This window comes from Corynebacterium sp. MSK297, assembly GCF_030232885.1.
Classification (GTDB): Bacteria; Actinomycetota; Actinomycetes; order Mycobacteriales; family Mycobacteriaceae; genus Corynebacterium.
This window is the reverse complement of the sequence record NZ_JASPGD010000007.1, coordinates 57,672-112,942: the sequence shown is the minus strand read 5'-3', so window position 1 is coordinate 112,942 and position 55,271 is coordinate 57,672. Positions and strand designations below refer to the sequence as shown.

The following is a 55,271-nucleotide window of genomic DNA, read 5'->3' as shown; positions in this document are numbered from 1 at the left end:
GTTGTGGGAACAAGATGGGTCCCGGGAAATAATGGAAAATAAGGTAAATGCCTAGGAACAAAACCCAGTACACTTCAGACGGTAGTTTTGATGTAGGGATGGGGGCACACTATGCGGTCAGTACTGACACGCTCCTGAATTCTATACGATGGATTGACGAACATGCTGCAGAAGTGGTTTCAGACGATTATTGATTCGGCATTATGTCCTACAGCCTGAATCCTTAGCCTATCGACGTGTTTTCTTCGTTGCTTCGAATGTGGGTAAGGATTCGGATTTGAAGCAGAGTTGGGTAAAAGTGTCCCAAAAGACCGACTACCAAAAGGATTGAAGCGCTCGCCCAAGCTTCAGCTACTCCAGCCCAAGTCGCAGTCGCGAAATGAAGTAGGAAACCCCAGAAGTGGCCAGCAGCTGCTGCCTTTATAGGTCGAAGAGGGTCCCTATCCACTCCGACTTTTTCTTGTTTTCGCATTGAAATAACTAGCCTATTCCATCCGATCGAAGTCAGAAACTCGTTAAAAAGTCTCAGTCCCAACTTACGGCTAGTGTCACGAGAGACAGAACAATACTTCCACTTAGAGTCTGGTATATGTCGTTCTATGGAATCACCTACGAAAGGGGCTAGTCCGAAGCCTATTAGGATTGTTTCGATGACAAAGCCAGCCGTATTAAGACCAGTCGCTCCTGAGACGATCAAGAGGCCGAGGACTGTGACGCTGGTCAAGATCAAGGCAACCATGCAAACATTCACTCTCGCGAGGGTTTAGATCCCTCAAGTACCATGCATTCGAAGGAATTCAATCGGGGCCTGACCCCCGGAAAGTGGACACGTCGGGGGCTAACTATGCGGCTTTAACCAGTGTAGCTGAAGTCTCAGCTTCAAAGACATCAGGAGCTACAAGATTGCACCAGGAGTGCCGCCTGCGGGTGTTGTAGCGCATGCACCACCGGAAGACTTCCTGACGGCAGGTGATCGGATCCTCAAAGACTTTCCTATCACGCAAAACTTCCCGCTTTAAGGTGGCGTTAAACGATTCTGCTAGGGCATTATCGGCACTAGTTCCTACCGCGCCCATAGACTGGCGCACACCAAGTTGGGTGCAGTGGTCCCTAAATGCCTGTGAGGTGTACACGCTGCCGTGATCGTCAGTGGAAAACAGCCCCATCAAGACTGCCACGCACACCGTGCGCATGGGCTAGAGCATCGATGACCAGTAAGACCCGCATGTGGTCTGTGAGTGCATAACCTGCAATTTTCCGGGAGTAAGTGTCAATGACTGTAGCCAAGTACATGTTTTTGCCCCCCCCTTACAGGGCAGGTAGGTAATATCGCCGACATAGACGCGGTTTGGCTCGTCAGCGGTGAATTTACGGCCTATTAGATCTGGCATGACGCGGTGGTCTGGCTTGCGCTTGGTGGTGGTGCATCGGCGGCGTTTGCTCAAGCCTTTTAGCCCCATGGTTTTCATGATTCGTGCGACTTTCTTGTGATTGACCGGGGTATACGCCGGGTCTTCCTTGAGGCTTGCGGCGATGCGTTGGAGCGGCGTAAAGACCATGCTCATCATCGAAGATGGTTGTAATTCTCGCACCAATAAGCTCGTCGGAATGCATCTTTAACCTGCGCTTTTCGCAGGTGCTGACCCATTTGTAGAACGAGGAACGATTCAGCTTTAACACGTGGCACATCCGTGTAAGCCGAATACTCGGTTCGGTGGTCATAGACACACTAGAAGTGGATCGCCAGTGAGTCTGCTTTAAGCAAAATATTTGGCAGCCTTGCGCAGAATATCGCGTTCTTCGCGCAGCTTAGAGACTTCCTTTGTCTCACTGCCGGATTCGCTCAGAATCATTCGCCGCTCGGGCTTTATCGTGCACGGCTTTGATGCGGGAACGCTTTCCGGTGCCGTACTTTTTGACCCATGAATGTAGCGAGACTCGGTTGATACTGAGCTGGACTGATGCTGTGCCCAGTGAGAGTTCCTCATTGTTTTCATACAGGGCCACGGCATCGCGTTTGAACTCTTCGGAATACCTGGACATGGTGGTAGATTACCTTTCTTTCCAGCCCGACTGGGTTGGGTATCAGGTGTCCACCAAACAGGGGTCAGGTCCCTTACCTGGTTGAACGTGCACTGCGCATGGCTTATACCCTGCGTGGTGACGTACCCGATGGGGTGGTATTACACGCAGATCGTGGCACTCAGTTCACGAGTGAACAATTGTGGAATGTCTGCCAGCAACTAGGTATTGCTCAATCGGTCGGCCGTACTGGAGTGTGCTTTGATAACGCGATGGCTGAGTCGTTCTGGTCGACATTGAAGACCGAATTCTATGACCGGAGGAAATGGCGAACCCGTGATGAGGCCGGGAAGGCGGTGGCTTGCTGGATTGAGATTGTCTACAACCGGTGCCGTCGCCACTCAGCTATCGGGATGATCAGTCCCGTCGATTTCGAAGCTCGGATTGCTGATCAAAAGGATAGGGAGAAAATCGCTGCTTAATCCCTAAGCGGCTTAACTACGTGTCCACGATTTGTGGGCAACCCCATGTGGCGGAGCTGGCACCTGGGAACTGTTAGTTGACTTTCCGGATGGCGGGCGCTTTCCCGGATCCGGGCGTTGCGCCTGCACCGATTTTAAGTAAGAATAGCCTTACTTTGTAATTTAAGTAAGAATAGGCTTACTATGAACGCAAGAAGTGCTGACCTTAATGACAATGAGTTGCAGCAAGACAACGTGAGCGTGGCGACGAACGGGCGGGTGCAGGAGGAGCATAGAACAGGGCCGATGGAAGACACGGCATCGGCGGGTGCGGTCAGCCTGCGGACTATCAAACCGGTCATGCCATGGATCGCGGTGGCGGTGGTGCTGCAGGTCCTCGGCTCGGTGCTGTCCGCGGTGCAGTTTCTCGCGCTGGCTGAGCTCGCGGTCCGGCTGGTGAGCGGTGGTGCGGACTGGGATGCTTCGAAGGGGCCGCTTTTTCTGTTCCTCATCGCGTTGGGGTCGTCGATCACGCTCGGCGCGGTGGCCCTGCTGATTTCCCACATCGCGGACGTCGACCTGCAGGCTCGTCTGCGCCTCGGGTTGGCGGCGAAGCTGGCGCGGCTGCCCCTCGGCTGGTTCGACGAGCGATCATCGGGCCGCGTCCGCCAGCTGATCCAAAATGACGTGGACTCGCTGCATCAGCTCGTCGCGCACACCATCGTCGAGCTCGTCGCGGGCGTGTGCACTCCCTTGGCGAGCCTGGTGGTGTGTTTCATCCTGGACTGGCGCCTGGGCCTGGTGGCGATGATTCCCGCGGTGCTGTACGCCGTCGTCTACACCGCACTGGCGCCCCGGTCGAACGCCCAGGTGATGGACAGGATCCATGAAGGGCTCGCTGGGGTGTCGGAGACAATCGTCGAATACGTCAACGGCATCGCCGTTTTGAAGATCTTCGGCAAGGCGGGCCAGGGGTCGCGCCGGTTCACCGAAAAATCCGAGAGGTTCCTCCGCGAGTTCGCCGACATGATCTGCCCGCAGATGCGCGCCCATTCGGTCGCGGTGGTCTTCTTGTCTGCGGCGACGGCCGGCGTCATCGAGATCGCTTTCGGCCTGTGGTTCGTCCATGCCGGGTGGAGTCGGCCGTCCGACCTGCTGGTCGTGACCATCATCGCGATGCTGTCGCCCGCGGCCATGCAGACAGTGGCGGTGAGCAACCGTGCGCTCGAGCAGGCGATAGACGCAGCCCGCCGCATCTGCGAGATACTCGACGCCGACGAGCTGCCGGTCGCCGACGTCCCCGCCCAGCCGGACGGCCATGCGGTGGAGTTTGCGGATGTCACGTTCGCCTACGATCCCGGCAACCCGGCCGTCGTCGGCGTCAGCGCCGCCATCCCCGCAGGCGGCGTCACCGCGCTGGTGGGCCCATCCGGTTCCGGCAAATCCACGGTGGCTGCGCTGGCTGCCCGTTTCCGTGACCCCGACTCCGGCACCGTGCGCATCGGCGGAGTGGACGTGCGCGACATTGATCCGGAAGTGATGCGCCGGACCGTGGGGACGGTGTTCCAGGATCCGCAGTTGCTGTCGATCAGCATCGCGGACAACATTCGCCTCGCGGTCCCTGACGCGACCGACGACCAGGTCCTCGATGCCGCCCGTGCCGCCAACATCCACGACCGCATCGAGGAGCTGCCGCGCGGCTACGACTCCGTGGTCGGACAGGACGCGCGTCTTTCCGGCGGCGAGGCGCAGCGTGTGGCGATCGCCCGCACCCTGCTCGCCGATACCCCGGTGCTGGTGCTCGACGAGGCGACGTCGGCGACCGACCCCGAATCGGAGGCCGCCGTGCAGGAGGGGCTGAACCGGCTCACCGCCGGGCGCGCCGTCCTGGTCATCGCCCATCGGCTGACGACCGTCAAGGATGCGCAGCGCATTCTGGTCATGGATGGCGGACGGCTGGTCGAGCAGGGCACCCACGATGAACTTCTCGCCGAAGACGGGCTCTACGCCCGCATGTGGAAGGACATGGAATGATACGCGCACTGCTTGCCCTGTCCGGGGGCGCGGACCGGACCCTCCTCATCCGTTCGGTGATCTTGGGGCTGCTGTCCGGCGTCGCCCAGGGCGTCACCGTCCTGTGCATCATCCCGGTGCTCACCGCGGTGTTCCGTGGCGACTGGTCGGGCGCCGTCCGGGCTTTGATCGTCCTCGCCGTCGTGTGGCTGATCCATGCCGTGCTCGTCGGAGTGTCTACCTGGTCCGGGGTCGCCGGATCCCTCGGGATCATCCGGTCGATGCACCGGGGCCTCGGCGGTCGTTTGGTGCACCTGCCGCTGAGCTGGTTCACGCCCGAGACGCAGGGACGCGTCTCGCACACCGCCGTGCGCGGAACCATATTCGTGGCGACGGCGGCGATGGACGTCCTGGCCCCGTTGGTCGGCTATATCGCCATGCCTGCGACCATTGCGATCCTCACCCTGTTCATCGACTGGCGGATCGGCCTCGCGATGATCGTCGCCGCCCCCGTTCTGTGGTTGACGTCGGGGTTGGCGTCGAAGTGGGAATCGGCCGGGGAAGAGCGCGTGCGCGGGGTGCGCACCGATACCGACCTGCGGCTGCTGGAGTTCGCGAGCCGGCAGCAGGTGTTGCGCGCCGCGGGCATCGCCGACGACTATCCGCCGCTGACGCGGGCCGTCGAAAAGCAGCGGGCCGCCGGCCGCAGCGCCCTGTGGCTGTCCCTGGGAGGAATGGTGCTTCAGGGGTTCGTCATCCAAACGGTGCTGGGCTGCGTCGCGGCGCTGGCGGTGTGGACCGTCGCGGGCGGTTCCGATCCCGTTCGCGCGGTGGTTCTCGTCGGCCTGGTCACCCTGGCGGCCGGTCCGTTGTGGATCGTGTCGTCGCTGCAGACCGCGCTGCACCAGTCCGAGGCCGAGATCGACGACGTACGCGAGCTGTTGGAGACCCCGACCATGCCGGAGCCGACTCAGCCGATCGCGTTCCCGCCGACCGCCGACATCGAGTTCGACGACGTCGCCTTCCGCTACGGGACCGGCGACGACGCCCCCCTCGTCCTTGATGGCGTCAGCGCCCGCATCGACGACCGCTCCTCCACGGCACTGGTGGGGGCATCGGGTTCGGGCAAGACGACGCTCATGCGCCTCATCGCGCGCCTGTGGGACATCGACGGGGGAGCGGTGCGCATCGGCGGGGTCGATGTGCGCGATATGGCGACCGAAGATCTTTACCAGCACGTTTCCATGATTTTCCAGGACGTGTACCTCTTCGACGACACCTTGTGGGCCAACATCGCGCTGGGGAGGGAAGACGCTTCCCGCGACGAGATCCTCGACGCCGCCCGCCGCGCGCACGTCACCGAGATCGCCGACCGGTTGCCCGATGGCTGGCGGACGCGCGTCGGGGAGGGCGGTCAGTTGCTCTCCGGCGGTGAGCGTCAGCGCGTGTCCATTGCCCGCGCGCTTCTGCGGCGGGCGCCGGTGGTGCTGTGTGACGAACCGAGCAGTGCCCTGGACCCCTCGACCCGCCGTGCCGTCACCGTTGCCCTGGACGATTTGTCCCGTGACGCGACCGTCCTGGTGATCGCCCACCAGCTGGAGACGATTCGCGGCGCCAACCGCATTCTTCTGCTTGACGACGGGCGCATCGCCGCGTCGGGCACCCACGATGAATTGGCGGCTTCGGACGAGCGCTACCGGCGGTTTTGGTCGCTGCGAGAGGATGCCGGTCACTGGAACATCGGTAAAGAAAGGTAAGGCTAGGAATAGTGGTGGTCAAGTAGTTAAGATTTCAAGGAACCACCTATGCGAAAAGAAGCAACGGACTCAAGGAGTGCAATGTCAACGAAGAAGGACGTCAATCGGGAATCGTCCAAGGGAGCGGTGAAGGGAGGGTCTACGGGCGGCGAACTCGTCGCCGTCGGCGTATTCACGGTGATCATCGCGGTCATCAATTTCCTGTGCAACATCATCGGCGTATTCGGGCCGCAGATCCAGCCGTTCGGCGCCGTGCTCGCCGTCATCATCATCGGCATCCCCTTCGCCCTGTTCATCCGGCGAATCAATCACTTCGGCCCGGTGACCGTCATGGCCACGCTGTTGGCGCTGATCTTCACCCTCTTCGGTCATCACCTTGTGTCGGTGCTGTTCGCGCTGGTCTTCGGTTTGATCGCCGATCTGATCATCCGCAGCGGCAATTACTCCGATCCGAAACGCACCATCCTGGGGTACGCGTTCTTTGGCATCTACCCGATGGGTAATGTCCTGCCGCTGCTGTTCATGCGCGACGATATCCTCGCCCGCTACACGCAGGGCGCGAACGCCGAGTGGGCGCGGGCCTTCGGCGAATTCCTGTCGACTCCGATGGTGCTCGCGCTGACGGCGATCTGCTTCGTGGCCGCCCTGTTCGGCGGATGGCTGGGGCAGTGGGCGCTGCGCTCCTATTTCTCTCGCGCGGGCCTGTGAGAGTCACGCCGATCGAGAAGCTCGATCCGAGGGTGGCCCTGATCGGCCTTGTCGTCGTCGACGCCGCCCTGCTGACCGTCGGAACCGAGCTGATGGAAATCACCGGTGCCGTGGTGGCGGTGATCTGCTTGGTTGCCGCCCTGCGGCCGGTCGCGGCCATCGTCATGGGCCTGGCCGAAATGCTGGTGCTGGCCCTCGGCCATGTGGTCCTGCCCGCCGCGGAGGGCACTACCGCGGAGGTCCTGACGGTGCTGCTGTTCGCCATGAGCTTCACGTACCGCTTCGCCGTCGTCAGTGTCATCGCCTGGGCGGTCATCGGCGGCATCACGACCGGTGCCCTGCAGGCGTTCCTGGGGTGGGCCCGAGTGCCGCGCATCCTCGCCGTGCCCTCGGCGGTGGCCGTCCGTTTCCTCCCCGTTGTCGTCGACGACGCGAGGACGATCCGCGACAATCTGGTGCTTCGGGGAGTCGTCTCTTCCGGGGCGTCGCTGCTGTTGCATCCCATCATCGCGGTGCGTCACGCGGTGGTGCCGCTGGTGGCCACGTCCCTGCGCACGGGTGACGAGCTTTCCGCCTCCGCCCTGCTGCGCGGCCTGGGGTCCCAGCGGAAGCCGACATCGGTGGTGGAGTTGCGCGTGGGGTTCCCCGACGTCGTGGCGATGGTGATCGTCGCGGTGGTCGTGGCGTTAGCGGTGAAGGAGAAAATCGGATGATCGAGGTCAAGAATCTCAGCATTGCCGTCGAAGCGCCGGGTGAGGCCGGTGGTGCGCAGGGTTCGACTGTCGGGCAAACCCCTGAAGCGGTCACCGCAACGTTGCTGGATTCGATCGACATCCGGGTGCGACCGGGTGAGATGGTGCTCGTCACCGGTGGTTCCGGCTCGGGCAAGTCGTCTCTGGTCAATGCGCTCAACGGTTTCATCCCGCACATTCGCCCCGCGCGCATCGGCGGCGACGTGAAGGTCGACGGACTGGAGCCGGCCGCGGTCGAATTGGCCGAAGCGGGACGGGTGACGGCCACGGTGTTCCAGAACCCCCGCACCCAGTTCTTCGCCACCGACGTCCTTTCGGAGATTGCCTTCGGCGCTTCCAACCAGGGTGTGCCGCGGGAGGAGATTCTGCGGCGCATCGACGCCGCAGTGGATCTTCTCGACCTCGCCCACCTGCTCGATCGGCGGATGGGGGAACTGTCCGGAGGGGAGCGCCAGCGGGTCGCTCTGGCGTCTGCCGTGGTTTCGCGCCCCAGCCTGTTCCTGCTTGACGAGCCGACCGCCAATCTCGATGACGCCTCCACCCAGGCGGTCGCCGAGGCCCTGGCCCGCCTGAAGGGTGCCGGTGCGACGATCCTCGTTGCCGAGCATCGTTTGCATTATCTTCGCGGCCTGGTCGATCGCGTGGTCCAGCTGCGCCGCGGGCGGGTGGTGGCCGACTGTCCCGCGGCCGAGTTCTGGGAAATAGGCGAAGGCGAGCGCCGTGACGCGGGGTTGCGCAGCCTTGTTGCCCCCGCTTCGGATCCGTTGCCAGCACCTCCTGCCCCGGCGGATGTGGGCGGCCTGGAGCTGCGTGGTTTGTCGGCGGTGCGCGATGGCCGTCGGTTGTGGACGATCGACGAGGCGACTGCACCACGCGGTGCGATCACCTGCGTCACCGGCCCGAATGGCGTGGGAAAGTCGACGCTCGTGCAAGTGCTGGTGGGATTGTGCCGCGCCGAGGGTTCCGTCGTCTTGGACGGGAAAGCACTGTCGCGCCGCGAACGACGTCGCCGCTGTTCAGCAGTGATGCAAGACGTCAACCGCCAGCTTTTCGGGGTTTCGGTCACCGAGGAGCTTTCCCTGGGTCGTGCGAAACCGTCTGCCGAGGAGTCCGAGGTGGTTCTCGCCGAACTCGGGCTCGGCGGCATGGGGGAACGGCACCCGTTGAGCCTTTCCGGCGGGCAGCGGCAGCGCCTCGCCGTGGCGACGGCCGTGCTCGGCGGGGAAGAAGGGCGCGGGGCCGATGTGATCATCTTCGATGAGCCGACCTCGGGCCTGGATTTGCGGGCGATGGAGAGCATGGCCGGCGTGATCCGGCGTTGCGCGGACCGCGGCGCGGTGGTCGTCCTGGTCACCCATGATCGGGAATTGGTGGACATGATCGGGGACTTCGAGTTCCCCCTCACCGCACCGGGCCCGTGCGTCCCAGCGCGCCGAACACCAGGCCCGCGGTGATGGGGCCGCCGAATCCGAGCGTCGTCGGCGACTACTCCCGGGTGGCGTACGCCGAAATCCACGACGATGAAAGGGCGGTGACGGTAAGTGGCGTACTGCGGCGGGCGGTGGCCTTGTTCGGTGGCCTTGTTCGGTGCACGTGGGATCACCGTCGACCGGGTCATTGTCAGACAGGGACGAAAACAAGCCATACCGAAACCAGCGACTAGTTTCACTGCCGCACGGCAGAAGGAACGCAAATAAACATAACCTGCCCCAGCATGGGGCTAGGAGTATGAGTCCTGTGTTCTCGCTAGCGGTTTAACGTCTGATATTTAACCTGCTTACTGCTTCACGAATAATTTCTGGTCGTTTACAAAAAGCGAAGCGCACCTTATTTTTCCAGGGCTCCGGGTTATCGGTGAATGCCGACAACGGGATAGCGGCAACACCTTTGTCGATAGGCAAATGCTTACAGAACTCTTCGCCGTTCATTCCAGAAGAAGCAACATCGGCGACCACGTAATACGTCCCTCGTGTGTCATGGACCGTAAACCCAGCAGTCTCTAATCCTCTTACAAGAATTTTTCGGCATTCATCGAGTTCATCGACCATGGCATCTAGCCAATCATCTTCGTGCAATAGCGCATGCGCCACGGCCGGCTGAAATGGAGTCGTCGAAACGAAGGTCGTAAACTGCTTCGCCTTAATTACTCCATCCAGTAAATGTGGTTGTGCGATTGCCCACCCCGTTTTCCAACCAGTGCAGTTATAAGACTTAGCCGCAGACGAGACGGTCACCGTGCGTTCAGCCATTCCGGGCAAGGATGCAATAGACACGTGCTCAGCATCGGTATAAACCAGATTTTCATAAACTTCATCAGCCAAAACCAGCAGATCGTTCTCCGTGCATAGTTCCGCGATTTCGGCTAGTGCTTCTTTGCTCAAGACAGCACCGGTCGGGTTGTGCGGAGTATTGAGCACAATCATCGCGGTCTTGTCAGTGATTGCTTCGGCCACCGCGTCGATATCAATATCCCATGTGTTTTCAGAGGCCTTGAGCGGGACCGCCACGCGGGTGGCGTCGGCAAGAGCAATTGCAGCAATATATGCGTCGTAATATGGCTCCAGGACAATGACTTCTTGCCCTGGTTCCACTAGCCCTAGGACGGTGGCGCTGATTGCCTCTGTCGCACCTGCTGTAATCACGACGTGGTCAGTAGGAACGTCATATTTTGTGGCGATGGCTTCGACAAGCACAGGTAGCCCACGCAGCGGTGCGTACTGATTATTGCCAGACGCGATATTGTGCTGGGCTATTTCTAGCATTCGCTCTGGTCCGTCGGAGTCAGGAAATCCCTGCCCAAGATTGATCGCATCGTAGTCATTCGCCAGCTGCGTCATGGTGGCAAAGATCGTCTCGCCGAATTGCTGGAGCCGTCGTACCGTCATCGTTTCCTCCAATGGGGCTGTGTGCTGGTGGCTGTGTGTTGGCGGCTGCGGGTTGCTTTGTCTTCTACTTTTTCATGGCTCTGTGTTTTATGCGCTAGTTTCTGGTCTTATAGTCGGCGAAACTGCAGCCGCTATCTGGTGCGTACACTCCGCGCTGTTGACGTTTCGCAGCAGCAACCGCTTCATCGATTTCGTGATAAAAGCGGTCATTTGGTTCGACCACGATGGACACGGCCAGGCCCGCTGCGGCGACCTCTTTATTGACAAACGTGTCGGCGACATAGACACCGGCTAATTCGCGGCCATAATGGTCGGTTGGTTCTTGGTCATACTCCAGCCGTACCCGCGTGCCCTCAGGGATGAGTTTTTCTACGAAGCGTTGTGCCTGTTGGGCATAGCACTCTTTTCCTATCTCCGGGGTATCGATATTCAAAAGGCGAACACGGGTGGTTTCTTGTTCGCCTGGTTTAGAAACCCGAATGGTATCGCCATCGATGACATCTGCAACGGTTGCCATGTGTGTACCACCGCTGGCCTGGGTTTCGTTCTGGGCGTCATGGTCCAACAGTTGGTAGCCGCCGTAAACGAGACCCGCCACAATAATGAGGCCGATGCTCGATGCAGATTTCCTGTGAGCCGATTTTCCGAGTGACACTATCTACTTTCTTGAGTTCGTTAATCTTGTGTTCGTTAATGCTGACGGTTCGCTGCCTTCGACTTACGTCGTCACAGCGTTATGCCAATGGTTTTTGCGCACGTTTCCCCCATGCGGGGTGATGAGACGCAGCGTGTGGGCTTGACCTAATCTTCCTGTTCTAGAGTATATGCAGTTATTCTCACGGGATTTCGTTCGCTAGACTGGAGTGAAACGGGCACAATTTTCGCACAGCGAAATGGCGTACAGAAGATAGCCGTACAGATGCCAGCGCAGAATATTCGGTGCGGTGACATGTTCGCAGAATTCACGCCGCAGGATTAGCGCAGGATAATTAGAAAGAGGATCGTGTATGAATCAACCCCCGCGCGGGCAACGGCGAACAGGCAACAAAGGCACAAAACGTACTCATAACCAGAACCGCGGCGACAAGAAATTTGGTTCTGAGCGTTCGTCGAAACCGAATAGGGGCCCGCACAAGCCCGGTTTTCGTGAAGACCGTCTGAATAAGCGCTCTGTCGATCCAGATTTGCCGGACGATATCGATCCAAACGACTTAGATCCAACCGTATTGCAGGACTTGAAAGTCTTGTCGAAAGACAACGCCGATGCCGTCGCCAAGCATATGATCATGTCAGCGACGTTGATGGAAGAAGATCCTCAGCTGGCGCTGCGACACGCGCGGGCGGCGAAAGATCGCGCAGGCCGGGTGTCTGTGGCGCGCGAGGTCAACGGTATCGCGGCCTATCATGCCGGCGAATGGAAAGAAGCTTTGTCTGAATTGCGTGCTTCTCGACGCATGCACGGAGGGCCTGGTCTATTAGCCGTGATGGCAGATTGCGAACGCGGTTTGGGGCGCCCAGAAAAAGCCATCGAACTGTCTCGCGCACCGGAAGCCCAGCAACTTCCCGCAGACGAAGCCATCGAGCTAGCTATCGTGGCGGCCGGTGCGCGTTTAGACCAAAACCAAGCGGACAGCGCCGTGATCACTCTGCAGCGTGCAAACCCGGACAAAGCAAGTCGCGGTATGGCAGCCGTGCGTTTCAGCTATGCCTACGCCAATGCGTTGCTGGAAGCAGGGCGTCGCGACGAAGCACTCGAATGGTTCCAGCACGCCGCTACCATTGACGAAGAAGAATGGACCGACGCGGAAATTCGCCTGGAGGAATTGCAGAAACACTCATGAGCTTGCTCGATAATCATGATGGCCTACTTGTGGACCTCGATGGCACGGTCTGGAACGGTGATACTGCTATTGAGGCCGCGATTTCGGTGCTCAACGACGTCGATGTGCCGGTGGCGTTTGTGACGAATAATGCCTCGAAACCGCACGCTGCAGTCGCTGAAAAACTGCATAAATTAGGCATCGCAGATGACAACCCCACGGTGTTGAACTCTGTGGATGCGGTGCTCGAGGTACTGGCTGAAGAAGCTAGTCCTGGATCAACCGTGCTGGTCGTGGGGGCAGAGTGGTTGCACGAAGCCGTGCGCACTGCAGGCTATGACGTCGTGACTTCAGCCGGGCAGGACCCATCTAATTCCGGTATCGCAGCTGTAGTACAAGGCCACAACCCAGACAACGGCTGGGCGCAACTTTCAGAGATCGCGCTTGCCGTCCGGGCCGGGGCACGCTACTTGGTTACGAATGCCGATACTTCTTTGCCGACAGAACGCGGTTTTTGCCTGGGTAATGGAGCGCTTGCTGCTGCGGTCACGGCATCGACGGATGTGTATCCGCGGGCAGCAGGAAAACCTGAACCAGAGTTGTTTAAGCTGGCCGCGCAGAAAATCGGTGCGAAAAACCCGCTGTGTATTGGCGATCGTCTGAACACTGATATTGCTGGTGCACATAGTGCTGGTTTCGACTCTTTGCACGTTTTGACCGGGGTCTCTGGCGCCATCGAACTGCTAGAAGCCCCGCCTGAACACCGCCCGACTTATGTCGGTGCTGATCTTTCCGACGTCTTGTCCCCGGCGCAACAGCTGCTTCCCGGGCCGCAAGGTGATTTTACTGCCCGCGGAGACGGCCATGATGTGTTGCTAGAGCGCGGACCCGAGCAGGTGGATACCACCGCGGCCGATACCAGCCAAGACAATACGGCTGCTGCGCGCTTGGCTGTATCTTTGGCTGCGTTGCGTACTGTGCTGGAAGTAGCGTGGGCTATGCCGAAGCCCCCACGTTATGTTCACCCGCGTTCAGTCGCTGCTGAACACGCAGTCGCAGACTGGAGATAGCCCGTGTCAGCCCCGAAACCGCGCGATCCTAACACACCGGCCATGACACCGGCAGAGCTTGCCGACGAGCTAGCCGAGGTTTTCGAACACCCTGCGACGGACCTCGAAGGCGAGGCTGAACAGTTGGAACGCGCGCACCAGGTGTTGCAGCGCGGACTGCAGGAACAATAGCGGGAGACTAACGCAGACTAACCCAGCCAGGTAACCGCCTGTAACCGTCTGTAACCGTTTGAGGAGAAACGAGTAACCATGCGGCATGTCCATCACCCACCCCGGAAGCGTCTGGACGCGTTTCTGGTAGGGAAAATGCTGGCACGGTCTCGGGAGCACGCGGTTACGCTGATTAAAGACGGTGTGGTTACCGTTGATGGCTCGGTCGCACGCAAGCCATCGTTGCCGGTCACCGACGACGCACGCGTGCTGGTGAATGCTGGCACTGAACCGCAATGGGCTTCGCGTGGCGCATATAAACTGCTCGGGGCGCTGGAACAATTCGAACCAGAAGGGATGAACCTTGCTGGAAAGAGGGTTCTAGACGCCGGAGCCTCCACCGGCGGTTTTACCGATGTGTGCCTGCACCGCGGTGCTAGCGAAGTCGTTGCTGCAGACGTCGGACGTGGGCAGTTGATTCCACGTCTGCGACACCACCCACGGGTGTTGGTGCGTGAACAGACCAATCTGCGCCATGTCACCACCGAGGACACCGATGGTTTGTGCACTGCGATGGTGGGCGATTTGTCGTTTATTTCGTGGCGGTTGGTTTTACCGGCTATCAACGGAGTGCTGGACGACGGCGCTGACCTGCTACCAATGGTCAAACCACAATTTGAGGTGGGGAAAGAACGCCTAGGCAACCGAGGGGTGGTGCGCAGTGCCGCGTTGCGGGAGGAAGTTACCCAGGCCGTCGCGGAGTTTGCTGGCGAATTGGGCTTGTCGACGCTCGGTGCGGGGGCCTCGCGCCTGCCTGGTCCCAGTGGAAACGTAGAATACTTTTTATGGCTGAAAAAAGACGGTGGCGCACGGATGCCGTCTTCCCACACGCTGCACGAGCTTATCCACCAGGCGGTTGAGGAAGGACCACAGTGACGAGGTTGAATACGGTTACTGGTAGCAACCAACGCGCCAGCGATGAACGCGTCATCTTGTTGGTTCCCCATACCGGTAGCATGGGCAATGTTGCTACCACCGAACGCGTCGTACGTTTACTGGCAGCAGCAGGAATTTCTGTGCGCATCGTGGTGGATGATCGCACCGATGGTATTACCGAGCACCAGTATCTTTCCCAATACCCTCTGGTCGAGGCCGAGCCAGAGGCCGCACGGGGCTGCGAGCTGGTACTCGTGCTGGGTGGGGATGGCACATTTTTGCGCGCTGCTGATCTCGCCCATGCAGTGGATGTCCCAGTACTCGGGGTCAACATGGGGCATGTTGGCTTTCTTGCCGAGTGGGAAGAGGAATCGCTGGAAACCGCGATCGAGCGCGTCGTCAAGCGCGATTACCGCATTGAAGACCGCATGACCATCGATACGGTCGTGGTAGACGCCACGGGGATGGAAGTAGGCCGCTCCTGGGCGCTGAATGAAGTCAGTATGCATAGCCAAAACCGGCGAGGTGTGCTTGATGCCATCCTGGAAGTTGATGGGCGCCCGGTGAGTTCTTTTGGTTGCGATGGGGTGTTGATTTCCACCCCGACTGGTTCGACCGCTTATTCATTTTCTGCTGGTGGTCCCGTGTTATGGCCGGAACTTGATGCAATTTTGGTAGTGCCGAATAACGCGCATGCCTTGTTTGCCAAACCGTTGGTGGTATCGCCCGCTTCGACGGTTGCAGTCGAATCAGCCTCGCAAACTGAGGAAGCGATCGTGATCATGGATGGCCACCGCCAGATCACTATGCCTCCGGGTTCGAGGGTAGAAGTTGTCCGCGGCACGCATCCGATTCGTTGGGTACGCTTGGATGATAAACCGTTTACTGATCGTCTGGTGAACAAGTTTTGGTTGCCGGTGGAAGGCTGGCGGGGCCCGCGCGGTTTGCGCCAGAGACACGGCGGGAACAGTGCCAGTAGTGGCAGCGACAGAGAACAAGCACGAGGGGGAGGCGAGTAGCCAAGGTTATGCTCGCGGATATCACCATCGAAGATTTGGGCGTGATTCATCATGCCTCTGCGGAATTATCGTCTGGGTTGACTGTGCTCACCGGTGAAACTGGTGCCGGTAAAACCATGGTGGTCACCGGTCTTCGCTTGCTCGCAGGTAGCCGTGCTGATGCTTCGCGCGTGCGTACAGGGGCGAAAAAGGCCGTCGTGGAAGGGAGTTTTCTTGCCGACGAACTGAGCACTGGTGCGCAAAACGCTGTGGCTGAAATCGTCGAAGCGGGCGGGGGATCCGCAGATGAAAACGGCGAATATATCGTCGCGCGCACCGTTAGCGCCCAGGGCCGGTCGAAGGCCCATTTGGGTGGGCGTTCCGTGCCCGCGGCGAAGCTTGCCGAATTTTCTTCCTATGTGTTAGCTATTCATGGTCAAAATGACCAGCTACGCCTGTTGGCTCCTGAAGAACAACGGGCGGCGCTGGACCGGTTTGCACCGGATAACGCTGCATTATTGCGCGATTATCAATTGCTTTATCGCGAATGGAAGAAACTGCAGCGTGATCTGAAAATCCGTACTGAATCGCGTCGTGAGTTGGCCCAAGAAGTAGACCGCCTGCAGTTCGCCATCGACGAGATTGATGAGGTATCTCCAGAAGCGGGTGAAGATGAAGAATTAATCACTCGTATTCGTCGGTTACAAGACGTGGATTCATTGCGTGAGCAAGCTATGGCCGCGCTTTCTGCCATTGATGGTCCGGAAGCAGCAGGCGGGGATGGCGGCTTTAGCGAAACTGATCCGGCCTCTACTTTGCTGGGACAGGCGGAAGCTGCCGTGCGCGGTTCTGATGACCCACAGCTGGCTGCTCTAGCAGATAAACTTGGTGATATCACCACCCAGCTTGGCGAAATTTCTGCAGAGCTTGGTGGGTTTTTGGGAGAGCTGCCTGCAGATCCCGATCAACTCGAAGCAGCGCTGCAGCGACAGCATGCATTGAAGTCTTTGACTCGCAAGTATGCTCCGACGATCAGTGAGGTTATCACTTGGCGAAATGAGGCGGAACAGCGGCTTGCGAGCATCGATACCTCCGCGCAAGCATTGGATGATCTGCAGAAAAAGGTCCGAGCTGCAGAAAAATCTATGCTCGCGGCAGCGAAGAAACTGTCCACGGCTAGGCGGAAAGCCGCTGCTGAACTGCAGGAAGCCGTGACTGCCGAAATCCGCGGCTTGGCGATGCCCAAAGCCCGTTTGGAGGTTGCAGTCCGAGACACCGCGCCTGGCGAATATGGCTCTGATGAAATTGAGCTGCTGCTTGCACCCAACGATGCGGCACAGGCACAACCGCTATCGACGGCTGCTTCTGGTGGTGAATTATCCCGCGTCATGCTGGCGCTGGAGGTCATCATTTCTGCAGAAACTACAGGTGCGACGATGGTCTTCGACGAGGTTGACGCCGGGGTTGGTGGCCGTGCGGCGGTAGAAATTGGCCGTCGTCTGGCCAGGCTTGCGGTGCATAACCAGGTCATCGTCGTTACGCACTTGCCGCAAGTGGCTGCTTATGCAGATACGCATTTGCACGTCGCGAAGGAAGTCACCGATGACAGTGTCACCTCCGGCGTGTTGACGCTCGACCACGAACAGCGGGTAGAAGAACTTGCGCGCATGCTCGCTGGGCTCGATGACACAGAAACCGGGCGCGCCCATGCAACAGAACTATTGGAAAAAGCGCGCACAGACAAAAGGAAGAAAGCCTGAGTGCTTTAAGGCGCGCCTTGGCCACTACCGGGCTGAACGCGTGTTAAATATCCAGGCATGGGGTTGTTTAACAAAAATGCCGATCTGCCTGGAATTCAGGCCACTGTGCGCGATTGCACTCCTGGCGGAAAGGGAATGCGTAAATTCCACCGTGGCGATATCGCGGTGATCAACGCTGCCGATATCACCCGGCGGGAGGCGCAAACACTCGTGGACGCTGGCCCGTCGGTCGTCATTAACGTCGCTCGGTTCACGGAAGGCGGCGTGCCGAATTACGGCCCACACATGTTGCTTGACGACGACGTCGTGCTGTTAGAAAACGCTGGGGAAGGCTTCGCTTCTGCGATGCGCGAAGGCAAGAAAGCGCGTGTGACCGAAGACGGCGAGGTTTACCTCGGCGAACGTTTCATCGGCAAAGGCGAGTTGGTTAATCGGGAGGCTGCAGAAAAATCTTTTGCGGAAGCCCAGCAGTCTCTGATTGATCACATGGAAGCCTATTTTGGCAACACCATTCAGTTCATTCACTCCGAAGGCCCGCTGTTGATTGACGGCTTGGGGATCCCGGATATTCCGGTGAGTCTGGCTGGCCGGAAGGTGCTCGTCGTTAGCCCCAGCGTGCAGCACCGTGCGCAGATCAAAAATCTGCGCAATTTCATTCGAGAATACCGTCCAGCAATCATCGGCGTGGAACAAGCCGCCGATACTTTGCTGGAGATGGGGTATACCCCGGAGATTATCGTTGGTAACCCGACCGCGGTGGACGCCGACACGCTGCGCTGTGGGGCACAGGTGGTTTTGCCTGCCGACCCGGACGGGCATGCTCCGGGTTTGGAGCGGATTCAGGACCTTGGCGTGGGGGCTATGACCTTTCCGGCAGCGATCGAGAATGCCACGGATTTGGCGCTCTTGTTGGCTGATTATCATGGTGCTAGTTCGATCGTGAACGCGGGCAGCACGCTGGATCTGCACGATATTTTCCAGCAGGAAGAACACGCCACCCCGGCGGCGTTGTTGACCCGCACCAAGGTCGGTTCCAAGTTGGTGGATGCCGAGACGGTCATTGGTCTGTACCAGACGAACCGGGGAGTTGCTGCTGGGTGGCTGTGGGCAGCACTGGGAATCCTGGTGGCGTTGGCGGCATTGGTAATGATCGTTGGTATCGCTGGGAACGGTAATTTTGCCGAAAACATCACTGAGACCTGGGATAATATATTCTCGACTGTACAAGGTTGGTTTAGCTAATGGCTGGTGCCTCACGAACAGGAGTTGGAATCGCGGGAGCCGGAATCGGTCTCGCTTTAGGCGCGGGCCTGGGAGTGTTCTTGTTGAGCCCGAATATTCCGGGCGCCACGAGTGCCGATACCTCCGGTGCTACCGAGGCTAGTTCTGAACACGAATCGTTGGAAGCCAAAGAACAACTAGCGCAGCGTAAGGCCGCAGCAGCCGATGAGGTGGTGGCAGCGAGCGGCCAAGACATCATCGACGGCGTGCTTGATGAACAACCGGTCCTCGTGCTCGCAACTGCCGACGCTGACGAGGACGACGTAGAAAAACTTCGCGCATCCTTGCAACGTGCCGGAGCGATCGATTCTGGTTTGATCAATTTGTCGGAGAAGTTTTTCTCCCAAGATGGTGCAGACGAGTTGAAGACTATCGTTGCAAATACCTTGCCAGCTGGCACAGAACTTTCGGCTGAGAATCGGGATCCGGGCACTCATGCCGGACAGGCCCTTGGCGCGGCCCTGACTTTTGCCGCTGGGACAGATACGCCGAATTCCACCACAGAGGATCGCGCCTTGTTGCTCGAGACTCTCGCGGACGCTAAGTACCTTGATTATGAATCCGGTACGATTTTGCCAGGTCAAGCCGTCGTGCTGGTGACCGGTGCTGGTGCTGCGGGAGGCGCTACTGGCGGTTCGGCTGAATTCGTCGCGAAAAGCCAGGTGGCCTTTGCCCGGGCCTTGGACGAGGCCGGCGGAGCTACCGTGGTTGCCGGCCGTGCGGGCGATACCGATGCCAGCAACGCGGTGGAGCAGTTGCGTGCCGATGATGCTGCCACGGCAGCTGTCAGCACTATTGATGCCGTCGATCAGACCTGGGGGCGTTTGGCGACGGTGTTGGCAGTTGCTGAACAACTCACCGGTGCCAGCGGCGCCTATGGTTTTAGCGACAGCGCCGATGCGGTCTTACCCGACCACGATGCTAAGTTTTCTGCTGCAACGGCCGAGGGCGGGTCCGGCAATAATGATGAGGGCACTGGTGGCGAGGGCACTGCCGAATCACACAATGCACACGGACATTCCGAGAATGAATAACCGGCAGGCACCAGAAAATCAACAGTCGCAACAGCGCGGCGAGCACGTTTTTTCCACGCTGAATTCGGAGCTGCTCGCGCAAGGGCCCATCGTTGGGCTGCGCCGGGATACTGTCTCGATGCCGGGCGGGGGCGAGGCCACACGGGAAATCCTGGAACACTTTGGTTCTGCGGCAATAGTGGCATTGGATGATGACAACCGTATCGCGCTGCTGTACCAGTATCGCCACGCTTTCGGCCAGCGACTGTGGGAGATTCCCGCTGGCTTGCTGGATCATGCAGGTGAAACGGCATTTGAATGCGCACAGCGTGAGTTGTTGGAAGAAACCGGGATGCAGGCAGCACAGTGGGCAGTTCTCAGCGATATTGCTCCTACCCCGGGTATATCTGATGAAACCACTCGGATTTTTCTCGCGCAAAACATCAGCACAGCAGACCAGGATCCGGCTGAGCAGAGTGCATCCAGTCTAGCGGCTCAGATCGGTGATTCTGGAGATGAGGAAGCCGATATGGAGTTGGCCTGGATAGCTCTTGCCGACGCCGTCGCCAAGGTTTGCGCTGGTGAAATCACTAACGCTTCGGCTGTGGCTGGCATCTTGTTGGCACAGCAACACGTGGTTGCCGGTACACAGCTGCGCAGTGTGGAATCGCCATTCGAACTGCGTCCGACCGCGCTGGCGCAGCGTCGGCAAGCCTCTGGAACGGTGCCACCAGGCGCGGCCTTGACCCAGATTCCTGAGACGGACCACTAGGAAAAATGGCTGCTACAGCGCGCGCGATTGCCGATACCTGGCTGGACCACCTAGCGGTGGAAAAGGGGCATTCCGAAAACACGTTGCAGAGCTACCGGCGCGATATTCGGCGCTACCTTACCTGGTTGGAGCAGCTGGGGTATACGCACTTAAGTCAGGTAACAGCAGCCGATCTGGAAGGTTATTTGCGGGATCTGCAGACCGGGTTTGCGAAATTCCAGCCGTTGGGGGTTGCTTCGACTAGCCGGGCATTTATCGTTGTGCGAGGTCTGCATAAATTTGCGTTGAGTGAAGGCGAATTGGCAGAAGATGTGGCTGCGGGAATTGCGCCACCGAATGCCGCGCAGAATTTACCGGATGCTCTTTCCATCGATGAGGTGCTGCGTTTATTGGAAGCGATCCCGACTGGGCAGGCAGCGACCCCGGTGAATATTCGGGACCGGGCTTTATTGGAATTGTTGTATTCCACGGGCACGCGTATTTCGGAGGCTTTGGATATTACGCTCGATAATTTTCGTCATGCTGCCGACGGCGAACGGATCCTTCGCGTGACCGGTAAAGGCACGAAACAACGCATCGTTCCCATGGGACAGGCTGCGATCGATGCGTGTAACGAGTACGTGGTGCGGGCCCGGCCCCTGCTGGCCAAGGGAACCAGCCATGCGCTGTTCCTGAACACGCGTGGGGCACAATTGAAACGGCAATCCGCGTGGAAAGTACTGCAAGAAGCTGCGCAGCGCGCGGGAATCAGTACCAAGATTTCCCCGCACACGCTGCGGCATTCATTCGCCACGCATTTGCTTTCCGGCGGAGCTGATGTGCGAACCGTACAGGAATTACTAGGTCATTCTTCAGTGACTACCACGCAAATTTATACCCACGTGAGTGCCGATGACATGCGGGAAGTCTGGGCGCAGTCGCACCCGCGGGCGTAGTTGCTGGGTGTGCACATAAAGGAGGGAGTAAAAGTTGTGCAAAAGCGAACAAAAGACTCGCCAAGATCTGATAATCTTACCGAATTCGCTTGCGGAGTTATCGATTAAATAGGTTAGCCTTAGGTATTGATTTTCTCGCCGATCTGTGTAAAGTTAACCTCATGCAATTTTTATCCCGGCGTGTTCAATCTGAAGCTTCGGATTATCGGCATACGATAAACCTGCGAGGAATTCTTATTTTTTCGGTTGCACTCTTTTCTGCTGTTGTTCTTGTAGCATGCAGTAATGAGAAACTTACCGATAATTCTTCTGTAGGTGGATCTTCTGCTGCTGAAACAGAAGATCCTCGCATTGTGGCGCTCGATTGGCGGTACGAAGAAATCCTTCATGCGCTTGATCTGGAGCCAGTCGGAATTGTGGAAATCGGACAATCAAGGGCACCAGCTACCCTGGAAGGTAAACTTGACGGCATTGAATCTGTTGGGCAAGCGAAACAACCAAACTTGGAAGTGATTCAATCGCTCGAACCAGACTTGATTCTGGCAAGCCCAACGCGTCATGCTGCGATAATGGATCAACTAGCTGAGATTGCACCTACAGAATCTTATTCAGACGATAGCTATGTCGATGTTTTGGATGCAATGGACGAAATCGCAGCTAAATACGATCGTCAAGATAAGTCGCAAGAAGTGCGTAATCGTATAGAAAGTAAAGTAGAAAAGGCTAGCGACGTAGTCCCGGACGGCACTCGTTCTGCACTGATTGGCTGGACGAAGGACACCTTGTATACCTGGGTGGATCCTTCATTCCCAGCTTCGTTATTAACTGCTGCAGGCTACCAATACGGCTACCAGGGAGAAAAGAGTGCGATCGAATCAAAGACAGACGTAGCTGAGCTCACCGGTGATAAGCTATCAACAATGGAGTTAGACACTCTGTTTCTTTATAACGATCAAGAAGCTTTTTATAACAGTCCATGGGCTGACGTTGTCGATGACGTGGTCGACGTCGAACAAGATACTTGGTCCCGATCACGCGGACCGATAGCCGCCGAGGTTATGCTCGATAAAATTATCGACCACGCGCTACAGAAGTGAACGTAGAAACGGAAACTAAGACTAGCACCAATGTCCGTGTTAGGGCGCGAACAAGACAAGTTCGCGCGCTCGTAACAGTGGTCGGAGCGCTTATTAGCATTACAGTGATAGTTTGCTGGCGTATGCTACAGGTTGAAGCTCCCCACAATGCTGAATGGTTGCTCGCTGAAGTTGTCGCGGTTAACCGCGATCGCCTTATCGTTGCAGTTGTTGTCGGGATGTGCCTTGGGGTAGCAGGCGTTCTTCTACGGACAGCTACAAAAAATCCGCTAGCAGATCCGGATATCGTAGGTGTTAATTCTGGCGCGGCATTCGGAGCGGTAGCAGCAAGTGCTTTTTCAGGCAATTCGGGTAGTTTAACTCTATTGCCTTGGGCATTACTCGGCGCGACGGTCGCGGGTGCGATTACGGTTTTTTTCGGGCTACGCGGTTCCGCTACCCAGTCACAGCAAATATCTGTGCAGCGCATGGTTTTGTTGGGAATTGCGGTGAGCGCATTATTTAGTGCTTTAACATCCGTTGCTCTGGTCCTTGATGAGGCACAGTTAGCCACTGTACTATCGTGGCTTTCCGGCAAACTTGCCGGCGTAAGGCTATCAGAAATCTGGACTGCACTAATTTGCCTGATTATCCTGTTGCCACTGATGGTCATGAGCGGTAAACAACTCGATACGTTGACTGCGGATGAGCAAATCGCTACTGCATTTGGTGCAAAACCCGCGTTATTGCGACTACTTGCGATCGTGGTTGCGATTATTCTTATAGCTCCCTGTGTTGCTGCGACTGGACCGATTGGATTTTTAGGTCTTATGGCTGCTACGGCTGCTCACCGGCTTTGTGGTGTTAACCACCGGTGGGCGTTACCCGTGGCAGGTTTACTTGGTGCATTCGTGCTGTTGCTCGCAGATATTGTCGGTCAAGCGGTATGGGCTCCGGCTGAGACTCCCGTAGGAATCGTTACCGCCATTGCTGGTGTTCCTGTACTGCTATGGGGAATAAACCACATGTCTAAAAAGTCTTAGGCCTACTGGTGGAGGATAAAATAATGGCCACCCAAACGACGACGCGGTTTATCGTTGCCTTTGCTATCGCGAATGCGGTTTTGCTCTTGATGATTGTGCTTGCCCTGGGAATTGGAGCTGTAGCTGTACCTCCTAGTGAAGTCGTACGACGCCTGATGGAGGCCGATAACCTTATCTGGAAATTCCGCGTGCCGCGAGCGCTCGTTGGGGTGTTTGCGGGTGCCGGGATGGCGATTTCTGGTTGCTTACTGCAGCTAGGGCTACGGAACCCACTTGCCGCCCCAGATACCGTAGGCATTACTGCAGGAGGAGGGCTTGCTGCGGTAGTCGCATTGCTCGGCGCAGGTGCATTGCCGGCACAAGCTCTCACCCCAGTCGCGCTAGTCGGAGCTTGTGTAGGTGCGGGCTTAGTTTTAGTTGCTTCCGGAAAAGGCATGAATAATCCGATTCGCTTAGCATTGACCGGTGTTGCAGTTTCTGTAGGACTTGGGGCAGTCACGCAGTTGTTACTCGTTCGTACTGCACCCGAAGCTGGGGCCGCGATGGCGTGGCTGAAAGGCTCGTTGTATGCACGCTCGCTTTCGGATGCTGTTGTCGTCGGTCCGATTGTCGTTGTCGTATTTTGCTTGAGCCTGATCATCGCGAAGCATTTTGATGTCTTGCTGCTTGATGACGCCACAATGAAGGGAATCGGAGCGATGCCGTTGCGCTGGCGGCTGCTCGCCGTTGGTTGTGCGATCGTTAGCGGTGCGGCGGCCGTGGCGGCAGCTGGTGTACTCGCATTTGCGGGGTTAATCGTACCGCATTTAGCACGTCTATTGGTTGGCCCGCAGTTATTGCGGCAATTGCCAATGGCAACAGTCATCGGGAGTGCATTAGTTGTTGGTTCTGATGCGCTGGGACGGTGGATGTTCAGCCCGACTGAGATACCAGTTGGTGCGCTGATTGCGATAATAGGTGCACCGTACTTCGTATTCTTGCTCATGCGAATTACATCAAAAGGTACCTGAAGTGAGTAGCTACAATTTGTACAAATATACGATACAAAATTTAGGGGTCCGAGATGAATTCCGGAAATACTGATGCACTTACCGGACACAATATCGTCGCGGGGTATAGCGATGCACCGGTCTTACGGGATGTTAGCGTAAATATTCCGAGAAACAAGGTCACCGCGATAATAGGACCGAATGGCTCTGGTAAATCAACGTTATTGAAAGTGCTCGGACGTCAATTGTCGCGGTCTTCAGGAGTAATTAAACTCGGAGACGTTAAACTAGAAAGCTTTTCCTCCCGCGATTTTGCCCGAATGGTTTCGTATCTGCCCCAACGACCAACAGTGTCTGAAGGACTTACAGTCCGTGACTTAATCAGCTTTGGAAGGTATCCCTATACCGGAATTTTTGCGAATTTATCGCACGAGGATTATTTGGCAGTCGAAGACGCAGCCGAACAAACTGGAATCGCAGAGTTATTGGATCAAGATGCAACAAATTTGTCGGGTGGCCAACAGCAACGGGTATGGATCGCAATGGCGATCGCCCAACAAGCGTCGACGCTGTTACTGGATGAACCAACAACGTATCTTGATCCCGCATTCCAACTATCAACGCTCGATTTGGTCAAGAAATTGCACCTTAAAGGGCATACTGTAGCGATGGTTCTACACGACATCACCCAAGCTGCACGATATGCGAATCATGTTATCGCGATGAAAGAGGGGGTAGTGGTACGTGCCGGAAATACTGCAGATGTATTGACTCAAGAACTGGTACAAGATGTTTTCGCGGTTAACTGTTTGTTGCTGGAAGATCCGGCGACTGGAAGGAAATTACCCGTTCCGTACAGTTTATGAGACAAGGACTACTCTTGACTATTTCCAAAACAAGGTTATGCTTACCTTCATGAAGTTTGAAGAGTGCCTAGCTAATGCGGAAATTGATATCAACAAACGTCTAATTGAATCGTTAGAGCGAGAAAAACTGGTAACACCAGCCTTGACTCCTGAGGAACGGTTAAAGATTAGTGGAATGCGCCCTTGGGATGTATTAAAGATGCTTAGGGATAATTCCCGACTTAACGTTCCGACAAATAATATCCAGCGTACGATTCAGGAGTTACGCGACGGTATTCGGGGACTTGCTTTAGCTCGGCAGGGGCGGGACGAACGCTGGGCAAATATGCTTTTGACGAAAACCAATTCATCGTCACCTTTCCAGGACCTGGTTGAAGCTTGTCTAAACCGATGTCGGGGTTACGATTACACAGCCTCAGCCCTCCTAGCGAAATTTGAGCAATTGGTTACGGATGGGCACCATGCTCATCCCTGTGCAAAAACTTGTCTTGGGCTTGGCGCTGATTATCGATTCGTTCTACCAGAGCAAATCGAACAATTAGAACTTCGATTTCTAGCGGCTGATCAGTCTCTAGTCGAAGAAACCGGGGTGGGTATTCAACAGGCTTTATCCGAGACACTGCCAGAGATGGCTTCACGAATTCACGACGAACTTAGAGAACTAGGCTTGGAGAATTTTCTTGTTATTCCGGTGCATCCCTGGCAATTAGAGAATGTTATTCTTGAAGAATTTGCTAAAGAATTCAGGACACGCCAATTGGTTGTCTTGGATTCGGTGGCCAATGCAGAACCTTTAATGTCTGTGCGTACGTTCCGAGTAACCCATGGAAATGGGAGTGTGCATATTAAGGTTGCACTTGAAGCGCAGCTTACTGGCGCAATAAGGGGATTCTCGCCTACTGCAGCCCTCGGTCCAGATATTAAAAACATATTTGATGTTGCAATGACGGCTAATGGAGGTATTATTCCGCGGACTCAAGATGATGATAAGGCCTTCAGTACTGGCGAAGATTTAGCTGCCATCCGTTATTCGGGAACATCTGGATTACGAGAGCGTTGTCTAGGGGCGCTAATTCGGAAGGATCCGACTTCTGGATGCTTAGAAAAAGATATTGCAATGCCAGTGGCCGCGCTGTTTGCGACTAACCCCCTGACCGGACGGAAAGTGATTGATGATATATTCATCGAATTAAAGAACCAGAGCGCTCCTGGAATGGAGAAAATCAGCTTAATTACTGAATGGACCCGACAGCTCTGCGATATATTGGTTGCACCCGTAGTTTCTATGCTCGCAGTGTGGGGAATTTCTGTCGAGGCCCATCAACAGAATACAGTTCTCATTTTGAGAAACAATTTTCCTCATAAGGTTATTGTTCGAGACTTTGGAGGCGTGCGGATTTTCCCCAAAGGCGATCTTTCTCTGTTCCCTGACCTGGCTCAGTATTTTGAGCGCCTGTCATCTACGTCTTTGGTGGTCGACGACATCAGAAAGCTCGTAAATAAAGCTATATACCCTCTTATTTCTAATCTGTTTGAAGAGTTTGTTGTAAAGCTAAATCTAAAGAAAGACGAGGCTGAGCAAATATGGACGATCCTTGCGTCATGTGTCGAGCGCGTTCGTTTTCGTCTCGTATCTAACGGACAAATTTTAGGCAAAAGATCTCACAATTTCCGGCAACAAGTCTTTGAAACAATTCAAGATGGAAAACTCCCAGTAAAAAGGCTCCTTGGAATGCGACTGTCAGGAGCCGTCCGAGAGCAGGAGTATGTTTATACTAAAAATCCATTGGACATAAACAAGATTCCAATCGCAACACAGCTCAGGGCTGGAAAGGAAACTATTATGTCCGCCAAAATCGTCGTAGACGACAGATTGCGGGCGGCAGCTCAAATTGAAGGAATATCAACTTCTGAGTTTGGGAAGATCGAGGCTGATGTTCGCAACGCGATCGATTGCTTGGCCCAGGTTTCCCATTTAACAGAAAAACGTATTCGAGCACATCAACAACGACAGATGGTGATAGGGCAGCAAGATTCATCGTTCTGGTCGTATCTTCAGAGTAAGCCAGCACAACTTTCGGGAGCATATGCGGACAAATTAGCTGTTAGTGGCCATAATGTTCATCCGTTAGCGAAGCTCCGACGTGGATTCAGCGTAGAAGACTCATGGCTATACGGGCCGGAGAATGATTCAGTCGTTGATCTGGTTCTGTTAGCAGTCCAACGTGATCTGATTGCCCATTCCTGCATTAGTGTTGAATCCGGGATTTTTGACTACTATCCAAACTTGATTCGCCTTGCGAAAGACATTGTGGCAAAGGATTTTCCAGTTGATCATCATAAGTACGACATAATTTTCGTTCACCCGTGGCAGTATAAATCTGTCATCATAGACAACTTTAAAAACGAGATTGATGCTGGTTTAATTAAAATTATTGAGCCTTGTGTATTACCTGTTCACCCGACGATTTCATTGCGTACCGGGATTCCACACGTTCCAGACGAATTTGGACGACGCCCGATGGTTAAAACGGCAATCGATATTGTGGCAACCTCCACACGCAGATCGATTTCTCAAGACTCTGCTTTGGGTACGCCTGTTATGAGTGGTGCTATTGTTGACCTGGTACAAAACGTTTTGGCTCAATATCCCGAAAACCACCGCCCAAAAGTTAAGGTACTCCCAGAGTTTTCTGGAACCGCTTATAACGGGCCCCGCCACAGTCCAACGGTCCAACGCGGGTTGTCCACACTTCTTCGACGTAGCCCTGAAGACGTGCTTGGTAAAGAAGAATTTGTTATTGGCGCCAATACGTTGAGAGGGGTTCCCGAAACGCTCGATCCGGCGCTGTCGGGTCTGATCGGAAAACACCCGGAGAGATGGCTTAAAGACTATTCGTTCGATCTTCTCGGTACCGTGCTACCTATGATGTGGTTGTATGGCGTGGCTCTTGAAGCTCATCTACAGAACACCCTCGTACGCGCTAAAACATCCAATATCGGAGTCGAATACATGGGGATAGCCTTAAGAGATTTTTCAGGAATACGAATACTTAGGTCTCGGTGGGAAGCGTGTGTTCCGGATGTTGCTTTAAGGCCACGGGCTGTAACAGTTACCGAGAATGTCGAAGATTTTAGATCAAAAGGAATATATGCAGCGATATCAGGAAACCTTGATGGAATTGTCGCAGAACTAGCTAAAATCACATCAACATCCGAAAAATATTACTGGAATATTGTTAAGGAAGTTTTAGGAAATCTTTGTCAGTTTTGGAGAGGAAAAATCCCCGACGGTGATTTATCTTTCCTTTTGTCACCTGTCATGGCCCAAAAATCATTTCTCCGTATGGCGTTAGATCCTTCGAAGGGTGATTCCTATATCATGGTGCCTAATCCTTTAGCCAGGAAGGTTGATTTAGGGGATTTTGAACAAAATGAATAAAGGCGGAGATTCTGAGACAGCGATTCGACTTATTCTGTTTACTTCAGTATTATCTCGATTCGCTGGGGCAGCAGAGCTAGTCCTTCTGAACTGGTGGGTGATAGTGGCTACTGGTCAGGCCGCAATGGTTGGTTTTGCTGTGATGGCGCGGTTGCTACCGCTTTTGTTGGCCGCACCTCTCTTATCAAAGCTAGCTGATCGTATAGCCCCTTTAAACATCTTAGCGTTTGCACTTTGGTGTGGAACGCTTTGTACGATGCTTATTGCCTACGTTATTCGGGTCCACGGTGACAGCCTCTATTCCTTTCAGATTATAATATTAATATTAGTGCTACGCTCTATAATCTTGTCCCCAGAGCCTGCGCTTAGGCAACTCGCAATTGCAAAACTGGTTCCGTCTGACAGGCTTGTCCCAGAAATGGCAAGGTTGTCTACGATTTTGACACTTTGTCTTATACTTGGTCCGGCAGCTTCGGGGGTATTTCTTAGTTCCGGTGGGGTAGGGGCTGGTTTGGTTGCTATATCTTTCACATATCTTGTTTCTGCAGTTATTTCTATTTTTGCATTGAGGCAGTCGAGAAAGTATATAGGGGAGGATTTGCCGGAGGGTCGAGATGATGCTGGGAGAATGACATTATTTCGAGATATAAAGATGATTTTGGGTGAGAAGAATTTGTCCCGCCAGATTTTACTCGCGACTGGGCCGATGTTCGCTATTTTTCCATATACAGCAATGATCCCGGTAATATTCGCAGATGATTTTAAACTGCCCCCTGGAGTTGCTGCTGCTGTTGGTTCCTGCGCGGCAGCAGCCGGTGCTGTTTGTTCGGCAACTCTCCTGAGGAGATCCCCTCCAGTGCATGTGGACAGATCTTCGTGGAGATCGGCGGTTGGCGTTTCGTTTCCCATAATGTTGGCAGCATGCGTCTATCTCTTTGCTAAGAACCTTATTGCGTTGTCTATCATCTTTGTAGTAATAGGTGCGGTTGGCCAGCGTTATCGAACTCTAAATCGAAGCGCGGTGTTACTCGCAACCCCAGAGTCGAAACGTGGTATGGTTCTTGGCGTTGCTTCGGTCGACCGAGTGCTCATTCCCCTCGGAACGTTTGTTTTTGGAGTTATTGCCGATTTATTTGGCGTTTTCACCATGCTAATGGGGATGGCATCGGCAAATCTCGGGCTGATCTTGTTAATATACCTATTTTTTACAGACAAAAATGTTATCAAAGTATAGTGGAAACGTATATCGTTTGAGTGTAGTTCCCGATATGAAATTCTGTCTTCGAAATTTGATGTTGGCTGGTACGCAACCCATCATTGCTGCAATCTTGAGCACAAGGAAGTGTACTCGACGAAGAAACTCATGCCATCGCGGACCATGCTTAGTTTTGACGTAAAAAGTAAAGTGGCATGATAGGAGATGCTTGTTTTATGAGCACTGCACAATACGATGCGTCCCCGGCAGCGCGCGCTGCGGCTGTACTATGAGGTGGTCGCTGAGGATGGCGCCACCAAGTCCGGGACCCACCGCAAGATCGGCCGCATGCTCGATATCAAGCCGGTAACCTTGCACAATTGGATTCGTAAGGCGGAAGCTGCTGAAGTCGAAGCCACAACTCAGGCCGAACAGGAAAAAGACGCCGAACTCAACCAGCTTCGTCGCGAGAACAAGCAATTGAAGCAAACTAATGAGGGTGTGAAGTTGGCGTCGGATTTTTCGCCCAAGCACAGCTCGACTGCAAACTAAAATAATCGTTGGTTTCTTATGTGAGCACCGGCACTTATTTTGTATTGAGTGGATGTGTTGGGTTCTCCAGGACCGCGAGCACGAAATCGCCGCTCGCACCTATTATCGCCACCTCTGCAGGGGACTTGGGCTCACAAACCCAGTGCAATTCACAGAGGGGTAAACGAAAATTGCAGAAATGCTCGGTTTGTCAACGGTAATCAGGAACAAATTTTTAGAAATCCTATACATGCCCAGCAATTCCATGTAATGTGAGTGATTAACATCATAGCAGGGAGGTAATATGGTGGCTATCTATAAAGAAACATGCTTGCAGTTTTAGTGTTGAGCATGGCTGCTGCGCAACAAGAGGCGATGGGCCAAGAATCTAATGGTCGAGCCCCGCAAGAATTTGAGATCGAATCGGGAAAACATTTGGGATACGTCCGGGGGTGCCGATTGATGGAGTTATCCTATGCTAAATAGTTTCAGGTTTTATTGGAGACAAGCCCCAATCCGAGTGATCTGCACTGTCGTTGTGGCGCTAGCGCTGCTTGTTGGGGCAGCATACGTTGCCTCAACAACGCAAGACTCGCATGGAGTCGACACTACGACAGACGTAGCGTCTATAGACTACGGAAAGATTTTGCGATCGTATCACTCTGAGAATGAATGTAATACAAAGGCTAATTATTACAACGACCACGGGTGGTACCACATGAAAGTCTATTGTTTGTACAACTACGAAGAGGATAATGGCATATGGTTTCTGATGGAGCAGTGACCTTGCGAGAAGAGCTAACGCAGACTAGCCCGTTACAGGAGGCGCTGCAGTATAGCCAGAAAACCATTACCAAACGCGCATTTGCACTGGAAGACGAGTGGAAACGCACGCCACCTGTGGAGGGCTTCTCCGAAGAAAATTTCTATTCGCGTGCAAATCTATTACTGGTGCGCGATGCTGGAATTTCTAAGCATGATCTTTATCTTTATATCGCAGCGGGTGGTTTCCGTGCGCACAGTGATGCCTTCTGGTATTTCGGTTCTCATTTGGAAAAAGACCATCGTGTTGTGGTCGATTCTTTGCTCTGTTCACCGAGTCTAGAATCGATGCTTAATATCCACGTCGCCGTAAGATACTTGGACAAAGAGTTTATGCTGAATTTCATCGAGGATATGTGGAACGGGGAACCCTTCGGTATGTAGAATTTTGAACCAAGTCGTAGCCGGGTTGAGCAGTTATTAGTTCAAGGCCATAGCCTTGTCTATTGTGTTCGTTCGTCAAGCAGGTGGACTTTTTTAATAACAGCGTTGTAAGTTTGGTGTATCGACACAGAGATATGCTGCTGGCCGGGGCCGGTCGGTATCGACGAGCGGCTCTGGGTTTAGTCTTGATGCAGGAAGGCGAGGACATGAGTGACGACGGGCTCTTTGAGGCGGAAGAAACCGGCCTCACCGGCCGTGCAAAACGTGAATTCTCGCAACCAAAGCCGCTGGACAAGCATGGCCCTGCCACGATCATCTCGATGTGTAATCAGAAGGGGGGCGTTGGCAAGACCACCACGACCATTAACTTGGGTGCCTGTATCGCAGAGCATGGGCGTAAAGTCCTGTTGGTTGACTTGGACCCGCAAGGGGCATTGTCTGCGGGTTTGGGTATTTCGCATGACCGTTTAGAAGACACCATCTATGACGTCATGTTGGACAACCACACCAGCATCCACTCCGCAATTTTGCATACCGATACCGCAAACCTTGATGTAGTTCCTGCGAATATTGACCTTTCTGCTGCTGAAATCCAGATGGTCAACGAAGTTGGTCGTGAGCACACTCTGGCCCGTGCGCTGCGTCCGGTAATGCGGGATTACGACTTCATCATCATCGACTGCCAGCCGTCCTTGGGCTTGTTGACGGTTAACGCGCTTGCCTGTTCACACGGCGTGATTATTCCAATGGAATGTGAATACTTCTCCCTGCGTGGTTTGGCGCTGTTGACCGATACCGTCGAAAAAGTCTCTGAACGCATCAACTTTGACCTGGAAGTTCTGGGAATTCTGGTCACGATGTTCGACCGACGCACCAAACACGCGAGGGAAGTGATGGACCGCGTTGTCGAGGTGTTTGATGAGAAAGTCTTCGATACCGTGATCACACGCACCGTCCGCTTCCCAGAGACCTCCGTGGCTGGCGAGCCAATCACGAGCTGGGCACCGAGTTCACAAGCCACCCAGCAGTATCGAACCTTGGCGCTGGAAGTCATGGAGCGCACCGCTAACGCTCAAGCATGACGCATATTCACGCTGCACAGACTCGCACCGCGCAGCACGAACAGGGCAAACCGGCAAACCAAGAACAACCAGAGATCACTGGTTTTCGCCTGGCTTTGGCGAATTTCGAGGGGCCTTTTGACTTGCTGCTGCAGCTTATCCATTCGAAAAAAATGGATATTACAGACATCGCTCTGCACGAGGTCACCGACGAATTTTTAGCGTATACTCGTTTTCTTGATTCCAGCGCAGGCCTGGACGAGCGCACAGAATTCCTCGTGGTGGCAGCAACCTTGCTGGACCTGAAGGCAGCGCGTTTGCTTCCCCGTGGAGAAGTCGACGACGAAGAAGATCTCGCACTGCTGGAATCGCGGGACCTCTTGTTCGCCCGGTTGCTGCAATACCGCGCATACAAACAAGTTGCCGAGTTATTTGCAGACTGGCAGCGCAACGCACAGCAACGATACCCACGGGCCGTGGCCATCGAAGAACGTTTCGCGCAATTGCTACCTCCGTTGCACCTGGGGCATAGCCCGGAATCGTTCGCGGAATTAGCCGCGGGAGTATTTCGCCCGAAACCTCCCGAGGAAGTCGGCACTGATCACGTACATCGCGTAGCCGTTTCAGTTCCCGAACAAGCAGGTGTGATGCTGAACTCGCTGAAACTGCTCGGGGCCAGTGAGTGGACAACGTTTGCTGCCTTAACCCGTGATTGTCCGGATACCATGCACATCGTGGGGCGTTTTTTGGCACTACTAGAGCTGTACAAGGCGCGCGCGGTGGATACAGAACAACCTGAAGCGTTAGAAAAACTGTCTGTGGCATGGACTGGCTTGGATGTGGATCCAGCCGTCGTTGGTGCGGCAAACTGGGAATAAGGTGGGAAAAAATACCAATGCCTGTCAATAAGAGCGGTTGTCGGCGAAAATAGGTGACTGTGAGAATAGGCGACTGTGAGAATGGGTGCTAGCAAGAATAGGCGTAAAGGAACAGGATGAATATGGACGATAGCACGGGGCAATCTAGGGATCTGCCACTGATTTCTCAGCTGCGCAGCCAGTTAGAGTCCATCTTGCTCGTCATTGATGCTCCGGCGAGTACTGCGCACCTGGCTCGAGCACTCGGCGTCGCTAAGTCCGAGGTCGTTGCACTGTTGGAAGAAATTCGTGATGAATTCGACAGTCGTGGTTCGGGGATGCAGCTGCGGGAGAACGCAGAAGGCTGGCGTTTGTATACCCGCACTGCAAACGCCACCCCCGTCGAGGAATTTCTGCTTGATGGAAGCCAGACCAAGCTCTCTCGTGCCGCGCTAGAAACCCTGGCTGTCATTGCATACCGACAACCGGTGACTAGGGCTCAGGTCTCGGCCGTCCGTGGGGTCAACGTCGACGGTGTTATGCGCACGCTGGCAATTCGCGGTATGATTCGCGAGGTTGAGGCAAGTCAGCATCCCGAGCTCACGGAGGAGACGTCCAGCACAGCCCGTTTCTATGTCACCACCGAGCTGTTTTTGGAACAATTGGGCATAGATTCTCTCGCTGCACTGCCTGATCTTGCGCCATTGCTGCCAGAACTCGACAGCATTGACGACCAATTTTAACCCGGCAGACGACAACAGCTTAAAGGACCGTGATCACCGTGACCGAAAACCACAGTAAAGCAACCGCAGAATCCATTGCCCAAGATTTAGGCGCGGACTGGATTTTTGCCGATGAACCGACCAACGGCCAAGACAATGATGCAGGCTATGAAGCCGTGCGGCTCCAGAAAGTGCTGTCCCAGGCAGGCGTGGCCTCACGTCGGCACTCGGAAATCTTGATTCGTGACGGGCGTGTGCAAGTCAACGGCAAGACGATCACGAAACAAGGCGTGAAGGTTGACCCTTCGCGCGATATCATTCACGTCGACGGTGCCCGAATCAACGTGGATGAGGAAAAAGCCTATTACGTGCTGAACAAGCCACGTGGCGTGCAATCCACCATGTCGGACGAGATGGGCCGGCGTTGCGTCGGCGATCTGGTCGTCGGCAAGTTGGATGCTGGCGAAAGGCTGTTCCATGTCGGGCGTTTGGATGCCGACACCGAAGGTTTGCTGATTCTGACTAACGACGGCGAGCTGGCGAATCGCCTGATGCACCCGAAATACGAGGTATCGAAGACCTACCTGGCGGAAGTGCTCGGTGAGGCAGGTCCGAAGCTGATTTCTACGCTGCGCGAAGGCGTGGAGCTGGAAGACGGTATGTCGAAAGCGGATTTCGTCCGCGTCATCGACAAAAACCAAGGTTATTCGCTGGTGCAGGTGGAACTCCACGAAGGCCGCAAGCACATCGTGCGCCGCATGCTAAAAGAAGCCGGCTACCCGGTCCAGCGCCTAGTGCGTACTAAGGTGCACACGGTGCAGCTTGGCGAACAAAAGCCCGGCGTCTTGCGGGCATTGAATGCCTCGGAGCTGACTTCGCTGTATAAAGCAGTGGGCATGTAGAAAACGCTGGCAGTTGATACACAGCTAATATGCAGTTAATACACACAGAGCAGACAGAAACGATAGAAACGAATTTATGATTACGAATATGCCTGACGACGGCCTACTGGTTGCCGTCGACGGACCTTCCGGAACAGGGAAATCTTCCACCTGCCGCGCGCTCGCGAAACAACTGGACGCTAAATACCTGGATACCGGTGCGATGTATCGAGTAGCCACGCTCGCCGTGCTGCGCGCTCAGGTAGACCCGCTCGATAGTTATGCGGTCATTGAGGCGACACGCGATCTGCCGATCGAGATTAGCGATGACCCGGAATCCAGCGCGGTGCTTCTCGACGGTGAGGATGTCTCGGAACCGATCCGCGGACAAGCCGTGACGACGCATGTCTCTTCCGTCTCTGCCATCCCGGAGGTCCGGGAAAACTTGGTGCAACTGCAGCGTGAGCTCGCTTTTGCCGCCCACCGCGTGATTGTCGAAGGCCGTGATATCGGCACCGTCGTGCTGGGAGATGCGCCGACGAAGATTTTTCTCACTGCCTCTGCGGAAATCCGCGCGCAGCGCCGGCATGACCAAAACCTGGCGGCAGGCCGGGAATCGTCGTTTTCTGCGGTGCTTGCCGACGTCCAACGTCGCGATGCAGCCGATTCCGCGCGTGCTGCCTCGCCGCTGCGCCCAGCTGATGATGCGGTGCTGGTTGATACCTCGGAACTGTCGCTGGAGGAAGTCCAACAGCGCATTATCGATATTATCCAGGGCGTATACTTGACCAATTCTGGTGCGCCGAACAACCGAGACGATTTTGTCACTGAATTTCGAGACTATACCGGCGACGATTTCGACGAGACGGAGTTTTCTGCCGGTGATGACGAACAGCGCGACGGCGAGCCAGACTGGGACGAACTCGAAGAAGAATTCCTGTCCGCGCTTGGCAGCACCCAAGTAGAAGAAGCCCTGTGCACCGTAGCGATCGTGGGACGGCCTAACGTGGGCAAGTCCTCGCTGACGAACCGCTTCTTGGGCCGTCGTGAAGCAGTCGTCGAAGACGTGCCAGGTGTCACTCGCGACCGGAACTCGTACTTAGCCGAATGGGCAAACCAGCGTTTTTGGGTGCAAGATACCGGTGGTTGGGACTCCAACGTGAAAGGCCTCAACGCGCATATCGCACGCCAGGCCGAAGTCGCGATGGACACCGCGGATGTCATCATTTTCGTTGTCGATACTCGCGTCGGTGCCACCGAGACCGATGTGATGATGGCGCGCAAGCTGCAGCGTTCGAAAGTGCCGGTGCTGCTGGTGGCCAATAAATTTGACTCGCCGCAGCAATACGCTGACCTCTCGTTGTTCTACAGCCTGGGCTTGGGCGATCCTTGGCCAGTGTCGGCCCTGCACGGCAATGGTTCTGCTGACGTTCTCGATGAGATGCTCAAGCTGTTCCCAGAAACCCCACGCCAGACCTCGATTACCTCGGGTCCACGCAAAGTTGCCTTGGTGGGAAAGCCGAACGTCGGCAAGTCCTCACTGCTCAACAAGTTTGCGAACGAAGAGCGCTCCGTGGTGGACAAGGTCGCCGGCACCACCGTGGACCCGGTGGACTCCCTCGTGCAGCTCGACGAGCAGATGTGGCGCTTTATCGATACCGCAGGTCTGCGCAAAAAGGTGAAGAATGCGCAAGGCCATGAGTATTACGCGTCGTTGCGTACCCGCGGGGTGATTGATGCTGCGGAAGTCTGCGTATTGCTGGTTGACGCTTCCGAACCAATCAGTGAGCAAGACCAGCGCGTGCTGGCGATGATCCTAGAATCCGGAAAAGCACTGGTACTCGCCCTCAACAAGTGGGACCTGATGGAAGAAGAACGCCGCTTCCTACTGGAGCGCGAGCTCGACGAGCAGCTGCGGCATATTCCATGGGCCACGCGTGTGAACATCTCCGCCAAGACCGGCCGGGCGCTGAACAAGCTAGAACCAGCGATGATCGCGGCGTTGGAAAGCTGGGACAAACGCGTGACCACTGGCCAGTTAAATAACTGGATACGCGAAGCCATCGCAGCGAACCCGCCGCCGATGAAAAACAACCGTTTGCCCAAGGTGTTGTTTGCCACTCAGGCCGGCACGCAACCACCGACAATCGTGCTGTTTACCACCGGATTCTTGGATGCCGGTTACCGGCGTTACCTAGAGCGGAAATTCCGGGAACGCTTCGGATTCCACGGCACACCAGTGCGCATCGCTGTTCGTGTGCGTGAGCGCAAGCCTAAGCGGAAGTAACTGTAATGAACACTGGCCGAGCACTAGCAACCAACAGCAGGCACGAGTGCTAGTAACCACAAACAGCATTAGCCCGGCAGTGTCGACGTTAGTCCGGGTGAGAGGAACGTTCGTAGACAAAGGCATCGGTGCGATAGGGCAGCGTGATGGTATCTGTACGTGATTTCTCCCAAAAATCCAGTAGGTACCAATTCAGGTTTCCGGTGAGCCGGTTGCGCATACGTTGGTTAGCGCGCTGCCAATAACTGCGCGAATGCATCAGCTCGTGCACGCCGTCGACGGTAAGTTTTTGCACCATCGTGGTTCGCAGCGTATCGGCAAGCTGCCAGGGCGCACCCACAGTAGGGAAGAAACCAGCTGGCTGGATATCCCCGGAATGCATAATCCGAGCCAATCGCAATATTTCTGGCCGTGAGACATCCAAAGTATTCCACACCAATAACAGCCTGCCGCCCGGCGCGAGTACGCGATCAGCTTCTTTGCTGGCAGCTGCGATATCGAACCAGTGCCAGGCTTGCGCGTAGCTGAGACAATCCACGGAATGATCGGCCAACCCCGTCGCTTCTGCACTGGCTTGCCACGTCGGCACGCCTAATTTTTGGTGCAAAAAATGGGCCATGCCCACCGATGGATCAAAGGCGTAGACTTGGTGACCAGCAGCAGCCAGCACAGCGCTGAGCTGGCCGGTTCCCGCACCGCCGTCGGCCACTGTGACCGGTGCGTGCTCGCGCGTTACTAAGCTGGCGATTTCTGTCGGGTATCCAGGCCGGATCGCATCGTAGTCAGCAGCAGAAAACGCTGCACCAGCTGCCCGTCGCAGTTGCGGGTTCGCAAACGAGGGGCTGGTTTTGGCAGATGCCTTGAAAAACACAGGAGAAGTCATCGCTACACAAACTAATACACACCATGACGGTGTGCAGCAGCCAGCGCCCATAGAGGTCACCCCGGCCGCAGAATTACCGGGCAGCCTCGAGCCGCCGCTGGCCCAACCTGATGATCGTTTCTGGTTGCTCAAGACTATCTTTTTGTATCACCGGCTGACGGTTCCTGCTGCTGTGATGACGGTGATTATGTTTCTCTGTACTGGGCTTACCCCAGTCATTGTTGGCAATGCGATTGATGATGCCGTTGCTAGCGGCAATTTCTCTGCGCTGGTTCGCTGGCTGATAATCATGGCAGTGGTATTCGTGGTGCATGCCACCTGTGGATGGTTTGGTCGGAAATATTTAATACTGGCGACGCTGCGTACCGGCCATTCTTTGCGTATGGCGGTGACGGATCGTATTTCGCATCCTCGTGGGCTCGGCGGTCAGCGCCGGACTGCGGGGGAATTGCTCTCTATTGCTTCGAGCGATACGCAGCGGATTGCTGATGCTGTCATGATGGCGGTGTTTCCGTTCGCTGAGTTTGCCTCCATTCTTTACGTCGGCGTGATGGTCACCATGATTAACGTGCCGCTTGGTATCGCTGTGTTGGTCGGTGGCCCCGTGATGGTATGGATTTCCCTGTCGGCCTCGGGGCCGCTGCGGCGTCGTTCCGGCAAACGTCAGTACTGGCTCGCGGAGGCCGCTGCTACGGCGACTGATGTGGTGCATGGTTTGCGCATCCTGAAAGGCATCGGCGCGGTTGATACTGTGTATGAGCGTTATCAGAAAGTTTCTGACGACGCTTATGGCGCGACCGTGCGTGCGCATGGTGCCCGCTCCGTATTGGATGCCATCACAGAAACTGTAGGTTCGGTCTACATCATCATTGTCGGCATCGCAGCCGGAGGCTTGGCGCTTGCCGATGCCATCAGCGTTGGTGAACTCATCACGGTCATTGGCCTCACACAATTCATCATCACCCCCATGACAATGCTGGGGAAAAATATTTCTTCGAAGTGGGCGACTGCGCAAGGTTCTGCAGATCGGATTCGTTCGGTGCTTGCCGCACCGTATGCTTTGCCGGAGACTGATTCCGTGGTCAATTGGGAGGTGTTTCCGGAACACGCCCGCCCGGAGCCGGGGCAGCTGACCGTGATTGCTGATGACATCCCCGAGGGGCTTGAGTTATTACCGCGCGAGCGCGTGCTTGTAGCCCCGCATGATGCGCACTTGTTTAGTGGTGCCATCGCGGACAATATTGTGCACGAGCAATCTGCCCCCGAGATCGTTGACGTAGCCCTTGCCGCTGCAGCTGCAGACGATATTCCCGGTGGTGCCAGTCGTCGCATTGGTGAGGCGGATGGCGACCTTTCCGGAGGGCAACGCCAACGCGTGGCACTGGCGCGCGCATTGGCACGCGACGCGGAGGTGCTTGTATTGAATAACCCCACGACCGCGGTGGATTCGGTGACAGAACACACCATCGCTCGTCGCGTCGCTCAAGCCCGGCGCGGGAAGACGACGGTGGTTTATAGTTCCTCGCCAGCCTGGCGCGAGGTGGCCGATCACGTGAAGGCAGGTGCACCACAGCAATGAGTTCAGCAACCTCCGCAACGCGATCGAACCCCGCCGCGTTTCCTATCGCGTCGTTTGCAACGGTGCGGCGCGTCGTGACCCAACAAATCCGGCGTATAGCGGGTGCACGTCGCCAATTCTGGTGGGCGATGTTCTTACTCAGCACGGGTGCGTTGGCCAATGTGTTGGTTCCACGGCAGCTGGGCAATATCGTCGATGAGGTGGTGGCTGATGATGGCAGTATTACGGTGATTGCGATGTGGTTGCTGGCGCTTGCGCTGGCATCTGCTGTGCTTTCGGCAGGTGGCTTATATGTCATCGGAAAACTGATTGAGCGGGTCATTTCCAATTTGCGCGAGACCATGGTGGGCACTGCTTTACGCCTGCCGGCCCATGAGGTGGAAGCGGCCGGTTCGGGTGATGTGGTCTCGCGGGCGACAGACGATGTCGCCGAGCTTTCTGCTGCCGTGACTGAGACCGTGCCAGTGTTGTCGAAATCGGTATTCATGGTGGTTGCCACCGCGATTGCGTTGCTGGCGATCGATTGGCAGTTCATTGCCGTCATCGTGGTCGTGGTGCCGATTTATTGGCTGTCCGTACGTCATTATCTGCGGGTAGCGCCACCGCGTTATATCGCCCAGCGCGAGGCCATGGCGCAGCGTGCCCGGCGCGTTTTAGAGACCATCCACGGTGGACCGACGGTGCGTGCGTATGGCTGGGAGCGTGCGATGCATAACCGGGTGCAGGAATCTTCGTTGGATGTGGTCAGTTACGGTTTTGCTGCTCGACGCACAATGATGACGCTTGGCTTGTGGGTCTGGCTCGCGGAGTTTTTGTTGCTATTCGTCGGTTTGGTGGTCGGCTTTTTCGTTGTTGCTCATGGATATTTGACTGTCGGTGCGGTAACCGCGGCTTTGCTGATGCTGATTCGCTTGCGTGGTCCGATCATGGCGTTGATGCGCGTGCTAGATACGCTGCAGGCTGGCTATGCCTCGTTGAGCCGGATCGCTGGGGTCATCGCGCGGCCACCACAGCCGGTTCCTGATTCAGGTGCTGGGCAACCGCGGGGTAGGCTCGTCGTCAAGAATGTTAGCTTTGCTTATTCCGTGGATTCGCCCGACGCTGTCGATGGCGTCAGTCTGGAGGTTCCGGCAGGTTCCACGGTGGCCATTGTTGGTGCATCTGGCGCAGGTAAAACGACCTTGGCGGCGTTAGCGGCGGGTTTGCGGGTTCCGGATTCCGGCGAGATTCTTGTCGACGCTACCGAGGCCGCACAGCTTTCTGATCGCGAACGTGCGGGGCGCTTGGCGATGATTTCACAGGATGTGTACGTGTTTTCTGGCACCTTGCGAGATGATCTTACCTTGGCTCGCCCGGACGCCAGTGACGAAGAACTACTGGCCGTGTTGCGCACCGTGCAGGCGGATTGGTTGGATTCGCTTGCCGACGGCTTGGATACGGTGGTGGGCGCTCGTGGTCAGCAATTGGACCCGGTGCAAGCCCAACAATTGGCGTTGGCGCGGGTGTTGTTGGCAGATCCGGCCTTGGTGATCATGGATGAGGCCACTGCAGAAGCTGGTTCGGTCGGTGCAGAGCAGTTGGAAGCTGGTGCCGCTGCGGTTACGGCTGGCCGTACTGCGGTGATTGTGGCGCACAGGTTGGATCAGGCTGTATCCGCCGACCAAGTGGTAGTGATGGACCAAGGTCGGGTGATTGAGCAGGGCACCCACGCTGAGTTGGTGGCTCGAGATGGTCGCTATACTGAGCTGTGGAACGCATGGAATTCAGGTCGCTAAGGCACCACTTAGTTTAGATGCTAAAATTATTTGCGGTTAAAGATCATAGGTCGAAGTGGGTGACATTGATACGGTTTGGGCAGCTCATTGGGTATTTCAGGCGATGTGGTAACAGGCCGCAGGGCAGTACGGAAAACGGCATTACGGCCATCCCTCGTATCCAGGCAACAGGGGTGTTGTGCGCACTCGCGGTGTGCCTCGGCAGCTGCAGCGTCGTAGACAACCGAGCCGCAGACGATGGGAATGATCCGCAAGCCTCGGAGTATGCCCAGGCATTAGACCGTGAGATGTCTGCTTTCCCGCACCCAACCGGAGCACCCGTGGAAGGGGCATTCCCCGGAGAAACCACGCGCATTAATCTGCCGAGTGGTCGTAGCTACCTTGTGCATTTACCTGCCGACTACGACCCTGCCGAACAGTGGCCGCTGATTCTGACTTTCCATGGGTGGGGACAAGACGCCGAGAGCATGGCGCGCTCTACACACTTTGATGCTGCACGGGCTATTTCCATTTACCCAGATGGTGCTCCCAGCAAGCCCCCACATGAAGAGTCAAAAGCGTGGGCGCCGGCTCCGTATGCTGCAGCGAGTGGACACGATGACCTGAAATTTATCGATGAAATTATCAATTCAGCACGCCGCACGTGGTCGATTGCTGATGATCAGCTATTTGCCGTGGGTTTTTCAAACGGCGGTGGATTCGCGCAATATTTGGCATGCCAGCGACCAGAACAATTTCACGCAATCGCCACAGTCTCAGCAGCGTATTACACCGCAGTGGTAGAAAACTGCGCGCCAGGTACCGTCGGCCATCTAGATATTCACGGTACAGCGGACCACATCGTCAGCTATGACGGTGGAACCCGACACAACACTAAATTTCTCTCTGTGCCAGAGATCATGGACGTCGCAGCACGCAGAAACCACTGCGACGATAATGCAGAAACACAGGAACTTATTGGTGATGCAGAACGCACCAGTTTCACCCACTGTGCCGCGCCCGTTGACCACATCCGTATCGACGGCGGTAAGCACTGGTGGCCTGGCTATAGCCGCAATCGCAATGATGCGATGCCGGAGAATTTTGCGACAGATAAGATTTTGGATTTCTTCCGCATTCCCGGGCGCCCCTAAGCAGTAGACTAGGGGAGCTGTCATTTCACGACCGAAAGGATGTTGAGCGAGCGTGGGAAAATTCGACTGGTTCTGGAACGCCATGGGAGCCAAATCGGCGAAGCATGAAAAGCAATCGCGCAAAATCGTCGACCAAGCCCAGCGACAGGCCGCGGATTTTGCCTCGCTGAGTGATGCCGAACTTCGGGAACGCGCCAGCGCAGCGATCACCTCCGGTGGCGAGATCACCGATAAATCGACGTTCTTGGCGGCGCTGGCAGCCGCCAGTTCGCGCAAGCTGGGACTATCTCCGTTCGATGTGCAGGCGCAGGCTGTACTCAGGCTTATCAGCGGCGACGTGATCCATATGGCTACCGGTGAGGGCAAAACCCTGGTCGGGGCCATGGCAGCTACCGGCTTAGCGCTGAGTGGAAAACGCGTGCACGTCGTCACGGTCAACGATTACCTGGCGCGCCGTGACGCTGATTGGATGCGCCCGCTCGTAGAAAGCTTCGGCCTGCAGGTGGCCGCAGTCACCGAATCCATGGACACCCAGCAACGTCGGCACGCATACGAGGCCGACGTGGTGTACGCGCCGGTGAAAGAGCTGGGATTTGATGTGCTCCGGGATAATCAGATTACTGAGCGCGCGCAGGCCGTATTCCAACAAGCAGAGGTTGCGTTGGTCGACGAAGCTGATTCGGTGCTTGTCGACGAAGCCTTGGTGCCGCTGGTACTGGCAGGATCCCGACCAGATCAGGCTACCGACGCTCGGGTGACCTCCGTGGTCGCGACCTTGCAAGAAGAGCGCCATTACACGATTGATTCTGATGGACGCAACGTCTTTCTCACTGACGATGGCGCTGCGGCGGTGGAAAAACAACTAGGAATCGATTCTTTATATAGCGACGAGCACATCGGCACCACCTTGGTACGGGTTAACTTGGCGCTGCATGCCAAAGCGTTGTTGATTCGCGATATCCACTATGTCATCGTCGATGGCGAACTGAAGTTAATTGATACCTCGAAAGGCCGCATCGCGGATTTGCAGCGCTGGCCCGATGGCCTGCAGGCGGCAGTAGAAGAAAAAGAAGGCCTGAAAGTTACCGAGGGCGGGCGCATCCTGGACTCACTGACCATCCAAGAACTGATGCGTCGTTATCCGCAGCTGTGCGGCATGACTGGTACTGCGGTGGAAGCTACCGATCAATTGCGTGAGTTCTATGGCTTATATGTCTCTGAAATTGCACCGAATAAGCCGTTGCAGCGTTTCGACGAAGCCGACCGCGTCTATGCCACGATTGCCGAGAAAAACCAAGCCTTAATTGATGAAATCGTGTTGCTGTACACGCAGGGCCAGCCAGTTTTGATTGGTACCCAGGATGTTGCCGAATCGGAACAGCTGGCAGAGGCTCTCGCTAGCCGTGGGGTTAGTGCGCAAGTGTTAAACGCGAAAAACGATGCGGAAGAGGCTGCCATCGTCGCCGAAGCTGGACTGCCCGGCCGGGTCACGGTTTCGACCCAAATGGCTGGCCGTGGTACCGATATCAAATTGGGCGGCACCGATGGCGCGCATTATGAGGACGTTAAAGAAGCTGGCGGCTTAGCAGTGTTAGGAACCACGCGGCACCGGAGTTCCCGACTGGATAATCAGCTGCGCGGACGTGCCGGGCGCCAAGGTGATCCCGGTTTGAGCCTGTTTTTTGTGTCCTTGGAAGATGATGTGGTGATCTCCGGCGGGGCAGGAGAATCAGTTGAGGCTCAACCCGATGAACACGGACGGATCGATTCCGGACGCATCGACGATTTCATTGCGCATTGCCAGCGGGTGACCGAAGCGCAGTTGCTGGAAATCCATAGCCAGACGTGGAAGTACAACAAGTTGCTGGCAGATCAGCGAGAGATTATCGATGAGCGGCGCGCAGGTTTGCTTGACACAGACAAAGCGTGGGCGGAGCTATCCGACTATGAACCGCAGCGTGCCGATGAGTTGCGTGCAGCAGGAATCTCTGAAGATATTTTGGTGGCAGCAAGCCGGGAAATCATGCTTTATCACCTGGATTTGGCGTGGGCTGATCACCTCGAGCACATGGACGATGTTCGGGAATCGATTCACTTGCGCGCCATTGCCCGGGAAACCCCAATCGATGAATATCACAGGATTGCCGTGCGGGAGTTTAAAGAAATCGTGCAACGTGGGGTAGAAGCTGCCCGTAAGAGTTTCCGAGAGGTCACTATTGATGCCTCTGGTGCTCATCTAGCCGACGATGGCCTGGCGCGACCATCTGCAACGTGGACGTATATGGTTTCCGATAATCCGCTGGCTGGTTCGGGGAATTCTGCCCTGACCGGTATCGGTAATCTGTTCCGTTAATCGTGAGTAATTACATTCATGGGATTTACCGTGTTTTTCGGGGCACAGAAAAGAACAATGGGTCTCGCGGCAGGCGTTTAGGCGCTATGATGGATTACTAACGACAATATTTCCGACAATGCGGAGGATAGATCATGAGCGAAAACACCGGTACGCCGGAACAGCAAGCGGAGACTACCTCGGTCTTCCGTGCGGATCTCATTAAAGAAATGGAATCCGGCGCTGGTGCAACCACCGCAGCCGAAAGCACGGAAAATCTCGCAGAGGGCGTAGCACTGTTAGTGGTTAAGCGTGGCCCGAACGCCGGTGCGCGTTTCTTGTTGGATCAAGAAACCACCACCGCAGGTCGGCACCCCGAGGCTGATATTTTCTTGGACGATGTCACCGTGTCCCGTCGTCACGCAGAATTCCGCGTGAACAACGGTGAATTCGAAGTTGTCGACGTGGGGTCGCTCAATGGCACTTATGTCAACCGGGAACCACGCAATGCGCAGGTACTTTCCGTTGGCGATGAGATCCAAATTGGCAAGTTCCGTTTGGTCTTTTTGGCTGATACCAAGAAATAATAGGTAGTTGTGAGTCCAGCATCTCAAGCAGCATCCCAGTCGGCGTCACGGGCAGGTAGCGCGAACAAGACCCGCAAAGCGAAGTCCATTGGCGTGGTCTTGGAATCTTTGCGTGCCGAATTCCCCGATATCACGGTGTCGAAGATCCGCTTTTTGGAATCCGAGGGTTTGATTTCGCCGCAGAGGACCAAATCCGGGTACCGACGTTTTACTGAGGAAGATATCGCGCGGTTGCGGTATATCCTGGTGACCCAACGGGATCATTATTTACCGTTGAAGGTGATCCGCGAGCAACTAGAGGCGATGGATTCCGGTCAGGTTACTGCATTGCTAGGGGCTAATACCGCTCAGCAGCTGGTGTCTGCAGATTCCTTCCGGGCCAGTGGTCCACGCAGCTTTACTGACACGGATATTGCTCACCAGTCCGGCGTGGAATTGCAATTCGTGACTGAGCTGGTTGGTGCAGGGCTGATCCGCCCGGATGTTGCTGGATTTTTCGCCGCAGATGACGTCAGTGTGGTGAAAAGCGCCCATTCCTTGCAGCAACTCGGATTCGATATTCGCTTGTTGAAATCTTTGCGTAACGGTGCGCGTCGCCACGCTGATCTGATTACCCAAGTAGCAGGTCCCTTGACGCACGGAAAATCAGACAATGCGCAGCAGCAGGCTGAGGAATTATCCCAACAAATTTCTGCACTGGTGGTCTCGCTACACACTAGTTTGCTGAAAAACACGCTGCGCGAAGAATTCGACGCTTAATCATCAGCCCCGCCTTGTAGCACCGGTACCGCATACGCGGTGCCGGTCTTTGTGCGTTTGCCGCGCGCAACAGGGTATCACCGCGGCGGGTGAAGAGGAAGCGCTAACAAACAACGTATTTGGTTTGTTGCGGCGTACGTGACTGCTGTGGCCTACGTGGCTGTTGTGGTTACTGGTGTGTGGCTAATGTGAATATACGAGGCATGAGAGATAGGAAAACCCTAAAGTCTTAAGTGAGACTTTAGGGCGTGTCGTACCGATTCTTCTTGACGGAACAATATGATTGATCTTAAATAATTTTCAGGATTCCAAACTTCCATCGGAGTAATTACGTGACTATCAACTCATCTCGTTCCCGCCGCACCGAGTATTCGGACGCACCGTACGTCCAGGAGTCCTTGTTTGATCTCGGCCCTGATGAACAACTTGGCTACCGTGTGCCAATCGCATGCCAGGTAGCTGGTATTACCTACCGACAGCTTGACTACTGGGCACGTACCAACTTGGTCAAGCCATCGATCCGCAATGCCCGTGGATCTGGTTCGCAGCGTCTGTACTCTTTCAAAGATGTGCTCGTGTTGAAGATTGTCAAACGGCTCCTGGATACCGGGATTTCCCTGCAGAATATCCGCTTGGCCGTGGACTCTTTGCGGGAACGTGGCATCAATGACATAGCGGAAATCACGTTGGTCTCCGACGGTATGAGCGTGTACGAGTGCCACAGTAATGAGCAAGTCATTGACCTGCTCTCTGGTGGTCAGGGCGTTTTTGGTGTCGCAATCCCTGGCATCATGAAAGAACTCAGCGGAACCATTAGCTCGTTCCCAGCAGAACGCGTTGATCCAGAACTCAACAAGTCTGAGACCGTCGCTGGTATCGACGAACTGGCAGCGCGCCGCGAGCGCAAATCCAATTCGGCTTAAGGCCCATGAGGGCTTATAGCCCCACTACCCGCCGTAGCGAATCCTCGAGTTCTGCGGCGTTTTTTACTATCTGCATGTTTTGCGCGACCTCACGCAAGGCCGCATCGGGCTCATCCTCTCCAACGAACAACACAGCCAGTTCAACGTCATTACCTGCCGCCTCGCGGAATTGCTGTGCAAACTTTGGGTAACTATCCGCAGTACCGGAGGCGATCAATACGATGCGAGCAGGCTTGTCCCCGGACTGCTCGCCCGCGGAATACTCCCGTACGGCATGTGCGGCAGCAAGCAGAGCTTCATTCGTTTGTGGCACACCACCGGTGCCTAATAGCTGCACAGAATCTGCAGTTTCTACGCCATCGGAAAATCCAATATTACGGCGAAAGCCTTGCTGCACACCTGGAGCCAACGGAGACGAATAATTCCACAACGCCACCGAATATCCAGTTGCGCTAATATCCGGTGCGCTGCTAGCAATAGCATCTGCGGCTGCGTGGAAGCGGCTAGGACCTTGGTCAGCATCAGCAAAACCAGCAGCCATGGCATCTGAGGTATCCAGCAAGAATAGGGTATCGGTGCTGACCAATGGTTGATCGTCGGTATCGGTGTGAGTACTAGTGGTTCCCGCGGTGCTGAAATCGCGCGAGGTGCGTGCCAAGTAGGCATCCCAGACTGCGGTTGCATCCAACCGAGCGGTATCCGTTTCGGCTTCTACCTGTCCTTCGACCTCTGGAGTCGATTCAAAACCGTGGTATTGCTCTGCCAAATCATCCACGAAGACTTGCGCCGCGCGGGCTTGTTCTTCGTCAATCTCATCGGATTGGTTCAGTACCACCGCCGCATATTCCACGTATGCGCCCTCGAGGTGACGGAAAGCTCCTGAACCCTGTGCGCTCATGGCCTGGACTGCAGCAGCGGGCCCGTCGGCGTCGGCAAGCACCGTATCTTCATCGCGCAAAAGAAGCTCTGCGCCAGCTTCCGGATCGTCGACAAGTACTGTCGCGACCACCGCAGACGCTACTGAATCACCGGGGTAGGCGACTGCGTCGGCAGGCAAGTCAATAGTGACCTCAGCGTCGGTGGCAGCATTCGGATCATAGATTCCGGCGGCCTGCCCTGCGACTTTTGGGGCCTTACCGGAGGCTGCGGGCTTGCGGTCGGCGGCGGTAATGGCGTGGTGCAGCCGCGGTGAATCAGCATCAATATAGACCGCAGCCCGCGCGATGTCGTCGGCAACCACGGCGTGGACACAATGATCACGAACCACCGGATTACTTGCATTCCATGAGGCCAACAGCGACTGCGTCAGTATTGCATCACCGCTGGCCACCGGCAACTGTAGATCACCCTCAATGCATTCCATCCCGTTATCGCCAGAAGCAGTGGGATTGGTGTCCTCGGAATCGCTCCTGAGCACCAACCATGCAAGCAACGCGATAATCGCAGCCAGAACCGCGATGACGGTGGCGATGAATCCGCCGGAGAACTGTGTTTTTTGCTCAGGTGTGTAGTGACGCCCCATAGCCACCTAGTCTAGCCCGCTGCGCATTATCGACAATGTTTATGAGCCTGTGTCGGATTGGCTCTGCGCGGGCGGAAAGTTCGCGTTGGCGTCTGACATATTCATTTTTGCCTGCGGTGGTTTCTATAGCGACCACCCCCAGACCCCAGGCGCGGCAATCGTAGGGCGAGGCCTCCATATCCAATTCCCGGGCCGCAATTGCCAGGTCAAAGCATTGGTGCAAGAGCTCACCGGGCACTAACGGTCCAAGCTTCCACGCCCATTTGTACAAGTCCATGGTCACATGCACGCAACCTCCCTGATCACATTCTGGCTGATCTTCTCGGCCCAGCACCGTGAAATTCAGCGGACGAGCCGGGGGAGTGAAAAACCGGAACGCATCATAGTGTGTGCAGCGCAGATCGTGCTTGTCGACGACGTCGTTCGCGCCTTCCGCGCCAAGTCGCAGCGGTAAATCATGGCGTGGGTTTTTCGTGCGATAAACCATTGCCCATTCGTGCAGACCAAAACAATCAAAACGAGCCGGTCGGGCAGCGGTACGCGTGAGAAGGTGTCCAATATAGGCGATCGCGGAACCGCGACGTTGCCAGAACGCTTCTAGGTCCAGCTCCACTCCGCGCTCGCTTCGGCGGTAATCCCGCCAGTCTTCGTGCGGTGGGTTGCCTTCTAACGCACTGCCAAATCCCGGGTGCCACGTCTTCAGATGCGTGGGGCGGACCGGATAATACTCAAACAAGAAATCATAAATAGGGTGCTTTTCCCCAGGATTACGGTAGCGCGCTAGACGGTCTTCGGCGCGCCGGAGATGATCGGCAGCGTGGCTAGTCCATTCTTGTTCAGTATAAATCATGGTCCCTGTAGCTTAACGGCCCCGTCGTACGTCGGGATTACCGCCCCAGGCCCGTGATTTCTTAGCGCTAGCTCCACCCCGGCCGCGTTGACCGGATTTCTGGGTTCCCGAATTCCGCATGCTGTGCTTTTTACCGTCCTGCTTCTGCTCTCCTGATTTCTTGGCTCCGGACTTGTTCGAGCCCGGTTTTTTCGTACCAGCTTTCCCAGCGCGCTGATTAGTTCCCGGTTGCGGTTTCTGCTCTAGCGCAATGCCGGAGGGCTCGCGGGCACCGGTCAGCTCCCACAATTCTTGCGGCATTGTGGGCCCTGGTGCGGCGACGGTGCGGGCGGTCACACCAGCTTTTTTCACCAAGGCTGTGACGGCTTTTTCTTGCTCTGCAAGGACCAGCGTGAGCACCGTGCCGCTGGCACCGGCGCGCGCGGTACGCCCGGCGCGGTGCAGATATGCCTTGTGCTCTGCCGGAGGATCAATGTGTACCACCAAGCTGACATCGGAAATGTCAATCCCGCGGGCGGCGATATCAGTGGCCACGAGGACCGGCAAACTACCATTGGCAAAACCACTGATGGCTTGCGTGCGCGCACCCTGTGATTTATCGCCATGCAAACCCAATGCGTTGACTCCGATGCGGCGGAGTTTCTTTACCTGCCGGTCGACACCATGCTTGGTGCGCATAAACATGATGGTTTTTCCACTACGCGCGGCGATTTTTTCCACCATCTCGTTGCGGTTTTCCCGTGAGCCAACGTGCGCGATGACATGGTCCATCGTGTCCACAGAACTGTGCGCCGGGGATGTTTCATGGGTGCGTGGCTTATGCAAAAACTTGTCGACGACCGCCTGGACTTGTTTGTCCAAGGTCGCCGAAAACAACAGGTGTTGGCAGTGTGCAGGAAGTTTGTTCCACAATTTGGTCACTTGCGGCAAAAATCCCATATCTGCCATCTGATCAGCTTCATCCAGCGTGGCTATTAGTACCTGGTCTAGTTGCAGCTTCTTTTGATCCAGCAGATCCTGCAGCCGACCCGGTGTTGCCACCAAGAGGTCAACCGGTGCGGCAAGCCGCCGGATTTGTGGGTTGATGTTGACCCCGCCGACCACATTGAAAACGCGAAGGCCGAGTGAAGCAGCCGGTGCTTCCAAACGCTCAGAGATTTGCGCCGCCAGTTCGCGGGTGGGCGCCAGAATGAGCGCTCGCGGATGGCCAGGGCGTGAGACCCCGGACGTCGACAAGCGATGCAACATGGGCAAACCGAAGCTGAAGGTCTTTCCAGAGCCCGTGGGGCCTTTGCCCAATACGTCGTGGCCCGAGAGAACGTCGGGAATGGTCAGAGCTTGGATAGGAAACGGGGTGGTGATTCCTTCGCGGCGCAAGAAGTGCACGATAGGCCGGGCCAAACCCAGGTCTGCGAAGGTGGTTTCTGTTTGTTGAATTGTCATTAGTGGTTAGTCTATCTCGCCGGCATGCATTGTCCTGTCACCGAGACACCCCTAGATGCACATTGCTAAAAACGCATGTAAACCGCATGGAATGTGCCAGAACTTACAGCGAATTCCGTTTCCATGCCGCCAGGGGAGTTGTAGCGTAACAGGTGTAGGGCAGTTGATTCCCACAATTGATTCCCACAACGTGCAAAGGATTTTTACTGTGGCCGAGCATTTCCTTCCCAGAACGAAGGTCAAAACCCCAGAAGGCGATATAGTTCCTGATGTCGCCACGCCCGAACAGTCCCAGAAAAAGCGCGATGTGCGCTTCGTGTTACAGCCAGTGTGGTTTGTGCTTGCGGTGGCTGCGCTGGTGGGGGTATTGCTGTTGCCGATCGATACGTTGGCATGGGAAGGCCAGGTGGCGTTGGCGATTTTGGCTTTCGCCATCGTGCTATGGGTAACAGAGGCAGTATCGTACCCAGTCAGTGCATTTTTGATCATCAGCATGATCGCCCTGCTTTTAGGCTTGTCGACGGATCCAGAAACAGGCGATCTCGTCGGAACCTCAGCAGCATTGGGCACGGCATTGCAAGGTTTTTCCACCTCAGCGCTAGCGCTGGTAGCTGCCGCGCTGCTGTTAGCTGGCGCGATGCAGGCTACCGGTTTGCACGAGCGTTTGGCGTTATGGGTGATGAAACTCGCCGGTGATAAAACATCGAATATCCTCATCGGTGCGATCGCCATCGCGACACTGCTGGCATTTTTCGTCCCATCAGCGACTGCCCGCGCTGGCGCCGTCGTACCGATCCTGTTGGGTATGGTGGCGGCCTTTGGCTTGTCGACGAACTCGAAGATGGCTTCCCTGCTGGTCATCACCGCGGTGCAAGCGGTGTCCATTTGGAACGTTGGCATTCAAACTGCCGCTGCCCAGAACTTCGTGGCATTGAACTTCATTCAAGACGAGTTCGGTGAAACCATTTCTTGGGGCCAGTGGTTTATTTGGGCCGCGCCGTGGTCGGTCCTGATGTCGATTGCCCTGTTTTTCATTATGCGCGCGACCATCAAACCGGAAGCTGATTCCATTTCCGGTGGCCGGGAATTGATCGAGCAGAAGCTCGAGGAGCTCGGCCCGATGTCCAGCCACGAAAAACGCCTGGTGGCAGTGGCTGTCTTGTTGCTATTTGTATGGGCCACCGGCGATATTCTGCACCCGGTTTCTGCGCCCGTGGCCACCGTCGTCGCGGTCAGCTATATGCTGTTGCCCAAGGTCGGTGTATTCGACTGGAAGACCGCACAGGACTTGGTGTCGTGGGGTACGCTGATCGTCTTTGCAGTGGGCATTTCGCTAGGTACATTTTTGCTGAACACCGGCGCGGCCAGCTGGCTATCCGAGCAGACATTTGGCGCCATGGGGCTGGATTCTATGCCGCTATTAGCCACCATCGCGTTGGTGTCATTGTTTAATATCTTGATCCACTTAGGCTTTGCCTCGGCAACATCGCTGGCATCGGCATTGATTCCGGTCTTTATCGCCTTGTCGACGACCGTGGCTTATGGCGATGCCAGCATCGGATTTGTGGTTATTCAACAGTTCGTTATCTGCTTTGGCTTCCTGCTCCCGGTTTCTGCACCGCAGAATATGCTCGCATACGGCACCGGGGCGTTTACCCGTGGCGAATTCCTGAAAACGGGTATTCCGCTCACGATTGTTGCCTATTTGCTGGTATTGCTGTTTTCCGCCACCTATTGGAACTGGATGGGACTGGTATAAGCAACCGGGGCGCTGGCTATTTATACCCCTACCAGTCTGGGGCCCGGCGTCGCCTGGCCCGCTAACGGCGCCGTTGTTGCGACTTGTCCCCGGTCCAATCCAAATGGAACACGCCTTCGGCATCCACTCTGCGGTAGGTATGGGCGCCGAAATAGTCACGCTGTGCTTGTACCATGGCGGCAGGCAGCCGCTGGGAACACAGCGAATCGTAGTAGGAAAGCGAAGAACTAAATACCGGAGCGGCTAAGCCCAACCGGATCGCAGAGGCTGCGACGGTGCGCCAGGAATCAAGCAAGCCGGAAAGCTCTTCGGTGAAATAGGAATCCAACAGTAGTGATGGCAACTCGGGAAGCTTTTCGTAGGCATTATCAATGCGATCCAAAAACGCTGCTTGAATGATGCACCCACCACGCCAGACAGCTGCGAGATCACGAGGATTGATATTCCAGCCGTATTCCGCAGAACCAGCAGCGATTAGATCAAAGCCTTGCGCATAAGCAATCAGCTTCGACGCATAAAGTGCGCGCCGAACATGCTCGATAAATTCTTCGACGCTGATGCCCAGGGATGCGAAATCAGCGAGATTACCGGTGGGGAAGTGCTTGAGCGCTGCCGCACGTAATTCCGTTGACGACGACAAGGCGCGCGCAAACACAGCTTCCCCGATCGCGGTAGCCGGGATGCCCAGGTCCAGTGCTTCTTTAGCGGTCCACCGGCCAGTGCCTTTTTGGCCGGCTGCATCCTGGATAACGTCGATCATCGGTGCACCGGTATCGGGGTCGGTGGTTTCCAGAATATCCGCGGTAATCCCGATGAGATAAGAATCTAAGTCACCAGCGTTCCATTCGCGAAAGATTTCAGCGATGCGTCCCGGCTCCAGACCAGCGCCATGGCGAAGCAGATGGTAGGCTTCGCCGATTAGCTGCATATCAGCGTATTCGATGCCGTTGTGCACCATCTTCACGAAGTGTCCGGCACCATTCGCGCCGATATAGCGCACGCATGGGGTGCCATCGACCTTGGCAGCGATCGATTCCAGCAATGGACGGATAGATTCCCATGATTCTCGAGGGCCACCAGGCATGATGGACGGACCGTGCAATGCGCCTTCTTCTCCGCCGGAAATCCCAGCGCCCACAAACAAGCGGCCGGTGACAGCGACACTGCGCTCACGCCGCACCGTATCGGTATACAGCGAGTTGCCGCCGTCGATAAGAATATCGCCCTCATCGAAAGCCTCCACGAGATCATCGATGGCGGCATCGGTGGCCGTACCGGCTGGCACCATGAGCAAGGCGCGACGTGGGGTGGATAAATTAGCGGCAAGCTCGTCTAAATTCCGGGTGGGAATGAATTCCCCCTCGTCACCATGCTCGGAAATCAGAATATCCACATTTTCCGGGCGCTGATCATACAGCGCGACGCGGTAGCCATGGCGTGCGAAATTGCGGGCCAAGCTCGACCCCATCACGCCGATGCCGACCACCGCGATATCTGCTAACTGCTGGGAAGATTGCTGCTCATTCATGACTGATTAGTCTACCTTCTGCCAGTGCGGGTGCCCGGTGGGTGTTCGGCGTAGTCTGCTGGTATTTGGTGATACTTCTGAGACCAGCCAGTTGAATGTGTCGGGTTTAACACTGACGGTGTGAATTTCGGATAGAGTAAATCCATGGGTTATTTAGAAGCAGTTACGACAGCCAAGATCAGGCAATTACGCCCAGAAGAACTCGATGAACTCAATAAATCAGAGCTTGGGCTCGACAGCCACCTTGGAGTGGTTTATTCCCATGCCGGTCCCACCGAAGTGCGCGCGTACCTTGACGTCAACAGCACGCACCTGCAATATGCGGGCAGTGTGAATGGCGGGGTGTTCTGTTCGCTTGCGGAATCGCTGGGCTCAGTAGCATCCATGATTAGCGCACAAAGCCCGTGCGTTGGAGTGAATAACAGCACAGATTTCATACGGGGAGTCAAAGACGGTCGAATCGAAGCGATCGCAACCCCAATTCAGACAGGTAAGCGCACCCAGTTATGGAACGTGGAAATGTATAACCACGAAGCATTAGTAGCCCGCACGACCTTGCGCACCATGGTAGTGGGGCCGTCGCTGAAGGAGCTGCGCGAACAATTCGCAGCCCAGACAAACAGCTAGCTACAGCCCACTCTGGGGTAACCCGAAATCTGCGATCGCACACTAACGCTGCCTGCGCGAAGCTTGGTCGAAAAACTCTCGT

44 protein-coding genes and 3 pseudogenes (1 of these 47 only partly in view) are annotated in these 55,271 nt (G+C 55.7%); 38 read left to right on the top strand and 9 right to left on the bottom strand.

What is annotated here, in order from left to right:
- Positions 1–842: 842 nt before the first annotated feature.
- Positions 843–2,043: pseudogene (locus QP888_RS08305) on the bottom strand (IS3 family transposase).
- Positions 2,044–2,120: 77 nt separating this feature from the next.
- Here QP888_RS08305 and QP888_RS08300 point away from each other — a divergent pair.
- The 6 genes and pseudogenes from QP888_RS08300 to QP888_RS08275 form a co-directional block, all read left to right on the top strand.
- A pseudogene (locus QP888_RS08300) lies at positions 2,121–2,504 on the top strand (transposase); the annotation flags it as partial.
- Positions 2,505–2,687: 183 nt separating this feature from the next.
- A complete protein-coding gene (locus QP888_RS08295) occupies positions 2,688–4,517 on the top strand; it encodes an ABC transporter ATP-binding protein (protein ID WP_284813074.1) in 1,830 nt (609 codons plus the stop codon).
- Entirely contained in the window at positions 4,514–6,253 is a 1,740-nt protein-coding gene (locus QP888_RS08290; RefSeq protein ID WP_284813073.1) for an ABC transporter ATP-binding protein, read from the top strand. Before QP888_RS08295 ends, QP888_RS08290 begins: the two co-directional genes overlap by 4 nt.
- Before the next feature lie 81 nt (positions 6,254–6,334).
- Positions 6,335–6,961: an MptD family putative ECF transporter S component gene (locus tag QP888_RS08285; protein WP_284813072.1), complete on the top strand. Its 627-nt coding sequence runs from the start codon at positions 6,335–6,337 to the stop codon at positions 6,959–6,961.
- Complete coding sequence (locus tag QP888_RS08280) at positions 6,922–7,674, top strand: energy-coupling factor transporter transmembrane component T family protein (RefSeq protein WP_284813071.1); 753 nt, start codon at positions 6,922–6,924, stop codon at positions 7,672–7,674. Before QP888_RS08285 ends, QP888_RS08280 begins: the two co-directional genes overlap by 40 nt.
- Positions 7,671–9,167 carry an ATP-binding cassette domain-containing protein gene (locus tag QP888_RS08275; RefSeq protein WP_284813070.1) on the top strand — a complete coding sequence of 499 codons (1,497 nt, stop codon included), beginning with the start codon at positions 7,671–7,673 and terminating at the stop codon, positions 9,165–9,167. Before QP888_RS08280 ends, QP888_RS08275 begins: the two co-directional genes overlap by 4 nt.
- Before the next feature lie 300 nt (positions 9,168–9,467).
- Here QP888_RS08275 and QP888_RS08265 read toward each other — a convergent pair whose 3' ends face one another.
- Both QP888_RS08265 and QP888_RS08260 read right to left on the bottom strand, forming a co-directional pair.
- A complete protein-coding gene (locus QP888_RS08265) occupies positions 9,468–10,598 on the bottom strand; it encodes an aminotransferase class I/II-fold pyridoxal phosphate-dependent enzyme (RefSeq protein WP_284813069.1) in 1,131 nt (376 codons plus the stop codon).
- 94 nt (positions 10,599–10,692) lie between these two features.
- A complete protein-coding gene (locus tag QP888_RS08260; RefSeq protein ID WP_284813068.1) occupies positions 10,693–11,253 on the bottom strand; it encodes a thermonuclease family protein in 561 nt (186 codons plus the stop codon).
- Positions 11,254–11,605: 352 nt separating this feature from the next.
- Between QP888_RS08260 and QP888_RS08255 the strand changes: the two genes are divergently transcribed.
- The 23 genes from QP888_RS08255 (at position 11,606) to der (ending at position 37,489) form a co-directional block, all read left to right on the top strand.
- Positions 11,606–12,439 carry a tetratricopeptide repeat protein gene (locus QP888_RS08255; RefSeq protein WP_284813066.1) on the top strand — a complete coding sequence of 278 codons (834 nt, stop codon included), beginning with the start codon at positions 11,606–11,608 and terminating at the stop codon, positions 12,437–12,439.
- Complete coding sequence (locus QP888_RS08250) at positions 12,436–13,488, top strand: HAD-IIA family hydrolase (RefSeq protein WP_284813065.1); 1,053 nt, start codon at positions 12,436–12,438, stop codon at positions 13,486–13,488. Before QP888_RS08255 ends, QP888_RS08250 begins: the two co-directional genes overlap by 4 nt.
- Before the next feature lie 42 nt (positions 13,489–13,530).
- Complete coding sequence (locus tag QP888_RS08245) at positions 13,531–13,659, top strand: hypothetical protein (RefSeq protein ID WP_284813063.1); 129 nt, start codon at positions 13,531–13,533, stop codon at positions 13,657–13,659.
- A gap of 78 nt (positions 13,660–13,737) precedes the next feature.
- The gene (locus QP888_RS08240) at positions 13,738–14,574 is read left to right on the top strand and encodes a TlyA family RNA methyltransferase (protein WP_284813062.1); all 837 of its coding nucleotides are present in this window, start codon (positions 13,738–13,740) and stop codon (positions 14,572–14,574) included.
- Complete coding sequence (locus tag QP888_RS08235) at positions 14,571–15,593, top strand: NAD kinase (protein ID WP_284813060.1); 1,023 nt, start codon at positions 14,571–14,573, stop codon at positions 15,591–15,593. The genes QP888_RS08240 and QP888_RS08235 overlap by 4 nt, the downstream gene beginning before the upstream one ends.
- A gap of 8 nt (positions 15,594–15,601) precedes the next feature.
- Positions 15,602–17,332 (top strand): DNA repair protein RecN, encoded by a 1,731-nt coding sequence (gene recN / locus QP888_RS08230; protein WP_284813058.1) that lies wholly within the window; start codon positions 15,602–15,604, stop codon positions 17,330–17,332.
- A 57-nt stretch (positions 17,333–17,389) separates the two neighbouring features.
- Complete coding sequence (gene steA, locus QP888_RS08225) at positions 17,390–18,574, top strand: putative cytokinetic ring protein SteA (RefSeq protein WP_284813056.1); 1,185 nt, start codon at positions 17,390–17,392, stop codon at positions 18,572–18,574.
- Entirely contained in the window at positions 18,574–19,647 is a 1,074-nt protein-coding gene (locus tag QP888_RS08220; protein ID WP_284813054.1) for a copper transporter, read from the top strand. Before steA ends, QP888_RS08220 begins: the two co-directional genes overlap by 1 nt.
- Positions 19,640–20,398, top strand: a complete 759-nt coding sequence (locus tag QP888_RS08215) for an NUDIX domain-containing protein (protein ID WP_284813052.1) — start codon at positions 19,640–19,642, stop codon at positions 20,396–20,398. The genes QP888_RS08220 and QP888_RS08215 overlap by 8 nt, the downstream gene beginning before the upstream one ends.
- A 5-nt stretch (positions 20,399–20,403) precedes the next feature.
- On the top strand, positions 20,404–21,333 hold the full coding sequence (xerD, locus tag QP888_RS08210) for a site-specific tyrosine recombinase XerD (RefSeq protein WP_284813049.1): 930 nt from the start codon (positions 20,404–20,406) through the stop codon (positions 21,331–21,333).
- 161 nt (positions 21,334–21,494) lie between these two features.
- A complete protein-coding gene (locus QP888_RS08205) occupies positions 21,495–22,430 on the top strand; it encodes an ABC transporter substrate-binding protein (RefSeq protein ID WP_284813048.1) in 936 nt (311 codons plus the stop codon).
- A 77-nt stretch (positions 22,431–22,507) separates the two neighbouring features.
- Entirely contained in the window at positions 22,508–23,452 is a 945-nt protein-coding gene (locus QP888_RS08200; protein ID WP_502869163.1) for a FecCD family ABC transporter permease, read from the top strand.
- Positions 23,453–23,475: 23 nt separating this feature from the next.
- Positions 23,476–24,462 carry a FecCD family ABC transporter permease gene (locus QP888_RS08195; RefSeq protein WP_284813045.1) on the top strand — a complete coding sequence of 329 codons (987 nt, stop codon included), beginning with the start codon at positions 23,476–23,478 and terminating at the stop codon, positions 24,460–24,462.
- A gap of 53 nt (positions 24,463–24,515) precedes the next feature.
- Positions 24,516–25,307: an ABC transporter ATP-binding protein gene (locus QP888_RS08190; RefSeq protein ID WP_284585098.1), complete on the top strand. Its 792-nt coding sequence runs from the start codon at positions 24,516–24,518 to the stop codon at positions 25,305–25,307.
- A gap of 49 nt (positions 25,308–25,356) precedes the next feature.
- Positions 25,357–28,749, top strand: coding sequence for an IucA/IucC family protein (locus QP888_RS08185; RefSeq protein WP_284813042.1), 3,393 nt, complete (start codon positions 25,357–25,359; stop codon positions 28,747–28,749).
- On the top strand, positions 28,742–29,983 hold the full coding sequence (locus QP888_RS08180; protein WP_284813041.1) for an MFS transporter: 1,242 nt from the start codon (positions 28,742–28,744) through the stop codon (positions 29,981–29,983). The genes QP888_RS08185 and QP888_RS08180 overlap by 8 nt, the downstream gene beginning before the upstream one ends.
- 216 nt (positions 29,984–30,199) lie before the next feature.
- A complete protein-coding gene (locus tag QP888_RS08175) occupies positions 30,200–30,496 on the top strand; it encodes a transposase (protein WP_284813040.1) in 297 nt (98 codons plus the stop codon).
- A 741-nt stretch (positions 30,497–31,237) separates the two neighbouring features.
- On the top strand, positions 31,238–31,681 hold the full coding sequence (locus QP888_RS08170; RefSeq protein ID WP_284813039.1) for a hypothetical protein: 444 nt from the start codon (positions 31,238–31,240) through the stop codon (positions 31,679–31,681).
- A gap of 206 nt (positions 31,682–31,887) precedes the next feature.
- Positions 31,888–32,763 carry a ParA family protein gene (locus QP888_RS08165; RefSeq protein WP_284813037.1) on the top strand — a complete coding sequence of 292 codons (876 nt, stop codon included), beginning with the start codon at positions 31,888–31,890 and terminating at the stop codon, positions 32,761–32,763.
- A complete protein-coding gene (locus tag QP888_RS08160) occupies positions 32,760–33,620 on the top strand; it encodes a segregation and condensation protein A (RefSeq protein WP_284813036.1) in 861 nt (286 codons plus the stop codon). The genes QP888_RS08165 and QP888_RS08160 overlap by 4 nt, the downstream gene beginning before the upstream one ends.
- Positions 33,621–33,742: 122 nt before the next feature.
- Entirely contained in the window at positions 33,743–34,342 is a 600-nt protein-coding gene (gene scpB, locus QP888_RS08155; protein WP_284813035.1) for an SMC-Scp complex subunit ScpB, read from the top strand.
- A gap of 29 nt (positions 34,343–34,371) precedes the next feature.
- Positions 34,372–35,223: a pseudouridine synthase gene (locus QP888_RS08150; RefSeq protein ID WP_284813034.1), complete on the top strand. Its 852-nt coding sequence runs from the start codon at positions 34,372–34,374 to the stop codon at positions 35,221–35,223.
- A gap of 76 nt (positions 35,224–35,299) precedes the next feature.
- Entirely contained in the window at positions 35,300–37,489 is a 2,190-nt protein-coding gene (gene der, locus QP888_RS08145) for a bifunctional cytidylate kinase/GTPase Der (protein ID WP_284813033.1), read from the top strand.
- 88 nt (positions 37,490–37,577) lie between these two features.
- Here der and QP888_RS08140 read toward each other — a convergent pair whose 3' ends face one another.
- Complete coding sequence (locus QP888_RS08140; RefSeq protein WP_284813032.1) at positions 37,578–38,372, bottom strand: class I SAM-dependent methyltransferase; 795 nt, start codon at positions 38,370–38,372, stop codon at positions 37,578–37,580.
- Here QP888_RS08140 and QP888_RS08135 point away from each other — a divergent pair.
- The 7 genes from QP888_RS08135 to QP888_RS08105 all read left to right on the top strand — a co-directional run bounded on the left by QP888_RS08135 (position 38,350) and on the right by QP888_RS08105 (position 47,460).
- Positions 38,350–39,951 (top strand): ABC transporter transmembrane domain-containing protein, encoded by a 1,602-nt coding sequence (locus tag QP888_RS08135; RefSeq protein WP_350338239.1) that lies wholly within the window; start codon positions 38,350–38,352, stop codon positions 39,949–39,951. The genes QP888_RS08140 and QP888_RS08135 overlap by 23 nt on opposite strands.
- The gene (locus QP888_RS08130) at positions 39,948–41,726 is read left to right on the top strand and encodes an ABC transporter ATP-binding protein (protein WP_284813031.1); all 1,779 of its coding nucleotides are present in this window, start codon (positions 39,948–39,950) and stop codon (positions 41,724–41,726) included. The genes QP888_RS08135 and QP888_RS08130 overlap by 4 nt, the downstream gene beginning before the upstream one ends.
- Before the next feature lie 173 nt (positions 41,727–41,899).
- Positions 41,900–42,859 carry a CE1 family esterase gene (locus QP888_RS08125; protein WP_284813030.1) on the top strand — a complete coding sequence of 320 codons (960 nt, stop codon included), beginning with the start codon at positions 41,900–41,902 and terminating at the stop codon, positions 42,857–42,859.
- A gap of 52 nt (positions 42,860–42,911) precedes the next feature.
- Positions 42,912–45,212, top strand: coding sequence for an accessory Sec system translocase SecA2 (secA2, locus tag QP888_RS08120; protein ID WP_284813029.1), 2,301 nt, complete (start codon positions 42,912–42,914; stop codon positions 45,210–45,212).
- A 134-nt stretch (positions 45,213–45,346) separates the two neighbouring features.
- The gene (odhI, locus tag QP888_RS08115; protein ID WP_018119507.1) at positions 45,347–45,778 is read left to right on the top strand and encodes an oxoglutarate dehydrogenase inhibitor Odhl; all 432 of its coding nucleotides are present in this window, start codon (positions 45,347–45,349) and stop codon (positions 45,776–45,778) included.
- Between the two features lie 9 nt (positions 45,779–45,787).
- Complete coding sequence (gene ftsR / locus QP888_RS08110) at positions 45,788–46,537, top strand: transcriptional regulator FtsR (protein WP_502869159.1); 750 nt, start codon at positions 45,788–45,790, stop codon at positions 46,535–46,537.
- Between the two features lie 332 nt (positions 46,538–46,869).
- Positions 46,870–47,460 (top strand): MerR family transcriptional regulator, encoded by a 591-nt coding sequence (locus QP888_RS08105; protein WP_049148263.1) that lies wholly within the window; start codon positions 46,870–46,872, stop codon positions 47,458–47,460.
- Between the two features lie 13 nt (positions 47,461–47,473).
- Here QP888_RS08105 and QP888_RS08100 read toward each other — a convergent pair whose 3' ends face one another.
- From QP888_RS08100 to QP888_RS08090, 3 genes are read right to left on the bottom strand one after another with little or no spacing between them, the layout of a single operon-like run.
- Positions 47,474–48,982 (bottom strand): vWA domain-containing protein, encoded by a 1,509-nt coding sequence (locus QP888_RS08100; protein WP_284813027.1) that lies wholly within the window; start codon positions 48,980–48,982, stop codon positions 47,474–47,476.
- On the bottom strand, positions 48,960–49,832 hold the full coding sequence (locus QP888_RS08095; protein WP_284813026.1) for a hypothetical protein: 873 nt from the start codon (positions 49,830–49,832) through the stop codon (positions 48,960–48,962). The genes QP888_RS08100 and QP888_RS08095 overlap by 23 nt, the downstream gene beginning before the upstream one ends.
- Before the next feature lie 12 nt (positions 49,833–49,844).
- A complete protein-coding gene (locus tag QP888_RS08090; RefSeq protein ID WP_284813025.1) occupies positions 49,845–51,275 on the bottom strand; it encodes a DEAD/DEAH box helicase in 1,431 nt (476 codons plus the stop codon).
- A gap of 208 nt (positions 51,276–51,483) precedes the next feature.
- On the opposite strand from QP888_RS08090, the gene QP888_RS08085 reads away from it, so the two are divergent.
- Entirely contained in the window at positions 51,484–53,034 is a 1,551-nt protein-coding gene (locus QP888_RS08085; RefSeq protein WP_284813024.1) for a DASS family sodium-coupled anion symporter, read from the top strand.
- A gap of 61 nt (positions 53,035–53,095) precedes the next feature.
- On the opposite strand, the gene gnd is transcribed toward QP888_RS08085, so the two are convergent.
- Positions 53,096–54,562 carry an NADP-dependent phosphogluconate dehydrogenase gene (gnd, locus tag QP888_RS08080; protein WP_284813023.1) on the bottom strand — a complete coding sequence of 489 codons (1,467 nt, stop codon included), beginning with the start codon at positions 54,560–54,562 and terminating at the stop codon, positions 53,096–53,098.
- A 144-nt stretch (positions 54,563–54,706) separates the two neighbouring features.
- On the opposite strand from gnd, the gene QP888_RS08075 reads away from it, so the two are divergent.
- Complete coding sequence (locus tag QP888_RS08075; protein ID WP_284813022.1) at positions 54,707–55,189, top strand: PaaI family thioesterase; 483 nt, start codon at positions 54,707–54,709, stop codon at positions 55,187–55,189.
- A 42-nt stretch (positions 55,190–55,231) separates the two neighbouring features.
- Here the strand turns inward: QP888_RS08075 and QP888_RS08070 are convergent.
- Positions 55,232–55,271, bottom strand: a pseudogene (locus QP888_RS08070) (bifunctional hydroxymethylpyrimidine kinase/phosphomethylpyrimidine kinase) (its annotated part continues 1,472 nt past the right edge of the window); the annotation flags it as partial.

Excerpts from the sequence above, each read along its gene's own strand:
- QP888_RS08295 (WP_284813074.1), top strand. The coding sequence starts at position 2,688 with ATGAACGCAAGAAGTGCTGACCTTAATGACAATGAGTTGCAGCAAGAC.
- QP888_RS08290 (WP_284813073.1), top strand. The coding sequence starts at position 4,514 with ATGATACGCGCACTGCTTGCCCTGTCCGGGGGCGCGGACCGGACCCTC.
- QP888_RS08285 (WP_284813072.1), top strand. The coding sequence starts at position 6,335 with ATGTCAACGAAGAAGGACGTCAATCGGGAATCGTCCAAGGGAGCGGTG.
- QP888_RS08275 (WP_284813070.1), top strand. The coding sequence starts at position 7,671 with ATGATCGAGGTCAAGAATCTCAGCATTGCCGTCGAAGCGCCGGGTGAG.
- QP888_RS08265 (WP_284813069.1), bottom strand. The coding sequence starts at position 10,598 with ATGACGGTACGACGGCTCCAGCAATTCGGCGAGACGATCTTTGCCACC.
- QP888_RS08255 (WP_284813066.1), top strand. The coding sequence starts at position 11,606 with ATGAATCAACCCCCGCGCGGGCAACGGCGAACAGGCAACAAAGGCACA.
- QP888_RS08250 (WP_284813065.1), top strand. The coding sequence starts at position 12,436 with ATGAGCTTGCTCGATAATCATGATGGCCTACTTGTGGACCTCGATGGC.
- QP888_RS08245 (WP_284813063.1), top strand. The coding sequence starts at position 13,531 with ATGACACCGGCAGAGCTTGCCGACGAGCTAGCCGAGGTTTTCGAACAC.
- QP888_RS08240 (WP_284813062.1), top strand. The coding sequence starts at position 13,738 with ATGCGGCATGTCCATCACCCACCCCGGAAGCGTCTGGACGCGTTTCTG.
- recN (WP_284813058.1), top strand. The coding sequence starts at position 15,602 with ATGCTCGCGGATATCACCATCGAAGATTTGGGCGTGATTCATCATGCC.
- steA (WP_284813056.1), top strand. The coding sequence starts at position 17,390 with ATGGGGTTGTTTAACAAAAATGCCGATCTGCCTGGAATTCAGGCCACT.
- QP888_RS08220 (WP_284813054.1), top strand. The coding sequence starts at position 18,574 with ATGGCTGGTGCCTCACGAACAGGAGTTGGAATCGCGGGAGCCGGAATC.
- QP888_RS08215 (WP_284813052.1), top strand. The coding sequence starts at position 19,640 with ATGAATAACCGGCAGGCACCAGAAAATCAACAGTCGCAACAGCGCGGC.
- xerD (WP_284813049.1), top strand. The coding sequence starts at position 20,404 with ATGGCTGCTACAGCGCGCGCGATTGCCGATACCTGGCTGGACCACCTA.
- QP888_RS08205 (WP_284813048.1), top strand. The coding sequence starts at position 21,495 with ATGCAATTTTTATCCCGGCGTGTTCAATCTGAAGCTTCGGATTATCGG.
- QP888_RS08195 (WP_284813045.1), top strand. The coding sequence starts at position 23,476 with ATGGCCACCCAAACGACGACGCGGTTTATCGTTGCCTTTGCTATCGCG.
- QP888_RS08190 (WP_284585098.1), top strand. The coding sequence starts at position 24,516 with ATGAATTCCGGAAATACTGATGCACTTACCGGACACAATATCGTCGCG.
- QP888_RS08185 (WP_284813042.1), top strand. The coding sequence starts at position 25,357 with ATGAAGTTTGAAGAGTGCCTAGCTAATGCGGAAATTGATATCAACAAA.
- QP888_RS08180 (WP_284813041.1), top strand. The coding sequence starts at position 28,742 with ATGAATAAAGGCGGAGATTCTGAGACAGCGATTCGACTTATTCTGTTT.
- QP888_RS08175 (WP_284813040.1), top strand. The coding sequence starts at position 30,200 with ATGCGTCCCCGGCAGCGCGCGCTGCGGCTGTACTATGAGGTGGTCGCT.
- QP888_RS08170 (WP_284813039.1), top strand. The coding sequence starts at position 31,238 with ATGGTTTCTGATGGAGCAGTGACCTTGCGAGAAGAGCTAACGCAGACT.
- QP888_RS08165 (WP_284813037.1), top strand. The coding sequence starts at position 31,888 with ATGAGTGACGACGGGCTCTTTGAGGCGGAAGAAACCGGCCTCACCGGC.
- QP888_RS08160 (WP_284813036.1), top strand. The coding sequence starts at position 32,760 with ATGACGCATATTCACGCTGCACAGACTCGCACCGCGCAGCACGAACAG.
- scpB (WP_284813035.1), top strand. The coding sequence starts at position 33,743 with ATGGACGATAGCACGGGGCAATCTAGGGATCTGCCACTGATTTCTCAG.
- der (WP_284813033.1), top strand. The coding sequence starts at position 35,300 with ATGATTACGAATATGCCTGACGACGGCCTACTGGTTGCCGTCGACGGA.
- QP888_RS08140 (WP_284813032.1), bottom strand. The coding sequence starts at position 38,372 with ATGACTTCTCCTGTGTTTTTCAAGGCATCTGCCAAAACCAGCCCCTCG.
- QP888_RS08130 (WP_284813031.1), top strand. The coding sequence starts at position 39,948 with ATGAGTTCAGCAACCTCCGCAACGCGATCGAACCCCGCCGCGTTTCCT.
- odhI (WP_018119507.1), top strand. The coding sequence starts at position 45,347 with ATGAGCGAAAACACCGGTACGCCGGAACAGCAAGCGGAGACTACCTCG.
- QP888_RS08100 (WP_284813027.1), bottom strand. The coding sequence starts at position 48,982 with ATGGGGCGTCACTACACACCTGAGCAAAAAACACAGTTCTCCGGCGGA.
- QP888_RS08095 (WP_284813026.1), bottom strand. The coding sequence starts at position 49,832 with ATGATTTATACTGAACAAGAATGGACTAGCCACGCTGCCGATCATCTC.
- QP888_RS08090 (WP_284813025.1), bottom strand. The coding sequence starts at position 51,275 with ATGACAATTCAACAAACAGAAACCACCTTCGCAGACCTGGGTTTGGCC.
- gnd (WP_284813023.1), bottom strand. The coding sequence starts at position 54,562 with ATGAATGAGCAGCAATCTTCCCAGCAGTTAGCAGATATCGCGGTGGTC.
- QP888_RS08075 (WP_284813022.1), top strand. The coding sequence starts at position 54,707 with ATGGGTTATTTAGAAGCAGTTACGACAGCCAAGATCAGGCAATTACGC.